Raw genomic sequence first — 46671 nt, 5'->3', positions numbered from 1 at the left:
GGGCATGCTCTTCATGCGCAAGCTGGAAGAGGGAAAGCAGGCCGATGGCCTGCGCAAGGCACTGGTGGAGATGCTCTTGCCCTACAGGGANTGCGTCCACACCATCACCTCCGACAACGGCACCGAGTTCGCCCGGCACAAGCTGATCGCAAAGAAACTGAAGGCCGATTTCTTCTTCGCACACCCCTATTCCTCCTGGGAAAGGGGTACCAACGAGAACACCAACAAGCTCATCAGGCAGTACATACCAAAAAAACAGTCGTTTGACGACTTCAACTGGCAGGATATCAGAAACATACAGTACAAAATCAATGCAAGGCCAAGAAAAAAACTAGATTACCAAAACCCCAAGAGCATTTTTTATGCTACCTTAGACCAAAATGTTGCATTGGTGAGTTGAATCTACCTAGACACCAAACCGCCTATGGAATTTCCCAATACGGGAACCATTTATTATCTTCGTATCGCATGAAGATCTTTTCAAGAAGTACGCTAAGGCATTTTTGGCAGCGGCATGCTGACAGCGAGCAGGCTTTGAAATCATGGTATCAGGAAGTGGAAAGGAGCAACTTGAAAATGAAAGCAGAATTGTTGTCGAATAACTACTTCATGATTTTTAATCCTTCAATACGTTTGAAGTGCTTTTTGTTGAATGTGACAATAGGTAGTTCGTTCACTATACAGGTAGCTGCAATAAATATGTCTCTAAATTCTATCATTTGATTATTGAGTCTTAATTTATGATAGATTTGGGCTGCCTTGATAGAAACGGCGTCTGTAAAAGGGAGAACCGTAAGGTCTTCTGTCAACATTTTCACATCATGTTCTTTTTCCTTTGTTGTAGCTCCCATATGCAATTCATAAAGCGAAACTGCGGAAATGTATAAATAAGGTTGATCCGAAAGGCGATACAGCATGGTAACTTTTTTATCTTTAGATCGAAGATGCTCGATGAATATACTGGTGTCAATTACCATTGTTGTGGCTTGAAATCCCCAAAGGCTTTCTTACTTTCCTCTAAAATGTTGACGTCTTCATCAGACCAAGTTGTTACTTTAGTCAGTTTTTTTTTGTAAATGGATGAGTTAGATTTGCTTTCCTGTTGAATGGTCACACCCAACCCTTTAAGTATTTGCTTTACCAAAGAACTTTTGCTTTCGGGGATATTGATAACTAGCCTTTCCATAATAACAAATTTATAAAAATTCCACCAAATAATCATCTATAACAAAAAAACCGTAAACCCAACATACGTTGAACTTACGGTCATTCGTTTTCGGTACTCCCAACGAAACTATTGTCGAACGATTTAATAGACAGTTTGAAGAAGATTACGGTCTTAGGAAATGTAGCGTCCCGGAATGCCACCGAGATACAGATCTGTGTAGTTCAATCATTGGCCATCACGAATTTAGGACTATCAAATCGCATCTGAAGCCAAGGATTAAGGTATCGAATATGGTAAATGCATCATTTATCATCGTAATGAAATCTGCATTGGATCACTGAACATGTTTGATCTTTACCTTTGGTTCCCGAAACCTGATAAACCAACCTGTGTTCTCCTGTTATCCTTCTCGACCAAAAACCTTTTAAGCTATGCTTCAACGGTTCTGGTTTCCCAATGCCATGAAATGGTGTTCGCTTAATTTCTTTCAATAAATCACGAATCTTTTTTTCCGCCTCTTTGTCGTTATCCATCCAATATTCCAAATCCTCCCAAGCTTCAGGAGTAAATTCTATATTCATTATTATGCCTTTACAAGACTTTCATCTTCCAGAGAAAAAGATTTCATTTTACCCTTTTTCAATTGCTCGATTGAGCGTTCTAAGCGCTTACGGTTAGCTTCAGTAGACATAAGATGGGCAGTCTCTATTAGCGAATTATATTCTTTAATAGATATAACTACAACCGCATCATCCTCATTATTATTACGAGGAATAATGAGAATGTCTTCTGTCGTACTTACCTCATCGAAATAGGTTTTCATATTTGTTCTTAAAGAAGAAATAGTTACAGCTTTCATAATTATATTTATTGTACACACAAACGTACTACAAGTTGTACAATAAAACAAATCTATTTTGTGAAAACATGCTTAGCGCGAAATTTGCGAAGAGAGAAAACCAAGGGTAGTCACACTTTTCAGATTTATTCGGCAACGAACTAACTGTAGTACCGAAAACCATCCAAGTATATGGACTCCATCTTAGTTGACACCAATTCCAATACTTTCCTAATTACCAAGAGTGATAGCATTATTTACGAAAACTTTCCTGAAAACCTGAAGACTGGTACGCTACATCCAAGCTTCTCGATTGCGAAGTCGTATGTAGGAACCTTGGTAGACACAGCTATAGACAAGGGCATCATCACCTCCGCTGAAGATTTCGTGATCAAATATTTACCAGAACTTGAAAAGAATGACAGCCGCTTTAAAAATCAGCTATAACGATATCCTGTGCTACGCTCCTAATATTGTCTCAATTCAAAAATCTCGGCAAGTAACAATAATTATGTTACCATTAATACGGTGTCCATCCAAATTGGAGAAATTTATAGAAATGATTTTTTAAGTTTATACAGGAGTGATGCGCTGATGCGCAGGGAATAAAATGAATGAGTTGAACTTTGATTGTATAAAAAAACTCGGTAGGTACGTGTACCTACCGAGTTTCGAGTACCCAAAGTAGGATTGTTCTCAAACCGCTTTATAGAGGACTTGAGACGAATTTCGGCGTTAGGAGCCTAAAAAGGCACTTTGGAAATATCTAACTTGGATAGACATCGAACCGCCTATAGGATTCCCAATATGGGAACAATTTATTATCTTTGTATCGCATGAGGATCTTTTCAAGAAGTACGCTAAAGGATTTTTGGCAGCGGCATGCTGACAGCGAACAGGCTTTGAAATCATGGTATCAGGAAGCGGAAAGGAGCAACTGGCGTACGCCTAATGAAATAAAGGCGGAATATCCAAGTGCAAGCATACTGACTGACAACAGAGTTGTATTTAATATCAAAGGGAATACATACCGCTTAATTGTCAAAATTAACTATGAGTACGGAGCCGTTTGGGTACGCTTTATAGGAACCCACGCGGAGTACGATAAAATAGATGCAACCAAAGTATAAGGGATATGGAGATTAAACCCATTAAAACAGAACAGGATTACCAAACCGCCATGGAAAGGTTGGAGGTTATTTTTGATGCCAAGCCGGGGACACCGAAGGGGGATGAGTTGGAAGTGCTGGGCGTACTTATCGACAATTACGAGCGCATGTATTTCCCCATTGATCTGCCCGATCCCATTGAGGCCATCAAGTTCCGTATGGAGCAAATGAATTACTCCAACAAAGACCTAGCGGAGATTATTGGCTTCAAGGGTCGTGTAAGCGAAATATTAAACCGCAAACGCAAGCTTTCCATCAATATGATACGCAGGCTTCATGAGGCGATGCAGATACCGACAGATGTGTTGGTGCAGGAATATTAGTGCTTAAATAAAAAACCGTATATCCAACATATGTTGGATATACGGTCTATGATTTTCGTACCCAGGGCCGGGATCGAACCGGCACGGTTTCCCACTAGTGTTTGAGACTAGCGCGTCTACCAATTCCGCCACCTGGGCATTCCCTTGTTTGCGGTGTGCAAATATAGAGACTTATACGATATCTGCAAAACTTTTTTGCTCAAAAACCTTCAGGGATAAAAACTATCTTTTTAAGGTATTGACAATCAATTTGTCCCCAAAAGAACGCTTAACTTAAATTATGGCAGTTTACCTCCTACTACTTTCATGATATCATTGCCCAAGGCAAATACCATCAAAAATACCACGATAATGAAACCGACCAACTGTGCCCTCTCCATAAACTTATCACTTAGAGGTTTTCCCTTGATCATCTCTATGAGCAAAAACATAGCGTGTCCACCATCCAGCGCAGGTATCGGCAATAAATTCATCAAGGCTAGTACCATAGACAGCAAGCCTACCAAAGTCCAAAACTTATACCAATCTACCTCCGCCCCAAACATACGCGCGATGCCTACGGGTCCCGAGAGCGCTTTGGTCGCTTTCACCTGTCCTGTGGCAATCTTGCCTAGCCCTTTCGCATTATCGGCCAATGCCGACCAAGCCTTGGAAGCTCCTATAGGAAGGGATTCAAAGAAGCCATATTTGACAATCTCGTAAGGACTACCAGAATATTGAAAGCCTAGCATGGCATTTTCCGGTACCTTTGCCTGCAAGGTATCTACCTCACCATCTTGCCGCTGAACTACCAAAGGCAGCTCTTTCCCTACGTTGTCTCTCAACACGGTAGACAGATCCACGTAAAACCTCACAGGTTTATTATTAAGCGATAAAATTTCATCGCCATCATGCAAGCCTATGCGCTCAGCTTCACTTCCACTTACGACTTGCCCTATCTTGCCCACATGGATGCGCGGTTGAACAAATTCGGAAACACCATACTCCGAAACATCGTTCATGATATCGCTTGGCACCTGTATCTCCTTTGTTTCATTTCCCCTTTTTACCGTCAGCACCGCGTTGCCCATCAATACCTTTGGACTGACTATTTCATCATAACGCACCACGGGAACACCATCTATAGCGGTAATCCTGTCTCCTGTTTCCAATCCAATTGATTCACCTACTTTTCCCGGGCTAATACCGTAGATCAACTTGTCATTAGAGACATAAGTTTCTCCATACTTAAAGGTCAACATCCAAAAGATGAAAATACCGAGTACGATATTGACAAAAATTCCTGCCAACATGACAATAAGCTTTTGCCAGGCAGGCTTTGACCGGAACTCGTAAGGCTGAGGCTCTGCTTTCAGCTGCTCGGTATCCATCGATTCATCAATCATACCGGCAATTTTCACGTAGCCACCCAACGGTAGCCACCCGATACCATATTCACAGTCTTTGTATTTGAACTTAAACAGCTTAATACCCCAAGCATCAAAAAAAAGATAAAACTTTTCTACCTTGATGCCGAAGGCTCGTGCTGCCAAAAAGTGTCCCAGTTCATGCAAAATCACTAATATCGACAAACCCAACAACATCTGGGCTGCCATAATCAATCCACTCATCCGTTTTTTTCTGTTTGATGTAGTATTTTATTTTTTGTTACAAGTTTGGTGGCCCATTCCCTAGCCCACTGGTCGGTGCTCAGATAATCTTCTAGTTTAGGCTGTTCCACAAAAGCAGCTTTGGCCATCACCTCTTCTATCACATCGCTCATTTCCAAGAAACCGATTTGGTCTTTCAAAAATGCTGCCACAACTATTTCGTTAGCAGCATTGAGGGCACAGGGAATATTACCTCCTAAATTCATCGCCCGATATGCCAGATCGAGGTTTCGAAAAGAAGCCTTATCGGGTTCCTCAAATCCCAACGACGGAAATCCCTTGAAGTCAAAACGCCTGAAATCACTCTTTAAACGCTCTGGATAGGAAAGCGCATACTGGATGGGGATTTTCATATCTGGCAGCCCCAATTGTGCCTTGATGGAACCATCCTCGAACTGTACCAAAGAATGCACAACAGATTGTGGATGCACTACTACATCTATCTGATCTGCATCCAGGTCGAACAGCCACTTTGCCTCTATCACCTCCAGCCCTTTATTCATCAGCGAGGCACTGTCGATCGTAATCTTATCACCCATTGACCAATTGGGGTGCTTGAGTGCCTCGCGCTTGGTCACCGACGATAAGAACAAGGGGTCTTTTCCCCTAAAGGGACCGCCAGAAGCCGTCAGAATAATTTTCTCTATGGGATTTCCTTTTTCTCCAGACAGACACTGAAATATGGCCGAATGCTCTGAATCTACCGGTAGTATTCGGGTGCCGTGCTTACGGGCCAGCCTCATTATGAGCTCACCCGCTACCACCAAGGTTTCCTTATTGGCTAGCGCTATGTCCTTGCCTGCACTAATCGCAGCAATAGTAGGCTTTAGACCGGAAAACCCAACCACCGCCGTGAGTACCATATCGACATCGTCCCTCAGCACCACTTCTTCCATGGCGGCACAGCCCGCCAATACCTGAATAGGCCAAGCGTCCAATTGCTTTTTCACATAGGCGTACAGGCTGTCTTTCGCGATAACAACCACTTGAGGCATGTAGCGTTTAGCCTGCTCAATCAAGAGATCGGCATTCGTAGCGGCAGTAAGCACATTGACGTCAAAACACTCGCGTTGCGCATCTATTACTTCTAGTGCTTGGGTTCCTATACTGCCAGTAGACCCAAGTATAGCAATTCTTCTTTTTGTCACTTGATACATTTTCTACCCTATCCGATACACCATCGAGGAAAGGATAGTATTCATATAATGTTTTCCATAATACCAGGGTCATCATCTCCCTTGTAGTGCAAAGTCATTTTTCTATAAGCCACGGCTACCAGCACGCTGGTAAAAGGTACCACAAAAAAAGAATTTACAAAACTCAAAACAGTTACTATCTTCACAAATCCCAAATAACTGAAGTACAAAGACAACAAGCTCCAAATGCTATAAAGAAACAAAAATACCAATAATTTCATAAAATTGCCCTTTGTAAGAGCAAAACTAAGCCTAATGGACCTAAATGGCTTTTCTTTCTTGTCTAATATAAAAAATGGGTAGAAAGACATCCGGATGAGCATGGCGAGAGACAACAAAAGTCCAAAACCATTCCCTAAATTGAATGCCATTTCCTTTGGCATCCCAAAGGTCCTAATCAGGAGAATCACTAAAGGAGTGAGAATGGCGATAGTTATTCCGGCCAACAAAACGCAGCTTACAAATATGGCGATCAACGCAATAAAAAAATAAAGCATTTCTGTAGGTGTCGGCAAGGTATTGAATATACTTTCCCTATCTAGATCATGATCTATTACATGAATAAGGTATTTGAAAAGCGTGAGCTGAATGCCGCAGTAAAGCAAAATAAAAAGCAAAGGAATACATACACGAAAGCCTAAGCTTAGGTCCTCGCTAAAATAGGAAGCTAGAAGGCCGGAAGCATTGAATACCACAAACATGACGAAAAAAAGACCCAATATGGAGAAATAGTGATCTCTCAGCACAAACCAGGACCTTTTTACCACATCATGTACGGCAAAGGTACTTTCCCTTAAAAATTGAATCATGTATACGTATTGCCCAACACCTTATTTTTGAACAAAGCAAATATACACGGAATAAATCAGTTAATCCTAGACTTGCATTATGCTTTTGAAAAATATAGGCTGGCGTTAATCAGAACCATTGATTTTTTTTTCAGCGCATCCCTTTATCGGACAATAACCCGCTGCTCCCCTATACAATAAGGCTCCTCCCAACGCTACTTCTGTCAAGGCCGACAATGGCTTCTTGAAAAGTTTCCTTGCTCCTGTAAACACAATATAAGCTCCCGTGCCAAGGCATATTAATCTTTCTGAAAATGCCAGGTTCGAAATGGGTTCTATTTCTTCTATCTCTATGATTTCTTCGTTTTCGTATTTACTCATGACAAATTAAAAAGTAAAATTTTTAAATTTAAGAACATTGTCCAATCACTCCGCTGGACTTTAACATCAAAAATTGACTATGTAAATTTTTGATGTTCGCCCCCATACTCCACAATAATACAATTCAATACCGCAAAAGTTTGGCTGAAAAAGCCATTTATGGCATTCTGTTAAAAATGTATAAAAAATTCTTTTAACAACGATTTATAAGCGCTTGTATAGACCCCTCTTTGCTCATATATAACAAAGGTGGTTTTTTCTTGGATTGTGTCGCCTCCTGTTTTGCCGAACACCAATATATTACGAAAGGGCCCGCTACTTGAAAACGAACAAATTTCAATGGAACGAAGCATTTTTAAGTCATGGAAAGATGCTATTTCCAACAACGTAAGCGACATCGAGCTGGGAACGATAAGGTAAAGTCGACCATCTTGGCGCAAGCCAAAGGCACTTTTTTCAAATAGGTGATCAAAAAAATGTAGACTTCCATGCCTTGCCAGGGATTTCCTTGCATTTGGACTTTTCAATGATTGGATAAAATAGGGTGGGTTACTAACAATAAGGCCGTAGTAATTGCCCATGACGTAATGATCTTCCAACAAGGTTTGATGCGCTCTCAATCTTCCGGAAAAAGGACTTTGTTCAAAATTAAGCTTGGCTAGCTGATACGCTACCGCATCGGGTTCAATTGCATCGACAAAGGTATGGGGGAAACGCTGTGAAAGCATCATGGCAATGACTCCTGTACCCGTGCCCACATCCAGTACTGGGCCTTCTGCAACTTCTGCCATAGCCGCCAGCAGCACCCCGTCGGTATTGATTTTCATGGTGGCCCCGTCTTGACGAACCACAAACTGCTTAAACTGAAATGGACTCGACATCTTAGGCAAAGGTATGATTTTTCAAGAATCTAAGCACATAGCGCTCTGCCTGCAGTGTTTCGGGCGCTTTGCTTCTTTCACGGCTATGGGCTTTTAGAAACGAGTTTAACTTTCCATTCTCGTAAGCATCGATCAATGCTTTATGCACGTAATAACTTCGACATACTGCACGAGTATTGCCGAGCTTTTTGGCCACATAGTCCAAGCATGCGTTGATGTTACGCTTGCATGCATTTTTATGCTCAAATGCTTCCAGGGAAGCCAAATAACGAAACGCCCAGACAGTGCCACACCAAGTTCTGTAATCCTTTGTGGTATAGATATCGCCTACGACATCTTGTATATAACTATTTAAGTCTCCTGAGCCCACAGCATAGGTATTGCCCTCGGCATCGTAATAGGAAAAAAGCTCCTGACCGGGAATTTCGGTCATCTTCGCCAGATGCTTCACCAAACGGGCATTGTCAACCTCGATATGGTGCTGCACCCCTTTTTTACCCCGAAAGTCAAATGTGGCTAGGCCCTTCTTCAATTTAAGCTGCTTACGGTACAGCGTGGTGAGTCCGTAGCTTCCGTTTGTTTCCCTGTAATGAATGTTTCCCGCCCTTATCAGGGTCTCTTCCATTATTTCGAGCGCTATTGCGATGGCCTTGTGTTTGTCTACTTTATGACGCCGGAGGTCTTTCTTGATCTGTTTCCTCAGCTTTGGCAACTGCTTACCAAAACTATACATCCGTTGAAACTTGCTCTCACCCCTCAGTTTGTTCCATTCTTCATGGTAGATGTATTGCTTGCGTCCTCGATCATCATAGCCAGTGGCTTGCAAGTGTCCATTGGCTTTGGGGCATATCCAAACACGGGACCAAGCTGGAGGGATGACCAAAGCTTTGATCCTCTGCAGTTGATTGGCATCTTTAATGGGGGCTTCCTTCTCATCTAAATAGGAATACCCCCTTCCCTTTTTCAATCGTTTCCATCCTTTTTTGCTATCACTGTAATAGCATAGCAAGGAATTCTCCAATAGTTCGTTTCCCATAAAAGCAGATCATAGATATGCCCTAGAAACAGCTATTGGATATTTTTTTTAGGTGGCCCAAGCCTTATCACCTTTTTTATAAGGCACATTACCATCATACTTGCCTGGGATGAGTACATAGCGCATCGCTATAGTAGCGCCTTGCTCGCTCGTGAAGAAACCCAATAAGGTCAGTTCTTTGATCATGCTGAAATAGTGTTTGGGTTCCTCCTCTTTCTTGTTTGCATTGTATTCCTTTGATTCCTTATCAAGGGTATTTAGAAGTGCGGTGCGTTGTTCGGCTGTAAGCTCTTGAAATGGAGCATCAAAATCCTTTTTTGCTCTTTCGTCCACGTCGATAAGGCCTTCCATGAACACTTTTTGATCGGCTTCGGTGTAACAGTCCCTTACCATTATCGGGATAAACTCTCCTACACCCGCCTCCTTGGCTCCCGGAGTTTTAGTCTGCGGCAATATAGTTTCAGCTATATCGCCCAGAAAATCGATTCTATCGGGTTCAAATAAACTTTCGACCTCTTTGGATGCCTTTTTCGTGCAACCTTCCAAAAACAAATTCGCCCCTATCACTGCTCCTCCCATCAACCAAGCTACGCGATTCAGTGCTTCTCTTCTATTCATATTGGTAAAGTAAAAATTAAAAAAATAAAAAAAGCTAAATGCGCGCATTATCACAGGGCGTTATTTATTTCCCAGCCGTTGCGATATTGGCGCTTTACAAACTGATTGACCAGGTCAAAGTTGGTCACTTTCATGTTTTTGTTGTCCCACAGCAATTTGATATTCCTGCCGGGATATTCGTCATTGACATTCATATCTGCACCTCGAATTGCCAGGTTGGCCATTAACAGCGCCTCGGTAAGCGGACCTGCAATCTCAAAAGGCGAACTGACATCTTTTTTGCCATACCCCGCCAAACAGGCTTCTACCCATTGTGCATAATGCCCCCCAGCTTGCCCTGGTACCCGTTCGAATTTTTGGGGTACTTTGGTTTGCTCCGTGAGCGAGGTAGGTAGCAATCTGGCATTTTCACCATAAGTACCAAGCATTATTTTCCCTTTTGTTCCCACGAGTAAAGTACCATTGCCGCCATCACCAAAGACCTCATTTGCACCTAGCTCCTCTGGTCTTTCCGGCTGTATGCCACCATCCATCCAGTGCAAGGTTACGGGCCCTTCCGTTTTAGGCGTTTTTGGAAAAGTCATTGTCGCATGGGACGAAGGTGGGCAGCTTTCGGGGAAATAGCCTCTCTTGAACTCATCCACATACACGGAGCCCACACTGGCTTGCACATCCTGTACGTAGTTTAGGCCAAGTACGCTAAAAGGCACTTCCAACAAATGGCAGCCCATATCTCCCAACGCACCGGTACCGTAGTCCCACCATCCTCGCCAATTGAAAGGCACTAATTTATCTATGTAATCCTTATAGGGAGCAGTTCCTAACCATAGATCCCAATCCAATTCTTTTGGTATATCCGCCTTTTGCGATGGCCAAGGAATTCCCTGTGGCCAAACGGGTCTGTCTGTCCAGCAATAGACGGTATGCACGTCACCTATCACTCCCGCATCAAACCACTCTCTCGCCAGACGGGGACCGTCATTGGAAGCACCCTGATTGCCCATTTGTGTAACCACTTGATATTTCTTGGCCGCGTCCGTGAGCACACGAGCTTCCCATATATCATGGGTTAACGGTTTTTGGACATATACGTGCTTACCCAATTGCATGGCTGCCAAAGCATGAAGGGCGTGGTTATGATCTGGCCCTGATACCGAAACGGCATCTATATGCTTATGCTCCTTATCGAGCATCTCACGGTAATCCTTGTAATATTTGGCCTTGGGAAACTTGGCCACCGAGCCTGCGGCCCGCCTGTCGTCCACATCACACAGATAGGCAATATCAGCTTTACCACTTTCGTAAAAGCTATTGATATCACTAGATCCCTTTCCGCCCACGCCTATACCTGCTACCTGCAACTTGTCACTTGGCGCCACGTAACCTACACCGCCTAGTACATGGCGGGGCACAATCATGAAACCAGTAGCGGCAAGGCCGGCACCTTTTAGAAATCTTCTTCTGGACAAATTGCTTAATTGCTTATCATTCATTTTCGGTCAAATCTAATTGGTTATATATTTATTAAAGGTTTTGCTTTTTAAGTTCACTGACAGCAAAATCAACAGCCCTTGCCGTCAACGCCATGTAGGTAAGTGACGGATTGACACAAGCTGCCGATGCCATACAGGCACCATCGGTAACAAATACATTTTTGGCATCCCATACTTGGTTATTGCCGTTCAGCACGGAGTTTTTTGGATCCCTTCCCATACGCGCCGTCCCCATTTCATGGATTCCTTGTCCAAATCCATAACCGGAATCATATGTATGTACGTTTTTCACCCCGGCAGCCGCCAGCATCTCCTTGCCATCCTCCATCATATCTTTGCGCATCTTCAGCTCATTTTCCTTGATTTCCATATCCATGGCCAAGACCGGCAGACCCCATTTGTCTTTCTTTTCCTTATCGAGAAAAATCCGGTTTTCGTGATAGGGAAGAATCTCACCAAAGGCACCGATACCGATGCTCCATTGGCCTGGTTCGCATAATTCGTCCTTCATATCGGCTCCTATTCCTAGCTCGGCAATGTCCCTTCTCCAGTCTGAACGACTGGCACTGCCTTGATAACCAAACCCCCGCACATAGTCGCGCTTGTCATTGCCCACATTCCTGAAACGTGGCACATAGATGCCGTTGGCACGACGGCCGAAATAGTACTTATCTTCATATCCTTCTACCGTACCGCTTGCCCCACATCTGAAATGATGGTCCATCGCATTATGTCCCAACTCACCACTGCTGCTGCCCAAACCACCTTCCCATACGTCAGTTGCAGAATTCATCAGCACCCAGGTAGAATTGAAGGCAGAAGCACATACAAAGACAACCTTAGCAAAGTATTCATAAGTTTGGTTGTTCTGTGCATCCAATATCTCTACCCCTTTCGCTTTCTTAGTGTCCTTATCATAAAGAATCTTGGTGACTATAGACCAAGGTCTCAGGGTAAGGTTTCCAGTAGCTGTAGCTGCCGGGAGGGTGGCCGATTGGGTGCTAAAATAAGCCCCAAAATTACAACCTAACCAACATTTGTTCTGGTATTGACAATTGACCCTTCCTTTATGGGGTACCGTGATATTGGCCACACGTCCTATGATAAAGTTACGTTCTCCCTTATAATGTGCTTTCACGCGTGCCGCCACATCTTTCTCCACGATATTCATTTCCATGGGGGGCAAGAAATCACCATCAGGCAATACTGCCAAACCATCCCTGCTGCCGCTAATGCCCGCAAATTGCTCGGCATAGCTATACCAAGGTGCTAAATCCTTATAGCGAATAGGCCAATCGGTACCATGCCCATCCTTTAGGTTAGCCTCGAAGTCCAAATCGCTAAAGCGATAACTTTGCCTACCCCACATCAGCGATCTGCCACCTACGTGATAACCACGATACCAGTCAAAGCGTTTCACCTCGGTATAGGGGCTTTCCTTTTCATTGACCCAATAGTTCAAGTTCATCTCGTTAAGCGGGTAATCTCTCCTTAAGACAGGATAGTCCTCTATCATCTGCTGTGTCCTACCGCCCCTATGTGGGAAGTCCCAGGGATTTTTATTAGGACTTTCATAATCCTTCACATGCTCGATGTTCCTACCTCTTTCCAGCATAATTGTCTTCAATCCTTTTTCGGTGAGCTCCTTAGCCGCCCAACCTCCACTGATTCCTGATCCGATGACAATTGCATCATATACGTTATCTGCCATATATAATTAGTATATTAGTTTATTAGTTAGTTATTAGTCTATTAGTTTGTTTTGAATGTATTGACGGTCTTTTGCCTGTCCTGAAACAATAGAAGAAACAATAAGGTAACCAAGAGCGCAATTCCGGCAGGTATAAGCCATATGATCTTCCAATCGTGCCCAGAGGCTGTAGCATAAGCGTCCACGATAGGCCCCGAGACAAAAGCTCCGATCATCATACCCACGCCATAAGTCCCCAATGTCACCAATCCTTGCGCAGCAGATTTGAAGCGCTCGCCAGCAAGGTTATCCGTATAAATTTGACCTGTTACAAAGAAGAAATCGTAACAGATACCGTGCAGGGCTATACCTACGATAAGCATCCAATAATTTGCTCCAGCGTCGCCATAGGCAAACAGTACGTATCGTAATACCCATGCCAGCATGCCTATAGCCAGCATTTTCTTCACACCAAGCCGCACGAAAAAGAAGGGAATCAACAACATAAAGAGCGTCTCGGAAACTTGCCCCAAAGACTGCACACCTGCAGCTGCCTTCATACCTGCTTCGTTAAAAAATTGGTTCGCAAAGGTGTAGTAAAACTGCAAAGGTATACATATGGCTATGGAAGAAAGGAAGAACAGCAAATAGGATCTATTGGCCAAAAGACGCAAGGCATCTAATCCCAATATTTCGCTTACAGTAGTTTTTTCTCCCTTCTTCAACGGAGGCGTAGCAGGAAGTGTCAGGCTGAAAAGCCCTAGTATCCAAGAAGCAGCAGCAGCCATCTTGAAAGTCAATGTCAATTGGTTGCTCTGTTCCCATCCAAACCACCCGATGATGAGACCAGCTACTATCCATCCGATAGTGCCTAGCACACGAACGGAAGAAAATTCTTTGCTCGGATCCTTCATCTGCCTAAAAGATATGGAGTTGACCAGAGCCAGCGTAGGCATATACAAAATCATGTAAATGACTATCAAGGGGAAAAGGCCGTCAAATGAGGTAGACGAAGAAGCAATCCAAAGCAAAACCCCTCCCAAAAGATGCAGAACTGCCAATATTTTCTGTGCTGGGAAAAACTTATCCGCTATTAACCCAATTATAAAGGGAGCTATAATGGCGCCAATGGATTGCGTAAGAAAAGCCAAACTGGTTTGAAAACCGGTTGTGCCAAGGTTCTTACTTAAAAATGTGCCTAAAGTGACAAACCATCCGCCCCAGATAAAAAATTCCAGAAACATCATGGCTGATAATTTAACACGCGTAGTCGGGTTCATAAACTGGTTCGGTAATGTTTAATGTTATTTTGCTAAAATTATACAATTGTTTTAGTATCAGAAAAACATAAGTGTTCACTTACTTTTTCCAAAAGTCGTTTTAAAATTAGTCTATTTTTCATGAATCGCAAATTAATTTGCAATTTCATGAAGCAATAACGATCCTACTATCAACATACAGTACAGGACGGCTAAAAACAATACACTCCAAATCAAAAACTTACGACGAAAGTTTCCCAGATCCTGGTTATAAAAAAAATTGGCCTGTATGAATAAATTCATACAGGCCAAAATACCATCAAAAATCAATTTTTACATTCTACTATTATAATTCGGAGCTTCCTTGGTAATGGAGATATCGTGCGGATGACTTTCTCGCATACTTGCCGCACTTATTTTCACAAACTTTGCCTTTTGCAAGTCTTCGACAGTTGAAGCGCCACAATAATGCATGCCAGCGCGTAGCCCTCCAATATATTGATATACAATTTCTGCCAAAGTTCCTTTATAAGGTACTCTTCCCACAATTCCTTCGGGCACCAGTTTAGTCACCACGTCTGTTTCATCCTGAAAATAGCGGTCCTTTGAGCCCTTTGCCATGGCATCTACCGATCCCATACCCCTATATGACTTGAATTTTCTTCCTTCATATATAATGGTTTCACCTGGAGATTCCTCCACTCCTGCAAATAAAGAGCCTGCCATGATGGTACTTGCACCAGCAGCAATGGCCTTTACGATATCGCCAGTCTGTTTAATACCTCCATCTGCAATAACGGGTACATCTCTCCCTCGCAAGGCCTTGGCACATTCAAATACAGCATACAATTGCGGAACCCCCACTCCTGCTACAATGCGTGTGGTACATATGGATCCAGGCCCTATACCTACCTTAACAGCATCAGCACCTGCATCGGCCAGGGCTAAGGCACCATCGGCCGTGGCCACATTTCCTGCTATAACCTGAAGGTCCGGATAGAGCGATTTCACTTGCTTTACCATATTCAACACCCCTTTGCTATGCCCATGAGCCGTATCAACAGTAACAACATCTACGCCTGCCTTGACCAATGCAGCTACCCTATCCAGGTTTTCAGGAGCTACTCCCACAGCTGCTCCCACGAGCAGCCGGCCATGCTTATCCTTTGCCGCGTTGGGAAAATGCTTGAATTTTTGAATATCTTTAAAAGTAATAAGGCCCACTAGCACTCCTTCAGGGTCTACCACAGGCAATTTTTCGATTTTATATTGCTGCAATATCTCCTCAGCCTGCAGCAAATTTGTTCCCATTGGTGCAACGACAAGCTCATCCTTGGTCATCAGTTCACTTATAGGTTTGGACATATCCTTCTGAAAGCGAAGATCCCTGTTAGTGACAATGCCGACCAGTCTATGATTGCTGTCTATGACAGGAATACCACCTATTTTATTGTCCCTCATAATCTTAAAAGCATCGGACACCAATGCGGTTTCGTGGAGCGTCACAGGGTCTTGAATCATACCGCTCTCCGAGCGCTTCACTTTGCGTACCTCGTTGGCCTGCTCCTCAATGGTCATATTCTTGTGCAAGATACCTATGCCTCCGGCCTGAGCAATAGCTATAGCAAGCTCGGCTTCGGTAACCGTATCCATGGCCGCCGATACCAACGGAATATTTAACCTGATATTTTTGGTAAGTTTTGTCCCTGTATCTACATCCCTTGGGAGTACTTCAGAATAGGCTGGGATTAACAGTACATCGTCGTAGGTGAGTCCTTCAGCTACAAATTTTTCTGGGTCTAATTGCATGGCAAATATGTGTTGGAGTTACTATTTGCCAGGCAAAGGTACACATAGTTTCGTGCATTGCAAATAGGTCTTCGGATTTTTAAGGTCATAATAAGGTAAGTATATTCTTCCTTATATAAGCGAAGTAAACTTAACTGTGTAGAAATGGCAACATGTTGCCCCATAAAAAAGAGTTCCCAACCGAAGTCAGGAACTCTTTTTAAAATAGATTCCAAAAGAACTGATTCAATTCCTTATTGCTAACAGAACAAAGCGTTTATTCACTATCTTCTTGTGAACTTTCGGGAGCCTTATCGATCAATTCCATAAACTGATCGAGTTTTGGCGTGATAATAATCTGTGTACGGCGATTCTTGGTCCTCCCTTCGTTGGTGTCATTGCTAGCCACAGGGTTGTACTCGCCACGACCACCAGCCGTCAATCGCTTAGGATTTACGCCATATTCGTTCTGCAGGGCCTGTACGACCGACGAAGCCCTCAGTGCACTTAAGTCCCAGTTGTTGCGAATGTTGGTCTTCGAGATTGGCATGGAATCGGTATTACCTTCTATGAGCACATCGTAATCGCTGTAGTCCTTGATGATTTTCGCGATCTTGCTCAAGGTTTCACCTGCTTGTGCCGATATCTCATAGCTTCCAGATTTGTAAAGCATATTATCAGACAAGGAAATATAAACCACGCCTTTCAATACCTGCACATCTACATCGCGCATTTCTTCTCTGCTAAGTGAGCGGGTCAGGTTATTTGTAAGCACCATATTGAGCGAATCACTCTTGTTCTTGGTATTCACCAAATGCTGAATATACCTGTTTGAAGCATTGATTTCGTCAACCAGCTTAGATATATTGGCATTCCCTTGGTTACTATTTGTAAGACACTTGTCTAAAGCTGTCTGCAAGGAGGCCACGTTTGAACGGTAGGATTCTATTTGCTCTTCCAGATTTTTCACTCTGGACTGTGCATTAGCCAAATCATGCTGACTATTAAGATATTTCAAATCTAGTTCTTTATGCTTGGTCTGCAAGTCCGTATACTGCGTTTGGAGCTGCGTATATTTTTTGCTGCCCACGCATCCCGATGACAAAAGCGCTATGCTTAATATAGCCATGGGAAGATATAACATTTTCTGTTTCATAAATGATTTCATTTTACTTCAGTTGAATTAGGGTGTTTTTTGCCGATAAAAATACGCTATTTTTTCAACTATTGTGATTAATTAGTTAAAAATCATGCCAAAAGTGGCTTGGCATGGCACTTGAAGCCTCAAAAATTGCATGTTGGTTTGCCCCAAGCAAATTTCTCCAACCACAATAAAGCACCGCCTTAAAGCGCTTGGCAAGTAAGCCACTACCTTGCTTTAGGTCAAACTTAACCTATATTCACTGGGAGACATACCAAAATATTTATGAAAATTACGCCCAAACTGGGTTTGCGAGCTATATCCCACCCAAGTAGCTACTTCATAGATTTTATAACGGCCGCTCGCCAAGAGCTCCGCTGCCTTTTTCAATCGCACAAGGTTAATAAGCTCATTTGGTGTCAGATCTGACAATGCCTTTATCTTACGGTAAAGCGTGGGTCGGCTCATACACATAAAACCCGCCAACTGCTCCACATCTAGGCGCTCTTCCTGAAGATGTTGCTGGATGGTGTGTTCGAGCTTGACGAGAAAGGCTTCGTCAGTCTTATCACGTATTTCTGAATTAAGATAGAGTAAAGGAGACGAAGCGAAATATTGACGTATCTTTTGTCGACTGGCCAGCAGATTGGCAATCTGCACCTGCAAAAACTCAGGAGAAAAAGGCTTTTCCACATAGGCATCCGCTCCAAACTCCAAGCCCTGAATCTTAGACTGTAGCGTGTCCTTTGCCGTCAACAATATCAACGGGATATGGCAATATTCCATATCTGCTTTAAGCTGTTGACAGAGCGCGTAGCCATCCATAACAGGCATCATAATATCGCTAACGACCAAATGGATGCAATTTTCGGCCATGACAGAAAGTGCTTCTTTACCATCATACGCGGTAAAGATCTCATAGTGTTCTTCCAGGTCATCTTTTAGGAAAGATAAGATATCATCATTGTCATCAACAAGCAAAACCCTAGGTTTTGCTGCCATCGGTGTATTGACTGCTATCACTTTTCAAGCCTTTATATTGGTTATTGGCAAAACTAATACAAATGTGTTGAATTCTTTCCTATTTTCAGTTTCTAGATAAAGCTTTCCGCCGTGCATATTGGCCAATGACTTGGCGAGTGCCAGTCCCAACCCTGCGCCCATAGTACCGTAGGCCGCTGGCGTACGAAAAAATGGCTCGAAGATCTTTTCGCTCATTTCTTCTGGTATCAGCTCCCCATCGTTACTCACCCGAAGCAAAAAGCAATTTGTCGATTGTTCCAGGGAAAGCACCACTTCTGACTTGGCATATTTAATGGCATTGCTCATCAAATTGCTCACCATCTTATCAAGCGCATCTAAATCCACACAGACAACTATTTCTTCTTTCGGCAGATGGTATGATAGCCTCAGTTTTGCTTCAGTTAAGGTGGGCCTTATGCCCCCCAGTACTTGCTTTAAAAAAGGAATGAGCTGCACTTGTTGGTAATTCAACTGAAGCCCCTTGATCTCGGTCTTTCTAAAATCCAACAACTGCCCCGCAAGTTGCAGCAACCTTTCGGTATTCCGTTGCATGATCAGTAGATTTTTTTTGATACTGGGCACTTCATCTACTTTCTTCAACACCTTTTCCATAGGCGCCTTAATAAGCGTCAGAGGAGTTCTTATCTCGTGGGCTACCTGTGTAAAAAAAGCAATTTTAGCATGGTACATTTCCTCCTCTTTGCGATGCGCCAACTGTTCCAGCCTTATCTCGTGTTTCTCCTTTTGGCGACGATGGTAATTGCGGACAAAAAAAGTCAGCAAGCACACCCCCAAGACAAAGTAAAAAACACGAGCCATAGGACTGGCCCATGGAGCCGGCAATATTTGAAGAAACAAGGTCTTCTCTGGACCTAAGCGCTTTCCAGCACTATTTACAGCGGCCACTCGAAATTGATATTTCCCAGCAGGAAGTTCAGTAAAATATGCTTTTCTGTTTGCAGTGATGTGTGTCCATTTTTGATCGAGCCCCTCCAGTTTATAGGCATATTCGTTCCTTTCCGGCGATATATAACTTAGTGTAGAGAAATCAATGCTAATAGTAGATCGATTATAGGGAAGTACCAAGGAATCGGTGTAAGAAATTGATTTCTTTAAGTCGTATTTGCCGGGACCGATGGCCAATTCTCGATTGTAAACCTGCATTCCGGTAATGTAGATTGGAGCAGAAACTTGCTTCAAAGGCATTTTCTTAGGATGAAATCGCACTAAGCCCTTTACCGTTCCAAAGTAGAGCGTTCCATCTGTTGATTTATAAGCCGCATTGTAGTTAAACTGATTGCTCAACAAACCATGAGCAGTAGTGAACAACCTGCTGTTTCCATTTTGGGGATCAAATTGTATCAAGCCATTGGATGTGCTAACCCACAGTTTCCCATAGTCATCTTCCAGGATGGCGCAAACCAATAAGCTTTTGCCCAATGACTTGAAGTTAATTTGTCGAAAGACCCGCTCGGTAGCGTCATAACAGCAAAGACCTTCTTCTGTACCTACCCAAACAGTTTGCTGACGATCTTCCTGAATATAGGTAACCCGGTTGCTGGGCAAGCCCTTTCCATCGTTTTTCGCAGCAAAAAAACCTTTTTCGCCAGTTTTAGGATGATAGTAATACAAACCATCACGCCAAGTGCCGGCCCATATGTATCCCTTAGTATCTTCAAATAGGCAAGTGTAAAAAATATGGTGGGGAATAGCTTTCACCACTTCAAAGCTACCAGTTTCTGGGCGAAACATATAAACACCAAAATTAGTTGCCAATAACACCTCACCATTTTTTCGGCGAAGTGTGGTATAAACAAAATTGCTATGAAGTCCATTGTCTCCACCCTTGGCATAGAATTTCCTGAACACCTTTTCGGTAGAAATATTAAACATTTCCAACCCCTGCTCAAAGGTACCTATTAGCAGGGTATCGCCCAAAACGGTCAATCCGTGGAGATTGTAGCTACCTATAGCCTGTTTATCATTTGTAGGTAAATAGGATTTAAAGGAGTTATCTTGAGGATTAAAGCGGTTTAGGCCTCCATTTTCCGTTCCTATCCATAGCGTGCCATTGCGGTCACTTGTTATCTCACGCACGGCATTGCCCGAGATACTTGGCTTGCCGGCAATTGGGAAAAACTTCTCGAAAAAATCATGCTGAGGATGATAGTAATTGATGCCTCCAAACCAAGTTCCTATCCAAATTCCCGACTCGACATCTTCCCATATTGCGTACACGGCATTGTCCGATATAGCCCAAGGATTACCATGTTGTTGCTGTAAGCGTTGGTAAGCCGATGTTTCAATATCCGATAGGACAAACACCCCTGCTTCAGAAGCCAACCAATAGTCTTTCCCTATTTGTTTTATATCGCGAACAAACAAGGGCTCCCCGGTAGATGTGCTCGTTAGTACATCCCGATAGGTTTCTTTCATTATATGAAATGCTTTCAATCCTTGGGAAGATGTACCTATTAAAAGCCTGCTTCCGTTGCTATCTATTGCCATAGTTGTGACAGATTTGGAGATGGCCGGTGCTGAATGATCAAAAAGATCGAAAACCTTCTTTTTATTCGTTCCACTATCATATTTGATAAGCTTGCCATCTACACTACCGCCCCAAACCACATCGTTGTGTACGAGAATGCCCCTAAGGCCATGAAACCCTAGTTCTCCAAATTCCTGCAAAGATTTTGACTTCCTATTGAAACAGTATAGATCGAAATCGCCCAGAAACCAGATATTATCCTTGTCATCGCCGACTATCAATAGCACTTCTTTGTTCTGCTGATAGGGAAAATGGCTAAAACGATCGTTCCTTGGGTCATATACATAGATTCCTTGATCGGTCCCCGTCCAAATCATCCCATCTCGATCCTCGTATAAACTATGTACAAAATTATTGCCTAGGCTATTATTATCATATGTATCATGCCTAAAGCTCTTAAATGTATAACCATCGAAACGATTGAGACCATCCCTGGTACCAAACCACATAAACCCCTTGCTATCCTGGATAATGCAAATGACGGCGTTATTAGAAAGCCCCTGCTCTACCTGATAATGTTTGAAGTAATGGGGCTGGGCAATCATCTCGGCCCAAGCCAGCCAAAGCACCAATAAACAAAATGCTTTTTTTATCATAATTCAGCATCAAACATACTGATTTTCCGTGGCTAGGCAATAGATAAGATCTTACTTTTGCCTTATAGTAGGTGCAGGCTGCTCCGTGCTAGAAGCACCTTGTCCCATTACTGTTGGCCAAGCATCCTTCCACTCCAGCCTATCAAGAAGTAAAGCCCTTCTGTTTGTTCCATGTGGCAATTGGCCATCGTGACGAGTGTCAAATCCATGATACAATATCCAATCCGCTCCGGCGTCATCCGTTATAATCTGGGCATTGTGCCCCACCCCCACAAAATAGCCATTGCCCTTCAACAAAACTGTTCCATTTCCTCGTTCGGCAATATCCCTACCCTCTTGGTCAAGATAAGGCCCCAACAACGTTTTAGCCCGTGCTACGAGCACATGGTATTGGCTATCGTGACCTTCGCAGCAACTTCCTTTCGAACCAAAAAAATAATAATAGTCTCCCTTTTTATGGATCATCACCGCCTCCCAATCACCTGCAGCAATCTTTGTTTTATCGGTCAAACTTTTTACTTTCCGGCCATCGGCTGTCAGCTCAACAGCATAAGTTCCCTGCGTAGGCAAGTCGCTAAAGCTTCCCCAAAAAAGGTATTTCTTGTCATCCTCTTCAAAATAACAGGGATCGATGGAATTGGGCACATCCACTTCCGAGCTGAGGAATACCTTTCCCTGATCGGCGAAATCGCCCGTGAGCGAGTCTGCAATTGCTAGGCCAATGCCTGGGTCTGGATCGCCCCAGGTGGAGTATGCATAGTAAAGATAAAATTTCCCATTTACGAAATTGACATCCGGAGCCCAGATACCGCCCTTTGATTTCCACGTGGGTTTCTTCGTTAGCGCGTCTTTAAGATACTGCCAATGGACAAGGTCTGCCGATCGTAGCACGGGTATCATCCGCTGTCCCTTTCCATCGCCAAAATCATCTGCCGTACCAAAGGCAAAGAAATCTCCCGTCCCGGGATCCCGGACAACAGTGGGATCCGCCAACACCGGTTCGTAAACCGGGTTGACGTATACGGCCTGTCGCAAGGTGCTATCTTCTCTTCCAAGATACTTTTTTGATTTCGTGGAACAAGAACCAAATAGGATACCCTGCAAGATGAAAAATAAAAAAGGTAAAGCGCAAATTCTTATGCTCACAACCATCTTTCCTTAGGGTTTGAACTGATAGAGTTTATCGTGAAGTGCTTTGAGAGTGGCCTCTGGTATTTTAATTTCTTTCCTATCATAGGTAAACATGCCATTCGTCTCCACTTCCACGTCCGTTGTCTGCGTGTAAACCCCCGCCGACAGGCCAAGAGGAATCAAACGCTGTAAGTCTTCCATGAGGCGAGTATAGCGCTTTAACAGTTCCTCTTTATTCTTGAAGCTCTGATAGCCCCAATTGTTCTTTTCCTGCCAAGTATGCCCTTCTACAGGCAAACCCAGCCCCCCAAACTCGCCTAGCACCAATACCTGCTCATCGCCAAATAATTCAGGATCGGGCATGCTGGGGTCGGGATAGTTGTGAATGTCGAGAATATGACCAGCTTTCAGGAAATTTCCGCCACTGGCACTATTCACCAAGCGAGAAGTATCGTAGGCCATGGTCCACTCTGTAATCTCCTTGGTCTTGAACTGTCCCCAAGCTTCATTAAATGGCACCCATACCACGATGCTCGGAAAATTGTGCAATGCATCCATAATAGCTTTCCATTCCTTCTTATGGTACGCTTCAGATTCCGAACTTCGTTCTTTATCTAAGTTGAAGCCAGAGATCTGTCCTGGATGATTATCCCAACGATTGCCGCCGAGGTCGCCGCTGGGCATATCCTGCCACACCAAGACGCCCACGCTATCGCAATGGCGGTACCAGCGTGCCGGTTCCACCTTGATGTGCTTGCGGATCATGTTAAAGCCCATTTCTTTAGTCTTGACGACATCAAACAATAAAGCTTCGTCCGTGGGAGCCGTATAGAGCCCATCCGGCCACCAACCCTGATCGAGCGGGCCGTATTGAAAAACAAACTCATCGTTCAGCAACATGCGCTGTATGCCTTTTGCATCCTTTGCCATGGAAATTTTCCGCATGGCAAAATAACTCTTCACTTCGTCTATTACTTTGCCTTTGCGTACCAAAGATACTTTCAGGTCATAGAGGAAAGGAGCATTTGAAGACCATAACTTGGCATTGGGAATAGACAAGCTGGCCTGTTCACCCACTGCGAAAGAGGCTGACGCCACCGAAGTGGTGCCTTCCAGCGCTTCCACTTTAACTTCATCGCCAGCTTGTGCATTGGCCACCTCGGCTTCAAAATGCAATGAACTTTCGTCTACCGAAGGGGTCTGCTTGGTAGCGCTAATATACGTTTTGGGCACGCCTTCCAACCAAACGGTTTGCCAGATGCCCGTAACGGGTGTATACCAGATGCCCTCGGGTCTATTCACCTGCTTGCCCCTGGGCTGTGGGCCATCATCAGTAGGATCCCAAACACGGAGAGCAATATCCTGTTTGCTGCCTTTTTTCAAGAACGGGGTAATATCAAAGTAGAAAGGATCGAAACCTCCCTCATGCTGCCCTACTTTCTGACCGTTTACATACAGCTCACTGCGCCAATCGACAGCTCCAAAATGCAGGAGCACTTGTTCTTTGGTCAGCTGCTTATTGATATCGACTTGCTTATGGTACCAAAGTGCCTGTTCCTTCCCTACCTCTTTGCCTACTCCCGATAGCGATGACTCGGCGGCAAAAGGCACGAGAATCGCACCTTGAAACTGGCTTGGAATACTTTCTTGCCCTATCGGCGTGATGGCATAATCCCAAAGACCATTCAGGTTCTGCCAGTTGCCTCTCTGCAAATGTGGGCGTGGGTATTCCGGCAAAGGTTGTCCTGGATTGACCAGCTCGGCCCAAGGTGTTTTAATCTTATCTCCTACAGGCTTCCAATTTGCGGTCTGGCCTTCCACTGCGCTTACGGTAAGAACTAGTGCCAAGGCACTGAGGGATCTTCGAAATCTATTTTTCATAACTTATTTTTATAACATGTGCTTATCTGACTCTCAAAGAAACAAAAAGCCCGACTTTCCGTCAAAGCGATCTGTTTCAATCATTCGTTGATTCGTCTCAATCTCAAACACCAATTCACATTCCCTTCTCCAATACTTTCACAAAATACCCTCCCACTACGGAACGGGCCCGGAAACCAACGGATTTGCCGTCAGTTGTTTCATGCCAATCGCTTAGGGGAATACGGTCGCTGGTTTCATTGACGTATTTCCAAACTGGATCTACGAACGTATTGAAATCCTTGTCTTCTGCTAAAGTAGCGGTCCAAAGAATCCAATCCGATTTCGTATAGGTCTTTCGGCTATCTAATGGCAGTCCATATGTTTCCTGTTTGGTTTTATAATAGGCTATTTCCTTTTTTACCACCTCTTTCGGAAAAATATCGAGCTTGAGCAATTTGTCCCAAATGAGGTTGTATTTTTGACTCCAGGTATCTTTTTGTCCAAAAGCCAATGCATAATGGTCGCCATCATCGGCCAATTCCATCCATTTCTTGGCCATATCCCTAGCTAACTGAAAGTGCTCCTTCGCTAGCTCATCCTTTTTCAGCAGCTCTGCAAGCTTGGCATAAGAAGCAATACCCATAATGGCTTTCACGGAAAGATTGGCATTCCGCGCGAGGTGACCGGCAAAGTCATCCGTACACAATTGATTTGCTGGGTCCATTCCCTCCGCTTTCAGGTAGTTTGTCCAAGTGGTTAAGGTCTGCCAATGCTGCTCGGCAAATTCTGCATTCCCTTCGCGAACAGCGAGCGCAGCTGTCAAGGTGAGCATATTGCCTGCCTCTTCCACAGGCATGTCTTCGCCATATGTCTGCCCATTAGCGAGAGGATAAGTGCCAACGTCGTGCGCAGGAAAAGGTTTCTGCCAGCGACCGCTCTCTGAATAATCAAAAATAAAGCGGAGCAGCCCTTTAGCCAGCTCGGTATTATAATGTAAAAACAAGGGCATGGAAGGATAGGTCACATCTACCGTGCCTATGGAACCATTCGAAAAGTTCTCCTTCGAGAAGAAAAATAGCTCGCCATTCTTGTTTGCCACCACCTTGTGGGCGGCTATAGCCTGGCGGTACGCGAGATTGCATAACTCCGCATATTTAACACCTCCCGCCTTTTCCGCTTCTTCAAATAATTGTTCATCGAAGTCAGCACATGCTTTCATCAAGCGATCATAATCGCTTTGTGCCGCTTCGATCATGGTGAGGGCGTTCGAAGTACCATTCCGTCGCCACCAAGGACGGAGGTTCTCCCCAAAATACTGTACGCTATATTCATCATCGTAGGCCAATGTGACGTGTTCCTGCACTTCTCCTTTAACTTTTCCGAGCTCAATTTCCAGCCCGATCAGTTTATCGGATGCGGGGCCTTCGGAAGCTACGGCGGCATCCGATGCCTGCTTCCCCAGGAGGCCCGCCAAAGCGGCCACCGTTGTCGGCAAGGCTTTTACGGTAGGTTTTTGTGCCGCCGCCAAATAGGCTTTGCCCCAATCAATACGCACGTTGTCGCCTTTTTTTCCAAGGATATTTTGCGACAGGGTGCCGACCGACTGAACTAGCTGTCCGTTTACTGATTGTAGCTCGGTCTTCACTTGTTGGCCCGGCTTGTCCGTACTTACGGTAGCAGATACGGCAAAGAACACCTGCACGTCATGCTCGGCGCCATCTGTAGACGATGCTTTAAAACTTATATAGGAAGCTGGTCTTGCCAGTACCTCCAGGTCATCCATCAACAATGGCGAGGTGAATATCATCCCTGCCTTTATTGGCCCTGCGGCAAACTCGTATGCTGTTTGCGTAGCAGTCAGTTTCACGGACTTCTGTTCGGCCAACTTCGTGTCAAAAAGCTTTCGCTCGTTCACCAGCCCCACGTCTATGAATGCACCTCCTCGGTCGTTGCGGCAATGCACGGCCAGCACGTTCTTTCCTTCTCGCAACGCATCCTTGCCTGCTGCAGGCAGTGGAACAAAAGCATAGTCGAGAATAAAGTTCTCATCCCGATACACGGGCACCCCATTGATAAAAACCTCCACCGCATCGTCGTGGCTGATTAACAGCTTTAGATCTTCTGCTTGCTTATCGTTCCAGTCAAATTCCCTACGGTACCAGATTTCTTTGTCGTACAAAGAAGCCGGCTTGATGGGGTTATCAACCGAATTGTCACCAAAGGGAGCCGTTCCCATTTTCCAAGATTGATCGGAATAGTCTGGCTTCTCCCATCCCGCTGCTGGTTTGGTATAGGAATAGCGAACCTGATAACTTTCCTTCTGTGCAGTGGGCACCCATTCTTCCATCTGGGTGATCGCTTTTCCGGCAATTTGGTAGAGTTCCTCGTCCACCCGCAACAAGGCAGTAATCGCCTGATCTGTTCCGGTCCAATGCTTGGTAGATTGGGTGTTTAAGGTATCGCCAAATGACCAGATACTGAAATAAGGATCGTGAGTGATCAATGGATAGGCGGGTGCACGGAGGCTTGTTTCTCTATCACCGCTTTTGGTGCCGGTAGTTTTACCGTTACCACAAGCGGAAAGCAGGCCCGCACCAACTAATAAATAAGCAATAAAGGAGTGTCTGCGCATATTCTTATATCTATTTGTTTAATTTTGATTTACTTCACCTCTCATATCATAGCTTGTCGAAATTGTTTTATTTACAAACAGCTATTTTGTTGTCGGAAAAGCCGAAATTCTTAAGCGTGCTGCTCCCATGGGAATCAGCGTCACTATTTCCTCTTTTTCATCCAGGTTCAATGGGCTTTCTGGCAAAACGGCCGTCAGGCCATACTGGTCTATATTCCAATTTTCCACCCGCTTGGCCTTGGCCTTTATTTCAATGGGCACTTGGCCAAGCGTAAAAGGGAAGTCATCGGCGGGCCAAGTTTTCTTTATTACCTCAAACGTATCTTCCAGCTTCCCGTTTGGTTCCACCAAGGCATAATTCCAGGCAGAAGCGGGGAAAATCTCAAAAGAAGGCCATTTTTCCGGGTCGGCATCCTTTTGCCATTTGGAATCACCGATAGCCGATTTTTTACTGTCGGCCTTGCGGTATTCCTCTTCTATTTTCAGCGAGTAGGTCAGCGGGCCTCGTTGCACGCTCAAGCTATTTTTGTTTTCCACCCATTTTTTGGTATGCAGCTTCATCGGAAGGTAAATGCTTATTTCATCGCCATCTTTCCAGTCACGCGTGATCTTGGCATAAGTCCCTCCTTTAAAATCGCCTTTCAATTGCTCCCCATTCACCGATATCTCGGCTTGTTCACACCACAGCGGAATGCGCATATAGTAAGGGAAATTCACCTCTGATGCCGTTTGGATCGTATAGCTCATTCGCTCATCGAAGGGGTAATGTCCCCTGGCCGATATCTGCACAGCTTGTCCTTCCTCGCCTACCAGCGCTTCCACATCGGCTTCTGCATACAGCAAAGCGGCAAGCCCTTGATCGGGCGTAGCCATAAACAAATGTTCGGCATAATAAGGCCATCCCTGGGCGTGATTGTGCTGACAGCAACGGGAGCTGAATGGATTCATCATTAGGAAGGGGCCATTGTTATCAATCCCTGGATGATGGTTTTTGCTATCGCTGATAGTCATATTCGGACTGGTGATATAACGTAGTGCTTTAAAGTCGGGCATCACCGCTGCGGGATAAGTATTGAAAGCTATTTCTTCGGCATGGTCGGCCCAGAAGGGGTCGCCTGTAAAAGCCATTAACAGTTCATCCGAAGCCATTTGCTCTACCATACCGCAGGTTTCCACTCCCTGCCTAGGATCCGTAAACCCCTCTCTGGCATTTTCATCGGCACCAAACATACCACCTGGCACCTGTCCATATTTTTCGCGGATGAACTCAAAATTGCGATAAGTTGCTTGCAGGTCGTCCTTATCCCCACTTTGTAAGTAATAAGTTGCAGGCTCGCGGAAACATTGTGCAATATTTACGTTATGCCAATTGGGTAAGTTGTCTTGTTGGCGCCAGTCGGCTGTATTACGATGCGTTTTTTCGGCCAGCTCCAGTAGCCAGTCGTTTCCTTCCGTGCGGTTGTAGAGCCAATAGATGCTGTACAGATTGTCGCCACCGCGACTATTTTCCCAGTAATCTTTCAGAAACAGGCTATCGGGCAGTTGGGCCTGCCACCTAAAATATTTTTCCATAAATGGCAGTACCCTTTCATCTTGGCTGTGCTCAAAATAAGATTGTAGGCACCAAAGCATGATCATATTTCCCCAGAGATCGGGCTTACCATTTTTCAAGATCAGAGGACCAAAATAGCCATCGTCCCGCTGACTATTCAAGGCAGCATCTAGCCATGTTTTTGCGTTTTTGATAATGGAGGAGTCCTGCAGGATATAGCCCAGGTTTCCGTAACCTTTCAGCCAGTAGGGTACCTCCTCCCAACCGTGATCGCCGCTTCCGTCCTTGCTGAGCCACGCATTGTTTTCTTTGGCCAGCCACGCACTGATTTCGCCAAGGTGCCCGGTAAGCCCATCTCGTTGCAGCTCCAGGTACTTGCGAAGCCATCCTTTGGCTTGTATGCTGCCAACCGGGAGTTTCAAAAAATAGGCTGACTTAAGGGGTGCCTTATTTTGAACATAATATGGATTTACCTTGGACGTATCCGTTCGCCCCACAACCTCCACAGATGTACTGTTTTGGCAAGCAACCGAAAGGGATAGCACACTAACAAAGCAAAACAGGAAAGAAGTTTTCATCATCAATATACGTTTATAATTCGAGTCGCTGGACTGGGGTGAATACCATATCTTCTACCCCTACTATTTTTAGCCCCACTCTAGCGAAGATATAATTTTGCGTTGGAGTGAGGAAAGGTACATCCACATTTAAGTTTATTGTTTGCGATATATCTACCGTTCCACCGTCCATTCTAGAAGAAGCTACCGCCGTTCGCCCGTCTGTAAACAAGGTTTTTCCAACATAAAGTGTAATATGTTCTATATTCCTTGCCCGTTCATCGTTTATAATTTTTTCCACCTGAAAGGTCGCTTGTACATTACGGTCATTCGCGGTAAAGCTAGGATTGCGCAACATGAAATAAGGCAGCACTTCAATATCAAACTCCGTATTGCCATTTACCTCTATGGCAAGGGAATCTGCCGGAGCGATGAAGGGCCCTTGATTGGGTTGAAAAAAAGCCTTGTAACTTGCGTTGAACAGCATGGCAGCATAGCTACCATCTTGATCGACCGTGACAGTGATTGGATTTTGCAATTGCCAACCAGGTTCAAAAAGTTCGAATACGACATCATTATAACTAACTGGAATTGCCTCTCCTTGATATACAATGCGTCCTTTGAGTTGAGCAGTTGGCGCTTCATAATTGTCTTTTCCGCAACTCGACAGGAGCGTCGAGCACCACAAAATTCCGGCTATATAGCCCCAAGATTTTTTGTGTATTTTTTCTAGTAGCTTGTTCATAGCTTTTTATTGATTCGGGTTTCTTACAATTTTAGGGTTACGATTTCGGATATCATCACTAATGAAGGAATAGTAGTTGCCTAACCTAAAACGATCTGGATTTGTCACCTCTCTGGGCAATATCTGCCTGAACACCCATTTACCGTCATCGGAGCCGTTTGGATCATAGATTTGATAGGGCCATAAGCCGAATGGACGGGTACTGGGCTCGTCAGCATTCCCGATATTGGTCGTCAATGGGTGATTGGTGCCATTCCAAACTAGGTGTGCCAGGCGCCAGCGCTTCATATCCCAGAGCTGATGACCTTCAAATGCAAACTCTACTTTCCGCTCATGCACAATGCGGTCAAAGGTGATATCGGTGGCATTCAGATCTGTCTGGAATCCTGCTCTTCTTCTCACTTGATTCATATACCCTACAGCTTTTTGCGCATCTCCCAGCTCGAACGCTGCTTCTGCCGCATTTAACAACACTTCGCTATAGCGATAGCGAATCCACCATACTTCACTATTAGTTCCTATTTGACCAGCACCAGGAGTTGGGTCAACATACTTTCTCAAGTAAAAACCTGTTTGCGCTATCCATTCAAAACCATCTATGGGCCCGTCGTAGCCCACCACTTGGACATCATTTTGCACACCTGGCAACCTTCCTCGTCCACCAGGCACATCAGAGGTAATGATATTGCCATTAGCCAGCTGATAACCGGCCCAGATATCAAGGTTTCCACCTTTGAAAGTAGATCCCGGTACCATAACCGTCCCGCCGAGGCGTGCATCACGTCCGGCGAACAAGTCTGTAGGCGCGTCGTAGCGAACTTGCTCACCATTGGCATCGAGAATAGCCAAAGGTGCATATGTATTGTCGAGCCGTTCGAAAGATTGAACTAAATTGAGCGATGGATTGATGCGGCCACCCTGGGCCTCTTCAGATAAGGATCGAGGTTGGTTGGACACCGTAAAACCGTGTACCTTACCGCTTTGCAATTTATAATCTTTTACAAAGATAACTTCGTTATTGGCATTCTTATCCAAGAAGATATAGCTGAAATTTTCTTCCAAATTCTGTGGACGTTGCATGTAGAGACTATACACACCGCTATTAATCACCTCCTCGGCAGCAGCCAGTGCCGTTTGATAATAACCGGATGCCATGTCTGATGGTATGCCCACCTCACCGCCAGGAAGGCTGACTTGCGGTGTCGTTGCCCCGTACTTTGCAATGGATGCCGCATATAAAGCAGCTCGAGCTTGCGTAGCCAATACCGCTCCTTTGGTGGCGCGCGATTTCGTTGCCACTTCGTCTGGCAACCGTCCCTTTATAGCCTCTAGCTCCGCAATAACAAAATCATATATCTCATGCTCTTTTGCCCGCGCATGTTGTAGATAAGTGGGGTCACCACTATAGTCATATTGCATGGGTTCCAATATGAGCGGCACACCTCCCATACGCTTCACAAATTCAAAATAAGTGTAAGCACGTATAAAACGTACTTCCGCTATAAAACGCTCTTTCAATGCCACTTCGGTGGCATCGCCCTCCATTTGATCGGTTTCCTCGGCAGCTTGTAAGAATAGATTGATATCGCGGATAAAACCATAATCCCAATATCCCCAGTCGCCATATCCCCATTCCTGATTCTTATGCCGCCAATAATCGCCAAAATTGGAGGCAAAAGCTTCATCGAAATTTGTAAACTCCCACCAATTGGTTAGTTGCTGATAGTCGGGCAAGCGATCATACAGATCTGCCACAGCTGCCAGTACCAATTTCTCATCGCTCCACACCTGCTCGTAGGTCAAAATGTCCGTTGGCTCACGTGTCAAAAATTCGCTGTCTTTTTGGCATGAGGCAAAGGAGCAGGCTACGATAATTGCTATGATATACTTTTTCATAATTCTCGTCAAAATGAAATATTTGCACCAATGTTAATGAACTTATTTTGAGGATATTGCAAGCCATTTCCATCATAGATTTCCGGATCTACCCCAAACCCACTTACATTATCCATTGAAAACAAGTTATAGGTATTGACAAAAAATCTGGCTCGCTGTGCCCCCAGCTTATTGATAAATGATTTTGGCAGGGAATAACCTATCTCTAAAGTCCTCAATCTGAGGTACCGCACATTGGTCAACCACCAATCCGAATTTTTGTTGTAGTTGCTGTGCCCACCTTGGTTGAAGCGGAGTGGCGGGTTTTCACCAGCAATCCAGGGGCTGTTTAAGTCATAAGGATCCTCGCGATGCCAACGGTCCTCATACATATATTGGAGCAGATTACCGGTGTTCTGGAAGGGCCATCTCATTTCCCAATTCTGAACGTAGGAATACATTCCGCCTCCTGAAAAATCGGCCGTGATATCAAAGCCCTTATAGCTTGCGCCAAGATTAAGTCCAAATGTGAGCAAGGGCAGTTGCCCTGCGGGATATCCAATCGGCCTTTCATCATAGCCGTCAATCTTTCCATCACCATTGACGTCCATATAGATAAAATCCCCAGGCAATAGCGTACGGTTTCCTTCGCCATCAATGTTGATTGGATAATTGTTGATTTCCTCTTGCGACTGGAATTGTCCTATCACTTGATATCCCCAAAAAATGTTGCTCCACCTACCCTCGCCGGAAGTGCGATAGTGCTCCCAAGAATTGCCCCACCGAGGCATATAGGACTCCAAAAACTTCGTGCGTCCAAACATGGCATTGCCACCTATGCGATAAGTGAATTCTCCAATACTGTTCGTATATAGCAAGGAGCCATCAAATCCAATCTGTGAGTCGCTATTCACATTTTCATCGGGCAGGTTATAGCCAAGCTCTGCTGGAACCAAGATGTCCCATTTCGGACCTCGCAACCCCGTTCTCTTCCTCCTAAAATAATCCAGCGAGCCGCTTAGTTTTCCTTCTAGAAAAGAAAAGTCCGTTCCCACGTCCAGGGTGGTAGTCGTGAACCAAGATATGTTATCAATGGGCACGCCGCGATCTCGAATGCCACGAACTACTTGCCCATCAATGATGACAGTTGAGGAGCCATATCTATAACCTGGTATATAATCGAATGGCCCGATGCCTACATCATCGTCACCCATTGATCCATAAGAAGCACGAATTTTCAAATCATTCAAAAGCCGCTTGTTCCTGTTAGCCAGAAAAGCTTCCTCAGTGATTCGCCATCCACCAGAGACAGAAGGGAAAAAGCCCCACCTCTTATTAGGTGCAAACTTCCAAGATGCATCATATCGACCAGCTAGCTCTAAGTAGTACTTGTCTCCGAAATTATAATTAAAGCGACCCACATAACCCAAGCGTGCTTCTTGGTCATCCAAGTCGTTATAGGTGTCCATATCGGCAAACTGCAAGATAGGTAATACATTGTTTGTAGGCACGGTATGTACCCAGGTATCCAAAATGCGCCTGCTAATACGCTCAGCCACCAAAGTAGCTCCCACCGTATGACGATCACCAAATGTATTGTTGTAATTCAGATGAACCTGGGCTACGTTGTTAAATACTTTTCTAGTGCCGCGTTCTCTCCATGGATTACTGCTACCACCGGTGGCATCATAGGTATCGGTAGATGGCCGATAAGTATATACTTGATAGGTATATTCATGTCCATTCATCACCCTATCGGCCAAGTAGTAGGAATATAGAGCGGTTGCCGATAAGCCCTTGATGGGTATATCGTAATTTACGTTGAAGTTGGTTTGCAATACGCGCCAGTCCTCACGCCAGTATCCAGATATATCCTTGTTCATAATGGCCCAATTAGTTTGAATATTACTGAGATGATTGGGGTACAAAGGGTTATCATTGGCATAAGGCCTCTCCGTGGGACGGTTTCTAAAAATAGCAAAACGGGGCAGCCAATAGTCATCTACCTCCGGAACACCTGGCTGATCCCTGGTCTCAATGCGGCCATTGATTTGCACTCCCACTTTAAGTCGTTCTGCAATTTGTGCATCGACATTGCTTTGCAAATTGGTACGGTTAAATGTAAACTCCCCATTGCCGAAAACAGCATCCTGATCGAGCCGTGTAAGTGACAAATAGTAGTTGATTTTGTCCGATCCACCAGTGGCGTTCAAGTTAACCGAGCTTTGCGGGGCATTTCCCGATACCACAAAATCATACCAATCAAAACTTTGGTAACCCGGCTCCTCCCCTAGTCGCCAACGCTCGATTTCCTCCAGTGTAATACCCGTTTGTGGATTCACTGCATTCATTTCTGCATCTGCCCTTCCCAACATCCATTCATAGGCATTCACGCCTTTTGGAAACCGAGTCCAGTTTTGCCAGCCATAATAGGTATCCAGATTGATGGTATTGGTACTTCCGGCTTTCCCCCTCTTGGTCGTTACCAAAATAACACCATTGGCAGCACGCACGCCATAAATTGCAGCCGAAGCGTCCTTCAACACCGTAATACTCTCTATATCATTGGGCGACAAATTATTGAACTGTCCCGCATCCTGTTGTATGCCATCTATGACGTACAATGGATTCCCCATATTACGAATAGAAATATTGGCACCAGCACCTGGACGCCCGTCCGGCATCCGAAAAGACAGTCCGGGAATCTTACCAGCAAGCATCCCGCTCACGGTAGGTGCTTTCACCATTTCGATATCATCACTGGTGACATTGGAGATAGCCCCCGTGATAGACCCTTTCTTTTGCTGGCCATAGCCCACTACAATGACCTCGTCTAGCTTGGCTTCGTCAAACTGCATGACAATGTTCAGCTGTGATTGGCTGCCCACTGCCACTTCCTGCGTCACGTACCCAATACTTCTTATGACTAAAACGGGATTGGGTTCACTGGTTTCGAGTTTAAACTGCCCATCTTTGTCGGTACCCGTTCCCCTAGTGGGCATCCCCTTAATGCTTACGGATGCTCCTGGAATGGGCGCGCCATCGGCGTCTTTTACCGTTCCGGTAATTGTCATTTGCTTAAACAACTCGCTTCCATCGTGACCTTCGTAAGCAAAGGACTTTATAACAGACAAGAAGCAAATACTCAAGCAGCAAACACACCGAATACATTGCTGTAATAGTAGTTGATACTTTCTCATAATTTATTACATGGTTAATCATTAAAAACAGTTTTGATTTTACAACATTGATAGTTTACTTGCTACGTTTTCACATATAGTTGTGCTTCAAAAATGATTTTATTGGTTTATATGGTATTTCAAAGAACGTCACAATCAAGCACTTTCAAAATCCATTTTGTCTCAAAATGTCGATGATTTGTATCAGATTTCGAATCGCCGTGAACCGGAATGCCCCAAACTCGGAAACAGTATAGCGAAAAACCTTAATATTGTATATTTGACCTCAACAATTTGGTGTACTATTTCTTTTTAATGAAATAAAATGGCTCATTCCTCTCTATTTGCTTCCAGGGTTTTTACTGGCTCCGAAATATTAACCGATCAAGTGATCCATATAAAAAACGGACGAATAGCTTTTTTGGAGGCCAAGGAAGACCAATACCTTGGAAACGTACCTCGTATATCAAACCTGGCTCCGGGCTTCATAGACATCCATATCAACGGTGGGAGCAAATTTCATTTCAGTCAGAAACCCGACAGGGACACCTTGCAGAACATCGATGAAACAATTGGCGAGGTGGGCACAGCCTATACCATTCCTGCCCTGATCACCTCGTCATTGGAAAATATGCTACGCGGCATAGACGCGGTAAAGGAACATTTACAAAGCAATCCACGATCGGGCATACTGGGTTTACACTTGGAAGGACCATATATCAATCCGGCCAAGCGGGGCGCACATATGGCACACTATGTAAGAAAGCCTACAAAAAATGAGCTCCACACAATACTAACCCATGGTAAAGAGGTACTCCAGCTCATTACCATCGCGCCCGAGCTATTCGATCAAGAACAATTGGACATGCTATTGGACACCGGAATACCCCTATCGGCCGGTCATTCCAATGCGACTTATGAACAGGGTATCGCCGCCTTTTCTAGTGGGATAAGGTTAGTTACGCATCTTTACAATGCCATGTCGCCTTTCCAGCACAGGGCTCCCGGTTTGGTAGGTGCTACCTTCGACAGCGAACAGGTATACGCCCCCATTGTGCTGGACGGCATACATTGCGATTATGCCGCGGCACGTATTGCCTGGAAAATAAAGAAAGAAAAAATGTTTCTCATTTCTGATGCCCTCTTTATGGGTGGAAAGGTGAAACGGTTTGAATGGGAGAATTTTGACGCGGTGTTGGAAAAAGGCGCTTATTGGAATAAGGAAGGAAACCTGAGTGGCTCAGCTATCAGTATAGCCGATACCGTTCGGAATGCTGTTAAACATGTAGGCATATCCCTACAGGAAGCCGTGGAAATGGTGACGATAAGACCGGCCACGGCCCTCGGTATGGAGGGAAGCCTAGGGCGCATAGCCAAGGGTTGTCCCGCCGTTTTCACCGTCTTTGACGATGACCTCAACGAATTTGAACGGCTTGCCTTATAACCTTTTTCCCGAAATACACTTAGTTTATCTTTATCTAAAGAGAGAGTCTTCAGCTACCTGTCATTCCCATTCTCCCCAATAAAACAAAAAAGACGCTATCTTTGCGCCAATGATAGAAATCTATACAGATGGTGCCTCCAGTGGCAATCCAGGCCCAGGTGGATATGGTGTGATATTGCGCTCGGGCAAATACTATAAGGAACTATCGGAAGGATTCCGCAAAACCACCAACAACCGCATGGAACTGATGGCCGTCATCGTTGGGCTGGAAGCCCTGAAAAAACCCGGCCATCAGGTGACCATTTATTCAGATTCCAAATACGTGATAGATGCCATAGAAAAAAAATGGCTATGGGGCTGGCTGAAGAAGGGCTTTGCGGGAAAGAAGAACAAGGATCTATGGCTGCGCTTTTTACAAGTTTATAAATTGCATGAGGTCAAATTCATATGGGTGAAAGGCCATGCAGGACACCCGGAAAACGAGCGGTGCGACGTGCTAGCCGTACAAGCTGGAAAAGATCGCGCCCATCATAAAATAGACACCGTTTTTGAGGCAGAGAATAGCTAACGAAACCTTTTTTTGCAATTGCAGTCCGGTTTTAATATGTTTGAAGAACTGGCAGATTTGTTTTGAACTAACCAACATGGCTCCCGTGGTTCCATGCTAAAAAACGTATTATGAAAATCTTGTTTCGCAATGTCATTATTGGCTTCTTCCTTTGCATAGGTTTCAACCTTGGCTCATATGCACAAACACCTTCTAAAGGAGCCTATCAGCTCACAGAAAACGTCCATTACCGAACAGATACGGCACAAGACGCCTATGTCAAGGAGCGCTGCGTGCTTGACCTTTACCTGCCCAAAGACCAGAAAGGTTTCCCAACTGTCGTTTGGTTTCATGGCGGGGGACTTACAGGAGGCGAGAAACATATTCCAAACGAGTTAAAAGAAAAAGGCATTGCTGTCGTGGCCGTCAACTATAGGCTCAGCCCCAAAGCCAAAAACCCTGCATATATCGAAGATGCCGCCGCCGCTGTAGCATGGGTGTTTCAGCATATTGACGACTATGGTGGCGATCCATCAAGGATTTTTGCTGCTGGCCATTCGGCCGGAGGTTATTTGGTGGCCATGATCGGTCTAGATAAATCATGGTTGGCGACATATGGCGTAGATGCAGACCAGCTTGCGGGCATCATCGACTTCAGTGGCCACGCCATAACCCATATGACCATACGAGGGGAACAAGGCATCAAAGATACACAGCCCACCATCGATCGCTATGCTCCTTTGTTTCATGTACGCAAGGATGCCCCTCCCATCGTGCTTGTATCGGGCGACCGCGAACTGGAAATGTTAGGGAGATACGAAGAGAGTGCCTACTTCTACCGCATGTTAAAGGTAGTGGGACATCCGCAAGTATACTTATACGAACTCGACGGTTTTGACCATGGAAATATGGCAGGTCCCGGCCATCATATATTGCTACAGCATGTTTTTGGGAAAAACAGCAAGCAATAGACTGTCCTTATCCTAGCACGATATTGCCGAAGAAGGTTGGCACATGAAAATTTGGCTGTTCAGCATTTATCCTATTCCACGCCACGAAGTGCGGTTTTTCGCATTTGTCGCCACACTTATAGAAGTTAGCAGTCAATTGCATTCCTTTCGGTGCTTCAAAATCATGATGGATAAACACTTCGTAGGGTATGCGAAGCAGTAAATCCCAATCTATAATGCCATCGTTGGAGAGTATGTTATTTGAGGAAACCCCTATTTTGGAAACCATCTCTACCGGCAAATTCACTCTGCTGCGCTTATCGCTATTGCCATAGCCAATAAGTCCGTAGCCAAGGGCATTAAATTCGATGTTATAATAGGTCGACCCATCAAGCGACAAAAAAAACTCAACGCAACTATCTTCATATACCAAACCGTTATGCTCCTTCACTGTTGCCCGAAAATAGGCTTCACTTACCTTCCAGTAGAGATAAAATGCCTGATCTGAGTAAGCCATGTATGCTGTCACGATCGGAAGATAACTATATGACGCCCAAGGCACCTGATCCAATACGATTGCGGCCATGGATTGCATCGGTGCCTTGTTGTCAAAAGCAGCGTCGTCCATCTTTGGCACGACAAGTTGTTTCTGAGGCATAGGGGTTACTTTGTTGTTTTCTTAAATATTAAATATACGTATTTAGGCAAGTACGTACTTGTCCTCTGTACGAAGCACCAAAGGTATTCAAATGAAACAACAATGGGTACAAATTCCATAAATTACTACGCTTTCTCCAATCTTTGTCTATTGGAAAGGACGAATCATACGCTTCGTAGAAGGCCTCGCAAAAACCTCCGAAAAGAGTAGAGAGCGCAAGATCTACTTCCCGATGGCCGTAGTATACGGCAGGATCTATGAGATAAGGGACAGTTTGATCCGTAATGAGGTAATTACCACCCCAAAAATCGCCATGGACCAACGAAGGCTTTTCTTTGGGGTAAAGATTATCCAATTTATAGTATAATATGCTGAAGTCCTGCAAATCGAAGTTGTCCAACAAACCCTTGTCAAAAGCCCTCTTTACCTGTGGCTCCAACCGCTCGGCAACGAAAAACTCGGTCCAGTCGTCATGTCGTTTGTTGGACTGCACACTGGAACCAAAATAATTGTCATAATCCAAACCAAAGGTCGTATCATGTTTGCTATGTACAGTGGCCAGCATTTCTCCCAAGCGTCGCATCGCCACATCAGATTTATCTCCCTGTACTAGCCATTCCATGAGCAAAAACGAATCATCGCCATATTTCCCCGTACTGTAACAAGTAGGTACGCATACTTCGCCCAACTCGCCTTGCCCAGCCCCTGAAAGTAAACTTAAACCCTCTTTTTCATGCAAAAACAAAAGAGGCAAAGTAACAGCGTCGTTTACCTTTAGAAAAAAATACTGCTCCCGTGTTTTTAACTGATAACACCTGTTTATGTCTCCTCCAGACACTGGAACGGCATATTCTATCTTATTGTTTTTCACACCCACAAGTTGGCGAATGGACCATTCAATATGTTGTATAAATTCCTCAGATAAATACATCTAAATATGTCTTTAAAAAAATCTATCTTTGCCCTTTAATACGCTTTTTCATAATCTATTTAATGAAGCACATCAGAAATTTCTGTATCATAGCCCATATCGATCACGGCAAAAGCACCTTAGCCGATAGGCTGTTGGAAGTTACAGCTACCATATCGCAAAGAGAAGCACAAGCTCAGCTTTTGGACAATATGGATCTAGAGCGCGAACGTGGTATCACTATCAAGAGCCATGCCATACAAATGAACTATAGGCAAGATGGGCAAGATTATGTGCTCAATCTTATAGACACCCCGGGACACGTTGATTTTTCATATGAGGTTTCCCGTTCCATTGCGGCTTGTGAAGGAGCATTACTCATCGTAGATGCTACACAGGGTATTCAGGCACAAACCATCTCCAATCTTTACCTGGCATTGGAACACGATTTGGAAATCATACCCATTTTGAATAAAATGGACCTTCCTGGAGCCATGCCAGAAGAGGTAAAAGATCAAATCATCGATCTTATTGGCTGCAAGAGAGAAGATATCATACCAGCCTCGGGAAAAACCGGATTAGGAGTTCCAGATATACTGAAGGCCATTGTAGAGCGAATCCCCGCTCCATTGGGCGATCCTGAAGCTCCCTTACAGGCATTGATTTTCGACTCCGTGTTTAACTCGTTCCGCGGCATTATGGCTTACTTTAAGGTTGAGAACGGAGAAATTCGGAAAGGCGACAAAGTGAAATTTATAGCTACTGGCAAAGAATATGTAGCCGATGAAATAGGGACATTGAAGCTCAACCAGGTACCTAAGGAAGTCATCAAAACCGGTGATGTGGGTTATATCATTTCCGGTATAAAAGAAGCACGTGAAGTTAAAGTGGGTGACACCATCACACACGTGAACAGGCCTAGTAAAGACGCCATTCAGGGTTTTGAAGAAGTGAAGCCAATGGTCTTTGCCGGAATATACCCAGTTGACACCGAGGATTTTGAAGAACTAAGAGAAAGCATGCATCGACTACAGCTGAATGATGCTTCATTAGTTTTCGAGCCAGAGTCTTCCGCGGCCTTGGGCTTCGGATTTCGTTGCGGCTTCCTAGGCATGCTACACATGGAAATCATCCAGGAGCGTCTGGAAAGGGAATTTGATATGACGGTGATCACCACTGTTCCCAATGTTTCTTACATAGCACACACCACCAAAGATGGCACCGTGAAGGTAAACAATCCTTCGGACCTTCCCGATCCTAGCAAATTAGAGTTTGTGGAAGAACCTTTCATCAAAGCAAACATCATTACCAAGGCTGAATTTATAGGGCCTGTCATGTCGCTCTGTATTCAAAAACGCGGTGTGATAGTCAATCAAAGCTACCTGACGGCAGATCGCGTAGAAATGGTCTTTGAAATGCCCATGGGAGAAATCGTTTTTGATTTTTACGATAAGCTTAAGACCATCTCCAAGGGCTATGCCTCTTTCGACTACCATCAAATCGGCTATAGGCAGTCTGATCTAGTGAGATTGGACATTAGGCTGAACGGCGAGCCTGTAGATGCCCTTTCATCCCTCATTCACCGCAGCAATGCCTATGATTTTGGCAAAAAGATTTGTGAAAAGCTACGCGAATTGCTGCCTAGACAGCAGTTTGAAATAGCTATTCAAGCCTCTATCGGCGCAAAGGTCATAGCCCGGGAAAATGTCAGGGCACTCCGCAAGGATGTAACGGCCAAGTGTTATGGTGGGGATATATCCAGAAAGAGGAAACTATTGGAAAAACAGAAAAAAGGAAAGAAACGTATGCGCCAGGTAGGCAATGTGGAAATTCCGCAGTCGGCCTTCATGGCAGTACTGAAATTGGATAGTTAGACGTAAGACTAGAGACTAAAGCGGAAAGACTAAAGCAGCCAACGAGCTGGAAAGAAAGTCTTGATACTGATGTCTTGATACTTGATACTAAATAATGAAACTACTAGACGGAAAAGAAGTATCCGAAAAGATAAAAGAAGAAATAACATGGGAATCTGCCTTGTTTTTTGAAGAACATGGGCGACAACCTCATCTGGTAGCCATACTGGTGGGGCACGACGGTGGCAGCGAAACCTATGTGGCCAGCAAGATGCGCAACTGCGAGAAGGTAGGTTTTGCCTCTACCAACTTACGCTACGAAGAAGATATCACGGAGAGGGAACTCATCGACAAGATCAAGGAGTTGAATGCGGATGAAACAGTTGATGGCATTATCGTGCAGCTGCCATTGCCTGCCCATATCGATCCTGAAAAAATCACCGAGGCCATAGATTACAGAAAGGACGTAGATGGTTTTCATCCCATCAACTTGGGGCGCATGATGCGCAACCTGCCTTGCTATATCCCTGCTACGCCGTATGGCATCCTGCTCATGCTAGATTACTACAAGATAGACACGACCGGCATGCATGCCGTAGTGGTAGGTCGCAGCAATATCGTTGGGAGTCCCATGAGTGTACTTCTGGCCCGCAATACCGTTCCCGGCAACTGCACGGTTACCTTGACCCACAGCCGAACGAAAAACCTTCAGGAAGAAGTACTCCGTGCAGATCTGGTAATTGCGGCCATCGGCAAGAAGAACTTCATTACTGCCGACATGGTAAAAGAGGGTGCTATCGTAATAGATGTGGGCATTAACAGGGAAAAAAGCGACAAAACAAAATCGGGCTATAAACTCTATGGTGACGTTGATTTTGATCATGTAGCCCCCAAAACCTCCTACATTAGTCCGGTACCCGGAGGAGTCGGTTTGATGACTATAGTAGGCTTGCTGAAAAACACGTTATTGGCCGCAAAAAAGGAAGTATATCCTTAGGCCAAGAAGTTTCCTTTGGCATGAGTATTGCTATTTAAGAGTCGAAATTATTTATTATAAAAAAATGAAAAAGTTATTTTTTGTGGCTGTAATCTCTATAGCCACTCTTGGATGGGTTTCATGTAACAACGGCAACTCATCATCAAACGCTGATACAGACACCCTATCCGCCGATGAACCAACTGTTGGTGAAAGGGTAGACGCCGTTATCGATAGTGTAGACAAAGCTGGCGAAACAGCTAAATCTGATATTGATTCCGCAGCTACCGATGCCAAAGGAAAAATCGACAAAAGCCTAGATAAGGCAAAAAGCGATTTGAAAGAAGCCAAGGATAAGGTGGGCGAGAAAACAAATGAAGCGGTAACCGATGTAAAAGACGCCGCCAAAAAAACAGGCGATGCCGCCAAAACTGAATTCAACAAGGCAAAAGAAGGTACGGAAAATGCCGCCAAAAAAGCCGAAGATAAGGCCAAGGCCGTTGGCAAAGCAATTAAAGAATAATACATTGATGTGTTATTCATAATAGTAGAGGCGCATACATGTGCGTCTCTACTTCAATTAAAAATCATCTACTTCCCTATACGCCTGCACTAATCTTTCTTCCCCTTCCTTGCCTGGTTTAGAAATCCCGTGTTCCATCCCTACAGGGTCTTTATAGCCTTTTTCGTGTAAAAATTTAAATAGGTTTTTGTAGTTAATCTCTCCCGTGGTCGGTTCCTTTCTGCCTGGGTTATCACCGGTCTGTATATAAGCGATTTCGTTCCAAGTCAGTTCCATATTCTTTATTAAGTCGCCTTCGTTCCGTTGCATGTGGTATACGTCATATAGAATCTTGCATGACGGGCTGTTTACTGCCCTACAGATCAGATAGGTTTGCTGGGATGTACGCAGGAAGAGGTCTGGCGTATCACTCAAAGGCTCCAATACCATAACAATGCCGTGTGGCTCCAATATTTCAGCTCCGCGCCTCAAGGCATCTATCACGTTGGCCGTTTGCTGCTCTATGGGAAGTGCTCTGTGAAAATCGCCGGGAACTACCGTAGTGAACTTACCACCGCAACGCTTACTGATTTCCACGGCCTGCTTACACCCCTTTATAAAGATCTCCAAATGATCTTTATTGTTGGTCGCCAAGGTATTGGCTCCATTGCCGCCCTTGTCTAGCACAAATACCCCCATTTGCATGCCCAGCTTGGACAACAAATCACCAATGGCTTTCTGCTCTGCTATTGGCCTGCCAGACATACCATTATCCTCTATAGCTCGGAATCCCCTATCGTGCATATAGCGTATCTGATCCAGAAAACTAGCTCCAGCCAACTCCTTGAACATCCCATCGTGTGGTGCATAGTTCAATTTGAAAGTCGTATCCGCCATTTTACTTGACGAGGAGTTATAACCGTATAGGCTATTGGCCGTAACTGCCGCCCCGGCTGCTAGAAAGCCTTGCTTAATAAATGTGCTTCGGTTCATTGTTAGTTTTAAAAAATTGATTAGACAACGTTAAAATTAAACATTTAATCGAATAATTCAATTTTCTACGTATTATATTCTTCCAAACCTATTAATTTAGACTCCATGATAAAGAAAATGGCCAAATGGTTTTTCTTCAGTAATTTCTTTATGGGAACCATCGGTTTGGCCTTGTCTGTGGAGACAACGATTCAACTGCACCTCCTTATTGACCATAGATGGCTTTATTATTTATGGCTATGCCCCAGTATCGTACTCTTTTATATGCTGGCCTACCTACCCTCTTGTGAAAATCCCAAATACGGCAATGAAAGAAGTGTCTGGTACTATGTTAATAGACGAACAGTTTACCTCAGCTTTACATTATGCTTGCTCTTAGCTATCATTGGCTTTACCAGGCTGCTGGCATACGGCGTGTCCTGGCCATTCTTGCTGACGCTCTCCTTAACTGCCATAATGAGTATACTTTACTACGATCATCTGCCCATGCTATCTCGCTACAACCTCAGAAAGCCAGGATGGACAAAATGCCTCACCATAGGGATTGTATGGGCCAATACAGTTACACTGCTACCGCTGTTTCTTGCCCATGCTTATAGCACTGTGGACATCGGCCTCATTACTTGGTGCTACGTAAAAAATTTTATGTTCTTCACAATCACTGCCATCCTGTTCGATGTCAAAGATTATGAAGAAGATTTCAACCAAAACTTGAAAACGCTGGTGGTACGTATCGGCTATCGTAACTTGTTGGGTAAGGTCATCATTCCACTTGTGCTTCTGGGAATATTTTCGCTGATCGCCTTTTCCTATTACATGAACTACCGGTGGACATCCATACTCATGAATCTTATCCCTTACGTAGCATTGTTATATACAGCCTGTGGACTGTACCGCTCACGATCGATATTTTATTATTTGATTTTGATTGATGGCCTATTATTGTTAAAGGCCATTTGTGGTATCATCGCAGCTTCACAATAAGAAAGACTGTTTTGATCCATTTTCCCGAATAGTAGGTTATAGACATTATCAGGCCGAGATTAATAAATAAAGATTACCGAAATTAAAACCACTTTACCCCTTGTTCTTCATAGGCAAAAGGACGGCATTCCCTTAATTCACCCGACACGGGCTTAACGATGTAGATCCCGTTGCCAGGCACATTCTCGAATACCAGACCGTCCGCTGTACATCTAACGACGTCGTGCTTTTTCCAACCGAAATCCCAATAGTAAAGCTCATATATATATCCCGACACAGGCTTGGGACACATGGCATCCATATTATTGTAGTCAAGTGAATCCAGAAAGCCATAACCTAATTCATTGATGATATTGAACTGCTCCTCCGCTAGGGAACTCAGGTGATCCACCCGAACGGTCATAGGAAACCGCAGGTCAGGCTTCTTTGTTTCGTCTCCCTTTTCCGAACATACTATGGGGTATCCGACGGGTGTGGGAGTAGCACGGTCCAGCTTGACCGGGAAGTATACTAGTCCCACCGCCATGTCCCTGAAGACAATACGCTTTCCATCCTTTTGCCCAAGGCAGTTTATTATGTACCTGCCCCTATTGAACGTAGAAAGGTATATATCCGAGGGGCTATCCTGCTGGCCATCGATAAAAATGTCCCTTACATCCACGTATTCACCCGTGACGTCTACGACGGAACTGCCGAAGAAATCGGAGGCGTTCCGGCTGTACCTTGCCAGCCTGTAGACTTTCGGGGGGATCTTGGCGGCGGAGATGCTACCGTCCTCATATTTGGTGATCACAAGGGGCTCGTAAACCCCGATATTGGATTCGCTTCCCATGAAGGCGTAGGAGGCCCCTTTCATCAGCAACCTGTTCCAGGTATGCCCTGCCGAGTTCAGATTGCCCCAGACGGGAACGAAATCGGAGGCAACCGGGATCCCCAGGGCCCTGAAAGTGTAATTGGCATAATCGCTCATTGCAATACACGAACCCTTTTTAAGGCCGTAATCGGTATACCTATAGAAACTCTCGTCCCCGTCGGTCTTTCCGAATACGTTGTCCTTTCCCAGGAGGTCGTTGATCTGGTTGCAAAAGTCGATAAAGGCTTCGCGGGAGACCTTGCCGCCGGGGAATGACGGCACGGTTATCCTTTTCCCTACGTTGCCCCGCCAGTTTTCACCTACGGCGTTGTTGACCTGATGCGGAAGTACGAAGTCCAGGAAATCCATGGTGTCGATCAGACCGTTCGATAACCAGGGAGCGGCACTTGCCAGTGCACTTTCCCTATTGCTTTTCAGGTAGTCGGGAGAAGGACCATAATCGCCGATCCCCAGGACATTGCGAAAGTACACCCTATCCTTTTGGACTATCTCCTCCTGCTTCTCTGCCGCCAATTCTTCCAGGGATCGTCGTTCCATGCAGGATGTACCCAAAAGCAGCATAAATAATATGCGTAATTTTACCGTGTTCATATTCCAGATCACTACTGACCGACAAAAAATAATTTAAGGAGCTGCCATATCTGGCAAGCTCCTTTTTTCATATTTTGGTTTTACGACAAACTAAAAATATGAGTGATAAAAATACAGAAAAGAAATTAGTCGGTCAGCCAATCTTCAAACAATTATTAGGTTTTATTCCAAGGAACAAATTTGAGATGCTTGTGAGCAAGCACCGGTCTGACCGCTATTACAAGACCTTTGATTCATGGACACAACTCATGACGATGCTGTTCGGAATAT

41 protein-coding genes and 1 tRNA gene are annotated in these 46671 nt (G+C 44.6%); 12 read left to right on the top strand and 30 right to left on the bottom strand.

Going from position 1 to position 46671, the window contains the following annotated elements:
• Positions 1-4: 4 nt before the first annotated feature.
• Positions 5-400, top strand: coding sequence for an IS30 family transposase (locus A37S_RS25345; RefSeq protein ID WP_051293311.1), 396 nt, complete (start codon positions 5-7; stop codon positions 398-400).
• A gap of 202 nt (positions 401-602) precedes the next feature.
• Here A37S_RS25345 and A37S_RS0119090 read toward each other — a convergent pair whose 3' ends face one another.
• The 4 genes from A37S_RS0119090 to A37S_RS0119075 form a co-directional block, all read right to left on the bottom strand.
• Complete coding sequence (locus A37S_RS0119090; protein ID WP_245586428.1) at positions 603-917, bottom strand: type II toxin-antitoxin system VapC family toxin; 315 nt, start codon at positions 915-917, stop codon at positions 603-605.
• A gap of 53 nt (positions 918-970) precedes the next feature.
• Positions 971-1186, bottom strand: a complete 216-nt coding sequence (locus tag A37S_RS0119085) for a hypothetical protein (protein ID WP_157278856.1) — start codon at positions 1184-1186, stop codon at positions 971-973.
• A gap of 284 nt (positions 1187-1470) precedes the next feature.
• Complete coding sequence (locus tag A37S_RS0119080; RefSeq protein WP_028298371.1) at positions 1471-1749, bottom strand: Txe/YoeB family addiction module toxin; 279 nt, start codon at positions 1747-1749, stop codon at positions 1471-1473.
• Positions 1750-1751: 2 nt separating this feature from the next.
• Positions 1752-2027, bottom strand: coding sequence for a type II toxin-antitoxin system Phd/YefM family antitoxin (locus tag A37S_RS0119075; RefSeq protein WP_036603253.1), 276 nt, complete (start codon positions 2025-2027; stop codon positions 1752-1754).
• A 171-nt stretch (positions 2028-2198) separates the two neighbouring features.
• On the opposite strand from A37S_RS0119075, the gene A37S_RS0119070 reads away from it, so the two are divergent.
• The 3 genes from A37S_RS0119070 to A37S_RS0119060 all read left to right on the top strand — a co-directional run bounded on the left by A37S_RS0119070 (position 2199) and on the right by A37S_RS0119060 (position 3498).
• Positions 2199-2453 carry a hypothetical protein gene (locus tag A37S_RS0119070; RefSeq protein WP_028298369.1) on the top strand — a complete coding sequence of 85 codons (255 nt, stop codon included), beginning with the start codon at positions 2199-2201 and terminating at the stop codon, positions 2451-2453.
• A gap of 389 nt (positions 2454-2842) precedes the next feature.
• Positions 2843-3136, top strand: a complete 294-nt coding sequence (locus A37S_RS0119065; RefSeq protein WP_028298368.1) for a type II toxin-antitoxin system HigB family toxin — start codon at positions 2843-2845, stop codon at positions 3134-3136.
• Between the two features lie 5 nt (positions 3137-3141).
• Positions 3142-3498 (top strand): helix-turn-helix domain-containing protein, encoded by a 357-nt coding sequence (locus A37S_RS0119060; RefSeq protein ID WP_028298367.1) that lies wholly within the window; start codon positions 3142-3144, stop codon positions 3496-3498.
• Positions 3499-3556: 58 nt separating this feature from the next.
• Here the strand turns inward: A37S_RS0119060 and A37S_RS0119055 are convergent.
• The 22 genes from A37S_RS0119055 to A37S_RS0118945 form a co-directional block, all read right to left on the bottom strand.
• Positions 3557-3636, bottom strand: a tRNA-Leu gene (locus A37S_RS0119055).
• 140 nt (positions 3637-3776) lie between these two features.
• The gene (gene rseP, locus A37S_RS0119050; protein ID WP_028298366.1) at positions 3777-5108 is read right to left on the bottom strand and encodes an RIP metalloprotease RseP; all 1332 of its coding nucleotides are present in this window, start codon (positions 5106-5108) and stop codon (positions 3777-3779) included.
• Positions 5105-6304, bottom strand: a complete 1200-nt coding sequence (locus tag A37S_RS25340) for a 1-deoxy-D-xylulose-5-phosphate reductoisomerase (RefSeq protein WP_036603250.1) — start codon at positions 6302-6304, stop codon at positions 5105-5107. The genes rseP and A37S_RS25340 overlap by 4 nt, the downstream gene beginning before the upstream one ends.
• A gap of 41 nt (positions 6305-6345) precedes the next feature.
• Positions 6346-7152: a hypothetical protein gene (locus A37S_RS0119040; protein WP_028298365.1), complete on the bottom strand. Its 807-nt coding sequence runs from the start codon at positions 7150-7152 to the stop codon at positions 6346-6348.
• A 105-nt stretch (positions 7153-7257) separates the two neighbouring features.
• On the bottom strand, positions 7258-7512 hold the full coding sequence (locus A37S_RS0119035) for a DUF2892 domain-containing protein (RefSeq protein ID WP_028298364.1): 255 nt from the start codon (positions 7510-7512) through the stop codon (positions 7258-7260).
• 170 nt (positions 7513-7682) lie between these two features.
• On the bottom strand, positions 7683-8393 hold the full coding sequence (locus A37S_RS0119030) for a tRNA1(Val) (adenine(37)-N6)-methyltransferase (RefSeq protein WP_028298363.1): 711 nt from the start codon (positions 8391-8393) through the stop codon (positions 7683-7685).
• Between the two features lies 1 nt (position 8394).
• Positions 8395-9429, bottom strand: coding sequence for a DNA topoisomerase IB (locus tag A37S_RS0119025; RefSeq protein WP_028298362.1), 1035 nt, complete (start codon positions 9427-9429; stop codon positions 8395-8397).
• Positions 9430-9477: 48 nt separating this feature from the next.
• On the bottom strand, positions 9478-10047 hold the full coding sequence (locus tag A37S_RS0119020) for a gluconate 2-dehydrogenase subunit 3 family protein (RefSeq protein WP_028298361.1): 570 nt from the start codon (positions 10045-10047) through the stop codon (positions 9478-9480).
• Between the two features lie 50 nt (positions 10048-10097).
• Positions 10098-11540 (bottom strand): Gfo/Idh/MocA family protein, encoded by a 1443-nt coding sequence (locus tag A37S_RS0119015; protein WP_028298360.1) that lies wholly within the window; start codon positions 11538-11540, stop codon positions 10098-10100.
• A gap of 31 nt (positions 11541-11571) precedes the next feature.
• Complete coding sequence (locus A37S_RS0119010; RefSeq protein WP_028298359.1) at positions 11572-13251, bottom strand: GMC oxidoreductase; 1680 nt, start codon at positions 13249-13251, stop codon at positions 11572-11574.
• Between the two features lie 41 nt (positions 13252-13292).
• Positions 13293-14510 carry a nucleoside permease gene (locus A37S_RS0119005; RefSeq protein WP_028298358.1) on the bottom strand — a complete coding sequence of 406 codons (1218 nt, stop codon included), beginning with the start codon at positions 14508-14510 and terminating at the stop codon, positions 13293-13295.
• 312 nt (positions 14511-14822) lie between these two features.
• The gene (gene guaB, locus A37S_RS0118995; protein ID WP_028298357.1) at positions 14823-16298 is read right to left on the bottom strand and encodes an IMP dehydrogenase; all 1476 of its coding nucleotides are present in this window, start codon (positions 16296-16298) and stop codon (positions 14823-14825) included.
• Positions 16299-16554: 256 nt separating this feature from the next.
• On the bottom strand, positions 16555-17433 hold the full coding sequence (locus A37S_RS0118990) for an OmpA/MotB family protein (RefSeq protein ID WP_028298356.1): 879 nt from the start codon (positions 17431-17433) through the stop codon (positions 16555-16557).
• A 222-nt stretch (positions 17434-17655) separates the two neighbouring features.
• A complete protein-coding gene (locus A37S_RS25335) occupies positions 17656-18420 on the bottom strand; it encodes a response regulator transcription factor (protein ID WP_036603246.1) in 765 nt (254 codons plus the stop codon).
• A 24-nt stretch (positions 18421-18444) separates the two neighbouring features.
• Positions 18445-21585: a ligand-binding sensor domain-containing protein gene (locus tag A37S_RS0118980; protein ID WP_051293310.1), complete on the bottom strand. Its 3141-nt coding sequence runs from the start codon at positions 21583-21585 to the stop codon at positions 18445-18447.
• Positions 21586-21636: 51 nt separating this feature from the next.
• Positions 21637-22731 carry a family 43 glycosylhydrolase gene (locus tag A37S_RS25330; protein ID WP_245586427.1) on the bottom strand — a complete coding sequence of 365 codons (1095 nt, stop codon included), beginning with the start codon at positions 22729-22731 and terminating at the stop codon, positions 21637-21639.
• Positions 22732-22743: 12 nt separating this feature from the next.
• Positions 22744-24597 carry a glycoside hydrolase family 2 protein gene (locus A37S_RS0118970; RefSeq protein WP_028298354.1) on the bottom strand — a complete coding sequence of 618 codons (1854 nt, stop codon included), beginning with the start codon at positions 24595-24597 and terminating at the stop codon, positions 22744-22746.
• A gap of 115 nt (positions 24598-24712) precedes the next feature.
• A complete protein-coding gene (locus tag A37S_RS25325) occupies positions 24713-27211 on the bottom strand; it encodes a glutaminase family protein (RefSeq protein WP_036603242.1) in 2499 nt (832 codons plus the stop codon).
• An 81-nt stretch (positions 27212-27292) separates the two neighbouring features.
• On the bottom strand, positions 27293-29344 hold the full coding sequence (locus A37S_RS0118960) for a beta-L-arabinofuranosidase domain-containing protein (protein ID WP_051293309.1): 2052 nt from the start codon (positions 29342-29344) through the stop codon (positions 27293-27295).
• 10 nt (positions 29345-29354) lie between these two features.
• Positions 29355-30065, bottom strand: a complete 711-nt coding sequence (locus A37S_RS0118955) for a DUF3823 domain-containing protein (protein WP_036603239.1) — start codon at positions 30063-30065, stop codon at positions 29355-29357.
• A 6-nt stretch (positions 30066-30071) separates the two neighbouring features.
• Positions 30072-31961, bottom strand: coding sequence for a RagB/SusD family nutrient uptake outer membrane protein (locus tag A37S_RS0118950; RefSeq protein ID WP_028298351.1), 1890 nt, complete (start codon positions 31959-31961; stop codon positions 30072-30074).
• A gap of 8 nt (positions 31962-31969) precedes the next feature.
• Entirely contained in the window at positions 31970-35014 is a 3045-nt protein-coding gene (locus A37S_RS0118945) for a SusC/RagA family TonB-linked outer membrane protein (protein WP_211229825.1), read from the bottom strand.
• Between the two features lie 430 nt (positions 35015-35444).
• On the opposite strand from A37S_RS0118945, the gene nagA reads away from it, so the two are divergent.
• The 3 genes from nagA (at position 35445) to A37S_RS0118930 (ending at position 38081) form a co-directional block, all read left to right on the top strand.
• The gene (gene nagA / locus A37S_RS0118940; protein ID WP_028298349.1) at positions 35445-36563 is read left to right on the top strand and encodes an N-acetylglucosamine-6-phosphate deacetylase; all 1119 of its coding nucleotides are present in this window, start codon (positions 35445-35447) and stop codon (positions 36561-36563) included.
• Between the two features lie 109 nt (positions 36564-36672).
• Positions 36673-37131, top strand: coding sequence for a ribonuclease HI (rnhA, locus tag A37S_RS0118935; protein ID WP_028298348.1), 459 nt, complete (start codon positions 36673-36675; stop codon positions 37129-37131).
• Between the two features lie 110 nt (positions 37132-37241).
• Entirely contained in the window at positions 37242-38081 is an 840-nt protein-coding gene (locus A37S_RS0118930) for an alpha/beta hydrolase (protein WP_036603236.1), read from the top strand.
• A 7-nt stretch (positions 38082-38088) separates the two neighbouring features.
• Here the strand turns inward: A37S_RS0118930 and A37S_RS0118925 are convergent, their stop codons facing one another.
• Both A37S_RS0118925 and A37S_RS25320 read right to left on the bottom strand, forming a co-directional pair.
• Positions 38089-38718: a carbohydrate-binding family 9-like protein gene (locus A37S_RS0118925; protein ID WP_028298346.1), complete on the bottom strand. Its 630-nt coding sequence runs from the start codon at positions 38716-38718 to the stop codon at positions 38089-38091.
• 28 nt (positions 38719-38746) lie between these two features.
• The gene (locus A37S_RS25320; RefSeq protein ID WP_051293306.1) at positions 38747-39649 is read right to left on the bottom strand and encodes a fructosamine kinase family protein; all 903 of its coding nucleotides are present in this window, start codon (positions 39647-39649) and stop codon (positions 38747-38749) included.
• Between the two features lie 62 nt (positions 39650-39711).
• Between A37S_RS25320 and lepA the strand changes: the two genes are divergently transcribed.
• The 3 genes from lepA (at position 39712) to A37S_RS25315 (ending at position 42980) form a co-directional block, all read left to right on the top strand.
• Complete coding sequence (gene lepA / locus A37S_RS0118915) at positions 39712-41502, top strand: translation elongation factor 4 (RefSeq protein ID WP_028298345.1); 1791 nt, start codon at positions 39712-39714, stop codon at positions 41500-41502.
• Between the two features lie 94 nt (positions 41503-41596).
• The gene (locus A37S_RS0118910; RefSeq protein ID WP_028298344.1) at positions 41597-42478 is read left to right on the top strand and encodes a bifunctional 5,10-methylenetetrahydrofolate dehydrogenase/5,10-methenyltetrahydrofolate cyclohydrolase; all 882 of its coding nucleotides are present in this window, start codon (positions 41597-41599) and stop codon (positions 42476-42478) included.
• Positions 42479-42542: 64 nt separating this feature from the next.
• A complete protein-coding gene (locus tag A37S_RS25315) occupies positions 42543-42980 on the top strand; it encodes a hypothetical protein (RefSeq protein ID WP_051293305.1) in 438 nt (145 codons plus the stop codon).
• A gap of 57 nt (positions 42981-43037) precedes the next feature.
• On the opposite strand, the gene A37S_RS0118900 is transcribed toward A37S_RS25315, so the two are convergent.
• On the bottom strand, positions 43038-43952 hold the full coding sequence (locus tag A37S_RS0118900; protein ID WP_028298343.1) for a hydroxypyruvate isomerase family protein: 915 nt from the start codon (positions 43950-43952) through the stop codon (positions 43038-43040).
• A 105-nt stretch (positions 43953-44057) separates the two neighbouring features.
• Between A37S_RS0118900 and A37S_RS0118895 the strand changes: the two genes are divergently transcribed.
• The gene (locus A37S_RS0118895) at positions 44058-44936 is read left to right on the top strand and encodes a UbiA prenyltransferase family protein (protein ID WP_028298342.1); all 879 of its coding nucleotides are present in this window, start codon (positions 44058-44060) and stop codon (positions 44934-44936) included.
• Positions 44937-45018: 82 nt separating this feature from the next.
• Here the strand turns inward: A37S_RS0118895 and A37S_RS0118890 are convergent, their stop codons facing one another.
• Positions 45019-46401, bottom strand: coding sequence for a hypothetical protein (locus tag A37S_RS0118890; RefSeq protein WP_028298341.1), 1383 nt, complete (start codon positions 46399-46401; stop codon positions 45019-45021).
• A 98-nt stretch (positions 46402-46499) separates the two neighbouring features.
• Between A37S_RS0118890 and A37S_RS28350 the strand changes: the two genes are divergently transcribed.
• Positions 46500-46671 (top strand): DUF4372 domain-containing protein (locus A37S_RS28350; protein ID WP_157278585.1); only part of this gene is annotated, 172 nt, incomplete at its 3' end.

The organism is Olivibacter sitiensis DSM 17696, assembly GCF_000427965.1.
GTDB classification, from domain to species: Bacteria; Bacteroidota; Bacteroidia; order Sphingobacteriales; family Sphingobacteriaceae; genus Olivibacter; species Olivibacter sitiensis.
Note: the sequence above shows the minus strand (reverse complement) of the source record. Positions and strands in the feature narration are given on the sequence as shown.

What these genes read in the sequence shown, in the direction of transcription:
- A37S_RS0119090 (WP_245586428.1), bottom strand. Translation starts at nt 917, where the DNA reads ATGCTGTATCGCCTTTCGGATCAACCTTATTTATACATTTCCGCAGTT.
- A37S_RS0119085 (WP_157278856.1), bottom strand. Translation starts at nt 1,186, where the DNA reads ATGGAAAGGCTAGTTATCAATATCCCCGAAAGCAAAAGTTCTTTGGTA.
- A37S_RS0119080 (WP_028298371.1), bottom strand. Translation starts at nt 1,749, where the DNA reads ATGAATATAGAATTTACTCCTGAAGCTTGGGAGGATTTGGAATATTGG.
- A37S_RS0119075 (WP_036603253.1), bottom strand. Translation starts at nt 2,027, where the DNA reads ATGAAAGCTGTAACTATTTCTTCTTTAAGAACAAATATGAAAACCTAT.
- A37S_RS0119070 (WP_028298369.1), top strand. Translation starts at nt 2,199, where the DNA reads ATGGACTCCATCTTAGTTGACACCAATTCCAATACTTTCCTAATTACC.
- A37S_RS0119065 (WP_028298368.1), top strand. Translation starts at nt 2,843, where the DNA reads ATGAGGATCTTTTCAAGAAGTACGCTAAAGGATTTTTGGCAGCGGCAT.
- A37S_RS0119060 (WP_028298367.1), top strand. Translation starts at nt 3,142, where the DNA reads ATGGAGATTAAACCCATTAAAACAGAACAGGATTACCAAACCGCCATG.
- rseP (WP_028298366.1), bottom strand. Translation starts at nt 5,108, where the DNA reads ATGAGTGGATTGATTATGGCAGCCCAGATGTTGTTGGGTTTGTCGATA.
- A37S_RS25340 (WP_036603250.1), bottom strand. Translation starts at nt 6,304, where the DNA reads ATGTATCAAGTGACAAAAAGAAGAATTGCTATACTTGGGTCTACTGGC.
- A37S_RS0119040 (WP_028298365.1), bottom strand. Translation starts at nt 7,152, where the DNA reads ATGATTCAATTTTTAAGGGAAAGTACCTTTGCCGTACATGATGTGGTA.
- A37S_RS0119035 (WP_028298364.1), bottom strand. Translation starts at nt 7,512, where the DNA reads ATGAGTAAATACGAAAACGAAGAAATCATAGAGATAGAAGAAATAGAA.
- A37S_RS0119030 (WP_028298363.1), bottom strand. Translation starts at nt 8,393, where the DNA reads ATGTCGAGTCCATTTCAGTTTAAGCAGTTTGTGGTTCGTCAAGACGGG.
- A37S_RS0119025 (WP_028298362.1), bottom strand. Translation starts at nt 9,429, where the DNA reads ATGGGAAACGAACTATTGGAGAATTCCTTGCTATGCTATTACAGTGAT.
- A37S_RS0119020 (WP_028298361.1), bottom strand. Translation starts at nt 10,047, where the DNA reads ATGAATAGAAGAGAAGCACTGAATCGCGTAGCTTGGTTGATGGGAGGA.
- A37S_RS0119015 (WP_028298360.1), bottom strand. Translation starts at nt 11,540, where the DNA reads ATGAATGATAAGCAATTAAGCAATTTGTCCAGAAGAAGATTTCTAAAA.
- A37S_RS0119010 (WP_028298359.1), bottom strand. Translation starts at nt 13,251, where the DNA reads ATGGCAGATAACGTATATGATGCAATTGTCATCGGATCAGGAATCAGT.
- A37S_RS0119005 (WP_028298358.1), bottom strand. Translation starts at nt 14,510, where the DNA reads ATGAACCCGACTACGCGTGTTAAATTATCAGCCATGATGTTTCTGGAA.
- guaB (WP_028298357.1), bottom strand. Translation starts at nt 16,298, where the DNA reads ATGCAATTAGACCCAGAAAAATTTGTAGCTGAAGGACTCACCTACGAC.
- A37S_RS0118990 (WP_028298356.1), bottom strand. Translation starts at nt 17,433, where the DNA reads ATGAAACAGAAAATGTTATATCTTCCCATGGCTATATTAAGCATAGCG.
- A37S_RS25335 (WP_036603246.1), bottom strand. Translation starts at nt 18,420, where the DNA reads ATGGCAGCAAAACCTAGGGTTTTGCTTGTTGATGACAATGATGATATC.
- A37S_RS0118980 (WP_051293310.1), bottom strand. Translation starts at nt 21,585, where the DNA reads ATGATAAAAAAAGCATTTTGTTTATTGGTGCTTTGGCTGGCTTGGGCC.
- A37S_RS0118970 (WP_028298354.1), bottom strand. Translation starts at nt 24,597, where the DNA reads ATGAAAAATAGATTTCGAAGATCCCTCAGTGCCTTGGCACTAGTTCTT.
- A37S_RS25325 (WP_036603242.1), bottom strand. Translation starts at nt 27,211, where the DNA reads ATGCGCAGACACTCCTTTATTGCTTATTTATTAGTTGGTGCGGGCCTG.
- A37S_RS0118960 (WP_051293309.1), bottom strand. Translation starts at nt 29,344, where the DNA reads ATGATGAAAACTTCTTTCCTGTTTTGCTTTGTTAGTGTGCTATCCCTT.
- A37S_RS0118955 (WP_036603239.1), bottom strand. Translation starts at nt 30,065, where the DNA reads ATGAACAAGCTACTAGAAAAAATACACAAAAAATCTTGGGGCTATATA.
- A37S_RS0118950 (WP_028298351.1), bottom strand. Translation starts at nt 31,961, where the DNA reads ATGAAAAAGTATATCATAGCAATTATCGTAGCCTGCTCCTTTGCCTCA.
- A37S_RS0118945 (WP_211229825.1), bottom strand. Translation starts at nt 35,014, where the DNA reads ATGACAATTACCGGAACGGTAAAAGACGCCGATGGCGCGCCCATTCCA.
- nagA (WP_028298349.1), top strand. Translation starts at nt 35,445, where the DNA reads ATGGCTCATTCCTCTCTATTTGCTTCCAGGGTTTTTACTGGCTCCGAA.
- rnhA (WP_028298348.1), top strand. Translation starts at nt 36,673, where the DNA reads ATGATAGAAATCTATACAGATGGTGCCTCCAGTGGCAATCCAGGCCCA.
- A37S_RS0118930 (WP_036603236.1), top strand. Translation starts at nt 37,242, where the DNA reads ATGAAAATCTTGTTTCGCAATGTCATTATTGGCTTCTTCCTTTGCATA.
- A37S_RS0118925 (WP_028298346.1), bottom strand. Translation starts at nt 38,718, where the DNA reads ATGCCTCAGAAACAACTTGTCGTGCCAAAGATGGACGACGCTGCTTTT.
- A37S_RS25320 (WP_051293306.1), bottom strand. Translation starts at nt 39,649, where the DNA reads ATGTATTTATCTGAGGAATTTATACAACATATTGAATGGTCCATTCGC.
- lepA (WP_028298345.1), top strand. Translation starts at nt 39,712, where the DNA reads ATGAAGCACATCAGAAATTTCTGTATCATAGCCCATATCGATCACGGC.
- A37S_RS0118910 (WP_028298344.1), top strand. Translation starts at nt 41,597, where the DNA reads ATGAAACTACTAGACGGAAAAGAAGTATCCGAAAAGATAAAAGAAGAA.
- A37S_RS25315 (WP_051293305.1), top strand. Translation starts at nt 42,543, where the DNA reads ATGAAAAAGTTATTTTTTGTGGCTGTAATCTCTATAGCCACTCTTGGA.
- A37S_RS0118900 (WP_028298343.1), bottom strand. Translation starts at nt 43,952, where the DNA reads ATGAACCGAAGCACATTTATTAAGCAAGGCTTTCTAGCAGCCGGGGCG.
- A37S_RS0118895 (WP_028298342.1), top strand. Translation starts at nt 44,058, where the DNA reads ATGATAAAGAAAATGGCCAAATGGTTTTTCTTCAGTAATTTCTTTATG.
- A37S_RS0118890 (WP_028298341.1), bottom strand. Translation starts at nt 46,401, where the DNA reads ATGAACACGGTAAAATTACGCATATTATTTATGCTGCTTTTGGGTACA.